Raw genomic sequence first — 57,671 nt, 5'->3', positions numbered from 1 at the left:
GGGCGCGGACCAGGTGGCCGTGCAGGTCCTGGACTTCGATCGCAGGGGGCTGCCGCGCCGGCAGTGGCGCGAGCTGGCCCCGGCGCTGCTGTCGCTCTGAGGCCGTTGCCCGGGGTCGTTCCGAGGTTCCCGCACGCTGGTTCCCGCACGCTGGTTACCGCACGCTCGGAGGCGGCCGTCGCCCGCCGTGCTCGGGCCAGCCGTCGCGGATACGACACTTTTCAACCTGATTGAGTATTTAGTCTGGTAAGCGACATTTTTCGGTGGGTCGCAATCTCGGACGGCCCCCGGCCGGATCCACTGCCGTCCCGGTCCTGCGCGCTCCGTGTCGCAAATACGACTCGTTGCCCCGGGGCGGCGCGGACGGCGATATTACGGTTGGTGCCGAATTTCCGATCGCTCCGGGGCGGCGCGCGTGTTTCGCGCCGTTCCCGGTTCCGGAGTGCGTCCGGTATGTATCGGTGGGTTCCGTGCGGCGCAGCGGCGATGTGCCGTCGCGGAGATTCCCGGTAGGGTTACTTTCGTTCGATGATTATCGCGGGCGGGGGTCGGGTGAATGCTCGGGGATGACGGAGACGGCCGGCAGGGGCCGACCTCCAGGCGCCGGCACGGCCGCCGGTCGGGCCCCGCGCGCCGATCCGGCGGATTCCGGGAAAGCTGGGGCGCCGCGGTCGCCGGAGGCACTGTTCTCGCGGTCGCCGTGTGCGTCGGCCTGGCCACGTTCGGCCTGATGGGCGGCGGTGACGACCCTTCGGGGAATCTCACCGCGCTCGGCGGCACCGGGCAGGGCCGGGACGGCCAGCCCGCATCCCAGCAAGGCGCATCCCAGTCACCCCAGGCGTCTCCGCCCGCCGAATCGTCGGCCCCCGCCGGGCAGGGGGCGGTGGGTAACGGCCCCCGGCGGCCGACCGGAAACCCGGTCCGCATCGCCTTTGGCGGGGACGTCCATTTCGAAGGCGCGCCCGGGCAGCAGCTGGCGGCTGATCCCAAGACCGCGGTGGGGCCCATGGCACAGACCCTGTCCGCGGCGGACCTGGCCATTGTCAATCTGGAGACCGCTGTCACGACCGGCGGCACGCCGGCCACCAAGGCGTTCGTATTCCGTGCACCGCCCGCCGCATTCACCGCCATGCGCGCCGCCGGTATCGACGTGGTGAACATGGCGAACAACCACGGAATGGACTACGGGGTCGAAGGTCTCGCGGACTCGCTGCGCAGCGCCCGAGAGGCCGATTTTCCGACCGTCGGTATCGGCGCGGACGACTCGGCGGCCTACACCCCCTACGTGACCACCGTGAACGGCCAGCGAATAGCGATCTTCGGTGCGACGCAGGTTCTCGACGACGAGCTGGTCTCCGCGTGGACCGCCGGGCCCGGCAAACCCGGGCTCGCCTCGGCGAAGAAGGTCGAGCGGCTGGCCGCGGCGATCCGCGAGGTGCGGCCGACCATGGACACCGTGATCGTCTACCTGCACTGGGGGGTCGAGCGCGAGGCCTGCCCGAGCGACACGCAGACCGGCCTGGTCGCGCCGCTGGTCGCCGCGGGCGCGGACGCGCTGGTCGGTGGGCACGCGCATGTCCTGCAGGGCGCCGGGTGGAACCACGACGGCGTGTACGTCGGCTACGGCCTGGGCAACTTCGTCTTCTACGCTTCGGGCGGCGGCCCGAACACCGAGACCGGCGTGCTCGAACTGACCTTCCAGGGCCGGGCGGTCACCACGGCCAACTGGGTACCCGGCCGGATCGTCGACGGGGTCCCGCGCCCGCTGACGGGCGCCGCCGCCAGCCAGGCCCTGACCGGCTGGAACAGCCTGCGCGACTGCACGGACCTCTCCGGCACGGCCCCCTGGTAGACGGCACCCCCGGGCCGGTCACCGGTACCGCCCCCCGGTAAACGGCACTCCCGGGCAGGTCGACGGATGCCCGTCCGCCCGTTCAGGTAATTGTCCCCCGGCGTTCGCCGCCGGGGGCTTCAACCTGCTGTACCTTGGCTCGCAGGAAGCCGTGACAAAAGCCGGCACGAGTGGTGCTCCCATCGCCACATCGCGGTGCCTCGGAAATGCCTTCCCGTCCTTTCCTTCTTTTGGTGACGCGTGACGCCGGTCTTCTGTCGAGAAGACGCGTCGCGAAATCGACGCCTGTCCTTGGTGCTCCGTCCAACCCTTTGTCGATCCGGGAGTGTCGTGTCGCGTACCCTGCGCAAGAGGTCGAGCCGCCGCGGACTGGCCGCCGGCGTCGGCCGCAAGATACTCGTCGCCTTCGTCTTTCTCGCCGGGAGCGGACTGGTGGTGGTCGGGGGGCCGTCGCCCGCGTGGGCCGCCGACACCACCCAGTACGCCGGCGACTCCACCCGGGGCAACGGGGCGGCCGTCCCGTTCGAGGGCCTCACGGACCAGAACGGCGGCCCGGTGCCCATCTCCGGGGCCATCGGCGTCGACCTGGTTCTCGGCTCGACGCAGCAGCCCTACCTGCCGTGCCAGAACTACAACCGGACCACCGGTACCGGCGACACCTTCGTCAACGCCTGCCAGGAACGGGGCAGCTACGCGACGTACACGCGTTTCGCCACGGGCAAGGGGCTTGTCTTCCCCAACGGGTACTTCATGGGCGACAGCCAGCCTGACCTGGTCAAGGGCGGCACGCTGAACACCGGTTGGGGCCGCCGCACGGCCGGGCTTTCGTTCGAGTTCTACCCGCAGGTCGACCGGGACGCAGAGTTCGTCCACTCGCGTTTCTACATCGACGTCTTCGACCATCGCGCCAACGGCTGGACGTACTCCGCGCACGTCGGCCGCATCAAACTGACGACGCTCAATGATCCGGGTACGGCGCAGGTCGGCGGCCGGCTCACCGACGGTGGGCAGACACCGGCCCGTGACCGGGTGAAGTTCCTCATCTTCGGCGGTGACGCCCGTTCGTCGACCGGGTACCCGATCTCGTCCTTCGCCGTCTTCACGAGCTCGGGGGCGGCGAACTGGAGCAGCGGCGCGCTGTACGCCGGCGCGCAGCGCATCACCGTCACGGACACCGCGACCGGCCGCGAATGCGTCATTGACCTGAAGCCGATCAGCGGTCGGGGCAACGCGCTCGACATCGACCTCTCCCGGCCCGGGTTCGGCCACGAGGGCAGCGTCTGCCACTGAACGGTGCCGAGTAACTGCGGCGGTTGAGCGACAGCCAGGACTCATCCAGTCGCCACACATCGCCGGGCGGCGGGACCTGTGACGTACGTAGAACGGCGGCACCGGCCAGCGGCCGGGACGGCTTGGCTGTCCCGGCCGTTTTACATTTCTCCAACCGCTTTCGCGGGCGTTCGTTCAGTCGTTTTCGCGCGTTCGTTTCCGCGCGTTTCGCTCAGCCGCCGTCGCGGGGGCGGCCGGGGCTGTTGCCGCTGTTGCGTGAGGCGGCGCACCGGGCGCACGTTCCGTAGATCTCGACGGTGTGTACGACGTCGGTGAAGCCCTCCGCGCTGGCCACGGAGGACGTCCAGGCCTCGATCTCGGGGCCGGCGATCTCCACCGTGTGGCCGCAGTGGCGGCACACGAGATGGTGGTGGTGACCGTCCGTGGTGCACCGCCGGTACACGGTCTCGCCGTCATCCCGGCGCAGGACGTCCACCTCGCCGCGGTCGGCCAGCACCTGCAGGTGACGGTAGACGGTCGTCAGACCGACGGACTGGCCTTCCTGGCGTAGCCGGGCGTGCAGGTCCTGCGCGCTGGTGAAGGCGTTCGTCGCCGCGAGCGCGGAGGAGACCGCGTCGCCCTGCCGGGTGGCCCGGACGGAGGTGCCGCGGCCGCGACCCGGGCGGGACACCGCTCCGTTCGGGCGGTCACCGGAGCCAGCGCCGGCGCCGCCTGCCGCCCGGTCGGAGGCCGCTGACATGCCGCGCGGGGAGCTCACCCGCTCGCCTTCCACACTCGCCACGACATCCACTCTCTCATCTACCCGGCCTGTTTGGAGGGCGCGCGATCTCCTCAGTTCTCGTCATGGGAACGGTGTTGACATCGGTTTTCATTTCGTGCGACGGTGTGTGACGTAGTAGGCGCCGACTGTCGCCAATCCGTGTACTTCCCTGGAGGTTCCAGATGTCACTGACCGTCACGCCCGAGCTGGTCGAGGCCGCGGGCGAAGGCCGGATGACCGACGAGGACTTCGTCGCGTGCGTGCGCACCTCGCTCCCGTACGCCTACCGGCTGGTCGAGGAGCTGGTCACGGCCCTGCCCGACGCCGGCCCCGCGGGCCGGGATTTCGCCGACAACCAGGTGCCCCCGCCGGACGAGGCCGCGCGCGGGCAGCTGCTGCGTGCGATGGCCAGCACGTCCATCCGGTCGGCGCTCGAACGGCACTTCGGTGTCGCGCTGGCGTTCCAGAACTGCCACCGGGTCGCGGCCTTCGCCCCCGAGGCCGTCGGGCGCGCGCAGTACCAGGCGTTCGTCTCACCGCGGGCACAGGTACTCAACCAGCAGCCCGAATTCGTCGACTGCTAGGCCACATTCCCAAGCCAGGCGCGGGCGTTCGCCCCGCCCCGGGGCCCCTCGCGGGCGCCCGCCCCGGGAACTCACCCGGCCGGCCCGGCCGTCTTGTCGCGTTGTGCCCTCGCTGCTGTCGGTTGCCCTCAGGTCGGCCCGGTGACCAGCACTGAGGTCATTTGAGGCGGCGGAATGTCCGTCCCGTACCCTTTGCTCGCGGTAATACGGTGGCGGGCAATCCGGGGGTGGTGGGTGGCAGGACGTCCGGCCTGGCTGCGGGGGGAGTCGTGGCGGATCGCCGAGCCGCCCCTGACCCCGGCGGCGACAGGTGCCGCGGTGCTCGGCGCGGTCGTGCTGGTCGTCGGGTGCGTCCTGACCGCCGGATCGGGCTTCGACGAGGGCTCCACGGCGACGACGCCGGTGGGAGTAGAAGTCGATCAGGGCCCGCTGGCCTCCTGGTACACGTCCACCCAGGGGATGCGCGGCAGTATCGCCACCAGCGTCGCGTCCGCGCGCGCCTTCCTCGACGCCCAGGACGGCGCCTCACTGCGTCCACTGTGCATCCAACTGGCGGCGGAGGGACAGCAGGCGGGCGGGCTCACACCCGGGCCGGACCAGGAGGCGCAGCGGCTCTTCACCAGCGGCGCCGGGCACTACGAGGCTGCCGCGCGCACCTGCGCCCAGCTCTTCGACGGCACGCAGATCCCCGCCGCGCAGCTACAGGCACAGGTCCGGGCGGCGCTGGCCGACGGCGACCGCGACTGGGACGCGCTGGCCACCCGCGTCGGCCTTCCCATGGCCCATGCCGGGCCGACCCCACCGGCCGCCACCGACGGCTCGGGAGGCACGGGTGGGTCGGCAGCCACCGATGGCACGGGCGGTACCGGCGACACAGACGCCACGGGTGGGACGGACGGCAGCGGCGATCCGGAGGACACGAGCGCGTCCGGGTGAGACCTCCGCCGTGCGGACCCGCCCGGCCGGGCGGGTCGGGGCTCGGTGGGTGTGCTCAGCCTGCGTTGTCGGCTCGGTGCCCGCACGGGGTGAGGACGCGCAGCGTGCCGGTGAGCTCGAAGTCGTGTGTCCAGGCGGGGCACCAGCCCACGGCCCGTGCCTCGTCGAGCGCGTGGCCCGTGCCCCGGCGGTCGTAGGCGAGGACGAACAGCAGCACCCGCCCCTCCGGGCCCGGGGCGCGCCGGGTGAGTGCCCGCCCGACGCCGCCATCTCCGATCGCGGTCAGGAACACGGTCGAGGAGCGCGGCACCCGTGGTCCCACCGGCCCGGTCACCACATCCGCGCCCGGCCCGCCGGGACGTTCCTGACCGGGCGCATCCTGACGGGTCGGGCCCTGCCCGGCTGTGTTCGCGGCGGGTGCGTCCTGGCCGGCCGTACTTTGGCCGGCTGCGTCCTGGCCGGGTGTCCGGTCGTCGGAGGCGCCGTCCTGGCTTACCTCCATCCCGTACAGCCAACCCGCGCGGGCGAGCCGGCCGCCTACGACGACCAGGTCGCCGGGCCGGTGGAGCCGGCGGGCGGTGACGGTCGCGTCCACCATCAGGTCGATCGGACGGCGGTCGCCGCGTTCCTCCCACAGTGGGTGCAGGGCGCTGACCGCGGCGGCGGGCACCGCGGCCGCGGCGAGGACGGTCACCGCCGTCACCGCTGCCAGCAGGCCCGCCGCCGTGCGCCGCCAGCCGGCCGCGCGACCGCCGGCCGCGCGACCGCCGGCGGGATCGCCACCGGAAGGACCGTCCCCGGGGCGGCCGGCGACCCCGGCTCCCGCCCACGCGACGCGGGCTGTGCGGGCCAGCGCGGCGGCTCCGGCGGCCGCGACCACGGTGAGCAGCGGGACGAGGAAGACGTTCGTCCGCACGGCGCCGAACGGCCAGTACCGCCCGGCGCTCGCCGCCAGCACCATCAGCTCGGCGCCGCCGGTCGCGACCAGCAGCACCCGGCCATCCGGGCGTCGGGCGAGCGTGACCACTCCGGCCAGGAACGTGATCGCGACGGCACAGCCAAGCACGATCACTGCCGGGTCGGACGAGTCGGTCAGCGGGTGAACCAGGTTCGGGTCATAGCGGTCGATGCCCGGGGGCGCGCCGGCCGCGGTCGCCGCGAGCTGGTCGGCGATGAAACGGATCCCGTCGGGCAGTCCGCGCCCGGCCAGGAAGTGGTCGTCCCAGAACGTGCTCGCCCGCTGGCCGGACTGGTGCAACACGAACAGCGCCGCGTGCAGCCCCGCGATCACGGCGGCGGGGGCGTCGCACAGCGCGGCGCGAACGGCCGCGCGAACGGTCGGACGGAAGGCCGCGCGAACGGTCGGACGGAAGGCCCTGCGAGCAGCTGGGCGGGCGGCCGTGCGGCGGCCAGCCCAGCCATAGGGGCCGGGCAGCGGCCGGGCGACGTCCACGACGGTCAGCGGGACGATGAGGAAGACCGCGGGCAGGGAGAACAGTGCGAGGACGCCGACGGCGAACCGGCTCCACAGCAGCGCGCGGGTGGTGGAAGCGGCGCGCATCCAGAGCATGACCACGGCCAGCGCGCAGGTCGCGTCGAGGGTGTACGGCTTGACCTGGGACGCGAGGTCCACGACGGTGCCGCCGAGCGTGACCGTCAGCGCCGCCGTGAACGCCGCTGTGCGTCCGGTCAGCCGGCGGGCCAGGAGCCAGGTGCCCGCGGCGAGCGCGACGAGGGGAACGGCGGAGGGTAGCCGCAGGGCCCAGGCATGCCACCCGAACACGTCGCCGCACACCCGGAGCAGACCCATCGAGCCGATCGCGGACGGCGTGTTCGCCACTGACAGCTCCGACCAGAAGGTCCCCGGCGGCTCGGCGACGAAGTGCGGGCGCCACAGCTCGTCGTACCAGAGCGGCTGGCGGAAGCGTTCCCACAGCACCGCCTGGACCGCGACCGCCAGCAGGCTGACTACGACCACCGCCAGCATGTCCACCGCGCCTCGCGACCCGGTTGTTTCACGTGTGTCCGGCGCAGGCCCCGCCACGCCGCCGCTGATCACCGCGACGGCCTGGACCGCCCCGCTGGCCTGGACCGCCGGGTCGGCCTGAACCGCTCCGTCGCCGCGGGTCACGCCGCCGCCCCGGAGCGGCGGGATGTCCAGCTCGTGGGCGGTTCGGCCGGCTGGCTGGTCGGTTCCACCGGCCGGCTCGGCCAGCACACGCGTGTCCTCCACCCGGTTGTCCACAGGTTCTGTCCACAGGACACCCGTCCCTTGTGGACATCGCCTGTGCGGCGCCGCCCGGCAAATCCGGACGAGGCACTCAGGTCCGAGCGTAGGCGGTCAGGAACCGGTCGATCCGACCGACTGCGTCGGTCAGGTCGTCGACGCACGGCAGGGTCACCAGCCGGACATGGTCGGGCCGCGGCCAGTTGAACCCGGTGCCCTGCACCAGCAGGATCCGCTCGGCCCGCAGCAGGTCGAGCACGAAGCTCTCGTCGTCGTCGATCGGGTAGACCTCGGGATCGATGCGGGGGAACGCGTACAGCGCGCCGCGCGGGGGCACACACGACACCCCGGGGATGTCGTTGAGCAGCTTCACCACCGTGTCGCGCTGCTCGAGCAGCCGGCCGCCGGGCAGGACGAGATCGCCGGCGCCGCTGCCCTCGGCGAGCGCGGCCTGGAGCGCGAACTGGCCGGGCACGTTCGCGCACAGGCGCATGTTCGCCAGGATGTTCAGGCCCTCGATGTAGCTCGACGCGTGCTGGCGGGGCCCGGAGAGGGTCATCCACCCGGAGCGGAAGCCCGCCAACCGGTAGGCCTTCGACAGCCCGTTGAACGTCACGCAGAACAGGTCGGGGGCGAGCGCCGCGGGCGAGTGGTGCTCCGCGCCGTCGTAGAGGATGCGGTCGTAGATCTCGTCGGAGAACAGCATCAGGTTGTGCCGGCGGGCGACCTCGATGAGCTCCTCGAGCACCGGCCGGTCGTAGACGGCCCCGGTCGGGTTGTTCGGGTTGATGATCACGATGGCGCGGGTACGTGGGGTGATCTTGCGGATGATGTCGTCGAGGTCGGGATTCCAGCCCGCGGACTCGTCGCACAGGTAGTGCACGGGCCGCCCGCCGGTGAGGCTGACCACCGCCGTCCACAGCGGGTAGTCGGGGGCGGGGAGGAGTACCTCGTCACCGTTGTTCAGCAGCGCCTGCAGCGACATCATGATCAGCTCGGAGACGCCGTTGCCGAGGTAGACGTCGTCGGGCGTGACGCTGGTCATTCCCTTGCCGGCCGTGTAGCGCACGACGGCCTCACGGGCGGGGAGCAGGCCCTTGGAGTCGCTGTAGCCCTGTGCTGCCGCGAGGTTCTCGACCACGGCGGCGAGCACCGAAGGCGGCGCGGAGAAGCCGAACGGGGCGGGGTTGCCGATGTTCAGCTTCAGGATGCGCTGGCCTGCGGCCTCCAGCCGGGTCGCCTCGTCGAGGATGGGACCTCGGACGTCGTAGCAGACGTCGGCGAGCTTGTCGGACTGGGCGAACTCCATAGTGCCCAGGGTAGATGCCGTGTCGACTGGATTTCCCGCCCCCGTGCGCCGTGGGCGTGGGCTCACCCGCGGTGGGTGGCCGCGGCGATCCGCGCCGCCGGCGCTCCGGACAGCCCGCCCCGGGGCGCCAGGGCGAGGGAGAGAACGAGGGCCGTGGCGAGGGTCAGCACGATCGCCCCGCCGGCGGCGACGTCCCACTGCTCGCTGACGGCGAGCCCGACCACACCGCAGACCACGGCCACCGCGATCGAGACCGCGGTCATCGTCGACGTGCGCGAGCACCACAGCCGGGCGGTGGCGGCCGGCCCGACGACCAGCGCGACGGCCATGATCGTGCCCACCGCGGGCAGCGAGGTGACAACCGCGGCCTCCACGAGCAGCAGCAGGACGAGCCCGAGCCATCTGGACGGGTACCCGGCCGCGGTGAGCGCGGTGGGGTCGAACGCCCCGAGCAGCAGCTCCTTGCGCAGCGCCACGAGCGCGGCGAGCACCACGACGGCCGTCACACCGCTGACGACCAGATCGCTCTCCTGGACTGTCAGCACGGAGCCCACCAGGAAGGCGCTCAGATCACGGTTCGACCCGTCGCGGGCGGACATCAGCGCGACGCCGAGCGCGAACCCGCCGGAGAGGACGACGCCGGTCACGGTGCTCACGTCCCGCCCGCCGGTGCCCGCCCGCCCCGCGCCACCCGGGCCGGCGCCACCCGGACCGGTGCCGGCCGAGTGCCCCGAGGTGCCGGTGAGCAGGGCGACCGTGCTCACCAGCAGCACGCCGAACAGCCCGGCGCCCAGGACGAGGTTCATCCCGATCAGGGAGGCGATCACGACGCCCGGGAAGGTCGCGTGGGTCATCGCCATGGTGAGGAAGCTGAGCCGGCGCAGCACGACGTGCACGCCGACGGCGCCGCACAGCGTCCCGACGATCAGCACCTCGAGGAGGGCCCGCCGGGTGTAGCCGTCGCCCAGCGAGTCGAGCAGCGCCATCAGGTCGCCCCGCGTGACGAGGCGGGCCGCCGCTGCCGGCGCTCGCGGGAACGCGCGCCCCGTGACCGGCGCGGCAGCATGGCGACGAGGAGAGCCAGCGCGTAGATCACGACCAGCGCCAGGACGACCGTCGCGCCGGCGGCGAGCCGGATCTCGTGGCGCACGGACGCCTCGTAGCTGGCGACCAGGCCGAGCCAGCCGCCGAGGACCCCGAGCCCGATCGAGGCCAGCACGATGACCACCAGCCGGTCGCTGAGCAGCCGGGCCGCCGCCGCCGGGATCACGATCAGGGCAATGACCAGCACCGTCCCGACGGCGCGGACGGCGGCGACGACGACGAGCGCGATCACCAGGTTGAGGACGAGGTCCAGCAGCCACACCGGGTACCCGGCCGCGCGCGCCCCCTCCGGGTCGAACGCCCGCAGCAGCAGCTCCTTGTGGATCAGCGCGAGCACCGCGAGAGCCACGGCGGCGGTCACCGCGGTCACGGTGATGTCGGTGGAGTCGACGGTCAGCAGACGTCCGAAGAGGAACGCGGTGAGATCCGACGTGTAGGACTCCCGGCGCGAGACCAGCACGACACCGACGGCGAAACAGCCGGTGAGCAGCATCGCCATGGCCGCGTCCTCGGTGACCCGCCGGGTGGAGACCAGCGCGGTGAACCCGGCGGCGGCCACGACGGCGACGAGCAGCGCACCCGGCACGATGCCGGAGTCGCCGGCGATCAGAAAACCGATCACGACACCCGGGAAGACGGCGTGGGTGAGCGCGTCGGTGAGGAAGGCGAGCCGGCGCAGCAGGACGAGGACCCCGACCACGGCGCTCAGCGTCCCGAGCAGCAGCACCTCGAGCAGCGCCCGGTACATGAACGGCCGCTCGAACGGCGCGATCAGGAGATCGCCGGGCGTGCTCACGGCCCGGTCACACGCGGGTCACGACGACGCCCCGGCCGTCGATCTCCAACGCGGCGCCGCCGTAGGCGGCCCGCAGGGGCTCCGCGGTGAGCGCCTCGGCGGGCGGCCCGAACGTGATCTGACGGCCGCTCAGCAGGCACACCTCGTCGCTGATGAGCTGCGCCAGGGCCAGGTCGTGGGTGGAGACGACGACGGCCGTGCTGGCGGCGGTCAGCGTACTGAGCGCGGCGAGCAGGGCGTCCTGCGAGACGACGTCCACGCCGTTGAACGGCTCGTCGAGCAGCAGCAGGCGGGGCTGGGCGGCGATGGCGCGGGCCAGCAGCACCCGCTGGCGCTGCCCTCCGGAGAGCGTGCCGAAGCGATCCCGGGCCCGGTGGGCCAGCCCGACGGCCTCCAGCGCGGCCTGCGCCGCCGCCCGGTCGGCGCGGCCCGGCCGGCGGATCCAGCCGATCCCGCGGTAGCGGCCCATCAGCACGACCTGACCGACCGAGATCGGGAAGTCCGGGTCGAGCGTGTCCGCCTGCGGCACGTAGGCGACCTCCCGGCGGGCGGCGCCCGGGGGACGTCCGAGCACCGTGATCAGCCCGTCGACCACGGGCACCAGGCCGAGCACGGCCTTGATCAGCGTTGACTTGCCCGCGCCGTTGGGCCCGATGAGGGCCAGCGTCCGGCCCGGGTGGAGGACGCCGTGCACGCCGTGTAGCACCGGCACCCTGCCGTAGGCGATGCTCGCGTGCTCCAGCGACAGTGCGGCGGGAGCGGCCCCGGCCTGGCCCCCGCTCTCGCCCGCGGCCGTACCCGGGATCGCTGCACCCGGAATCGCCGTATCCGTGATCACGGCGCCGACCTGGTCGGGGAGCGCGATCGCGTCGGCCGCCAGTGCTGTCGCCACTGCCGCCACCGGCGCCGCGGTCGTCGGTATCGCCACGGGCGACGGGGCTCCGTCCGGCCCGTCCGGCGCGGTCAGGCACGGTGCCTGAGCGTTACCGGTCATGATCGACCACCGGTCCATCCTGTAGATCCTGGCTGTGGGTCCTGTCTCACCGGAGGGCGTTGACGATGGTATCCGTGTTGTGCCGTTCGGCTTCGAGGTAGGTGGCACCATCAGACCCCGCCGGGCCCAGCGTGTCGGCGTAGAGGGCACCCTCGCCGGCGACGACGCGGACGCCCGCCTCGCGGCCGATGGTCTGCGCCGTCCGCGGCGGCAGGGATGACTCGGAGAACACCGCCACGACGCGGGACGCCCTGATCCGGCTGACGATGTCGTCGATCGCCCGGCCGGAGAGCTCGGCGGACGTGTCGAAGCTCGGGATGATCGACCCGACGAACTCCAGGCCGTACCGGTCCACGTAGTAGCCGAACGAGTCGTGGTTGGTGACCAGCTTGCGCCGGTCCGCCGGGATGGTGTCGATCTTCTGCTGGTTCTCCCGGTCGAGCTCGTCCAGCCTGGTCGTGTAGCCGGCTAGGTTGGCGCGGTACGTGGCGGAGCTCTCCGGATCGGCCGCCGTGAGCCCCTTCTCGACGTTCGTGACCATGATCTTCGCGTTGCGCGGGTCGTGCCAGATGTGCGGGTCGCCCCCGGCGTGCTCGTCCTCATGCGCACCCTCGTCGGCGTGGTCCGTGCCCCCTCCGGGCTCATTCCGGACGGTGACCCCGTCGGCCATCACGACCTCGACGCCGTCGAAGCCGCTGGCCGAGATCGCGTCGTCGAGCCAGCTCTCCAGGTCGACACCGTTCTCGATCAGGACGTCCGCGGAGCCGATCGCCTCGAGATCGGCCGGCGAAGGCTCGTAGTCATGCGGATCGACGCCCGGCCGCAGGATCTGCCTGACCTCGATGCCGTCACCGCCGATGGCGCGGGCGAAATCCGCCGCGTAGGTGGTCGTCGCGACCACCCGTGGCGCCGAGCCGCCCGCGCCGCCGGAGCCCCCACCCGAGCCGCCGCAGGCCGCCAGCGCGGCGGCGAGCGCAGCCGCGGTGAGCAGAGCGGCGGCGGGACGCGCCACCGGCAGCGACCGGGGGCGCGAGGCCTGGTCCGACGGGTGTCCGGCGGCGGGCCGGAGGGGCAGGGGCGACATGAGGAAAATGAAAACGGTTGTCGATGCAGATGTCAAATCGAACCGGCGTGGTCCAGACGGATGGCGCCCGCGGAGGTCAGCTGGCCAGGAAGCTGATCTGGACCCGCCTGTTCAGCGCGCGCCCGGCGGCGTCGTCGGACCCGTCGGGCCGGGTGTTCGGCGCGACGGGGTCGGCTCCGCCGCGGCCCGTAGCCGAGACGCGCGTGCCGCTCGGTACGGCTGGGCGGAGCAGATCCGCGACCGCGTTGGCCCGGCGCTGCGAGAGGATCACGTTGTAGGCCGGGGTGCCGAGGCTGTCGGTGTGGCCGAGAACCGTGACCGTCCTGGTGGCAGGGCCGACCCGGCCCGCGAGCGTGGCGATCTCCGTGCGCGCGGCCTCGGTCAGATCGTCGGAGTCGAAGGCGAACAGGACGTCCGCGCTGATCGTGACGGTGACCCGGTCGCCGGACCGTTCCTCGGTGACCAGCGGGAGCACGGAGTCCGCCGGGTCGATGGTGAGGACCGAGCCGGCGGCGTCGAGCGGGCGCACCGAACGGGTGATCTCCTCGGCGGGCACATCGGCCGGGGGCGGTGGTGCGCTCGTGGCGCCGAGGGCCCCCGGGCTCTCCGCCCCGGCGAGCACCCAGAGCGCCGCGGTGACCAGAGCCAGCCGGGCGGCCCGGCCCGCGATCGCGGTCACCGGCGCCGTCACTGCCGCTGTCGCTGTCGCGGCGGGGGGCCGCGGGAGCGCGCTCAACGCGTGATCGCGGCGTCGTCGACGATCACCCGGTCGTTGAGGTAGACGTCCACGGTGGTCACGTCGGCGGGCGGTGCGGCGAAGGTGAACGAGCCGGTCACGGGCACGTTGTTGCGGGTCCGGGTGGTTCCCGAGGCGGCGCCCAGCGCCACTCCGGCGGAGTCCCGCACGACTGTGTAGCGGCGCAGGTTCACGGAGTCGACCAGGGTGACAGCGGCGTCGCGCCTGCCGGCCATGTCGTAGAGCGTGATGCCGGTGCCCGGGTCCTTGGCGTAGCGCGGCGTGAAGAGCAGATCGAGGCGGGCGAGTTGGCCGTCGACCCGCAGCCCGACGAAGCCGACCTCGACGTCCCCGTCCGCTCCCTGGAAGCGGGTGGTGCGGCTCGCGGTCGGCGTTCCCGCGGGCGGGGCTTCCGGGGAGGCCGCGCCGCCCTGGCCCGTGCCCGCTGTGCCGCTCGCCGGGGCCGGTGAGGGTGCCTCATCGTCGCCGGAGCCCGAACAGCCCGGGAGGACCAGGCAGGCAACCAGCAGGCCGCCGACCAACGCGGATGTACTCCGCGCGCGGTAGCCGCCAGAGCCACGGATCGAGGCCGGCCGGGCGGTCGACGTGGGACGCGCCCCCGGGGCCGACGGCCTCGCCGGGACGGGTGTCGTCCGCGGGCTGGCCGTCACCGGGCTGGCCGTCGCTGGGACGGTCGTCGGCGCCAAGGCGGGCGGGGGCAGGTGCGGCATCGGACCTCCGGGCGGGAGGGTCAGGGGAGTCCGATGCCGATTATGATCCCCGCCCGCCGGGCCTGGGGACAGGTACGGACACCGCCCGGGCCCAATCCGTCACCCGTGGGTCGAAAGGCGACAGAACGCGCGCCCTGTCGGCGCCTGCCGTGGCCGGGCCGGATGTTGCCGGCACGGGGGCCGCGGTGGCGGAGACCGCCGTAGCGCGGGCCGCCCGGGCCGGACCCGCGACGGTGTCCGCCACGCCGCGGGTGGCGGTACGGCGGGGCCCGTCGGCGGTCGGCTCCGGTGCGTCAGCGCGGTTCATTCGGTGCCGTGCTCCGCCTCTTCCAGCAGCAGGCGCAGCTCGAGCCCGAGCGAGCGAGGTTCGGCCAGCGGAGACCGGAACAGCACCCGGACGGCGTCGGCGCCGTCGGGGCCGATCCGCCACATGTCCAGGCCGGCCCGGTCGAGCGAGGTCACCGACGCGCCGATCACCTCGTCGGCGCAGATGCTTCCGGCCGCCGTGACGCCGCGCGCGGCGAGCTGGCGCATCTGGGCGGCGTGGGCCTTGTTGAGGTGCTCGATCAGGTCCGGGGCGTAGGCCGTCACGAGGTCGGGCTCGGCGAGGGCGTACGAGGTGAGCTCGACGCGGCGGGCCGGCCCGAGCGACGACCAGCGGCCGCCGGGGCGTGCCGCCGCGTCGCGCCGCGCGCCCCGCGCCCGGCGGGTGACCCGGGACCGCCGCGGGGCCGGAGCCTCCACGACCTCCGTGCCCGCCGCCAGTTCGGCACCCGCCGCTTCCGTGCCGGTAGCCAGTTCCGTGCCCGCGGCCAGCTCGGCGTGTGCGGCTTCGGTGCCTGCCGCGAGCTCGGTCGCGACCGGCACGGAGCCGGCGGCTGTCCGGTCGGCGACTGTCCGGTCGGCGACCGGTGCCCGGGTGGCGCCGGCCGGGGCTTCGGCGCGGCCGGGCAGGCAGATGAGCACCTCGTCCACGGCCACGGAGAGGACACGCAGATCGGAGATGTCGCCGGAGGTCACCGTGATGCTGCGCCCCAGGTTGCCCAGGCGTTGGACGAGCTCGTCGGCGGTCTCCGCCGCCGAGGCCAGCACCCCCGCGAGGACCAGGCGCTCCCCGTTGTGGCCGGGCACGTCGACGCGTGCGCGGCGGCCGGAGTCCGCGCACCGCGCGGGCGGGCTGTCGGCGCCCACGAGCAGCAGGGGCTCGCCGCCGTCGTCGATGAGTCCGACCCAGCCCCGAACGTGGGCGCAGGGCAGCGTGAGCAGCGCGCAGCGGCCGCCGGCGAGGATGGTCCTCGCCTGCTCAGCCAGCACGGGCATGTCGACGTCCGAGCTTGGACTCGTCACCGGGCCTCCTCCTGTCATCAGGTAAGGCTTACTTAAGTCGTCGAGAGCCCGATGGTCAAGCCTTTCGTCCGGTTGTGGTCCCCTGTCTCAGATCAACACTGGTCGCGATTCCCAATGTCCGCGCAACGCGGTCCCGGAAGGGCACCGCGATCCGGTTCGCGGGCGGAGGATTCTAGGCTGTCGTGGTCGGGCAGTGTCTCGCCCCTCGAGAAGGAGGTGCCGGTGATCTTCAAGTTGGTCGGTGACGGTCGCCCGTACCCCGATCATGGTCTTGGCCAGCGGGACTGGGCCGCCATCCCGCCGCGGCAGGTGCGGCTCGACCAGCTCATCACGACGAAACGGGTGCTGGCGCTCGACGTCCTGCTGGACGAGGACTCGACGTTCTACGGCGACCTGTTCCCCCACGTCGTGGAGTGGGGTGGGGCGCTCTACCTGGAGGACGGCCTGCACCGCGCCGTGCGCGCGGCGCTGGCGCAGCGGACGTCCATCCACGCCCGGGTGCACGTGCACACCGCGGCACGGCCGGTGGGCAGGCTCAGCCACCAGTGACGCCGGGCCGGGCGCTTCCCGCGCTCCAGGTCCGGGGCCTGGCGGCGGCGGTGCGGGCCCGGCTCAGTCGTTGGTGATCTCGTAGGTCACGTAGGTGTCCTCGCCGACCTTGGCGAAGACGTAGCGCGGGCACGCCGACCCCGGCCGGTAGGCCGCGATGGGCCGAAGCACGGGGGAGCGCATGACCTGCTTGAGCCGCCCGCCGGCGAGCTTGCGTGCCTGGGCCCCGGAGACATCCGCAGTCTCCTGGCGCTCGTACCATCCACCGCAGTAGTGGATGTCGTGGGGGCGTGACGTCCAGGCCGGCGTGTGGAAGACCCAGAGCAGGTAGGCCGTACGCATGATCAGGGCCAGCAGGGCGATCGTGATCAGAGCACGGACGAGGTTCCCGGCCCGGTTCGTGGCGAGAACGGGACTCACAACTCCGGGAGCCTAGGGCAGCTACCCCCGTTCCGGGGCAAGCCGTCCCTTCCGGCCGGGGCGTGTCGCGTGCGCGCCCGCCCGCCGACGCCCCGGCTAAACAGCACGACCGGGCCCGTCCGCGGCCCCACCGACGTGCTCGTCCGAGCTGCCACCCGCGTTGTCTGCTGTGTGGTCTCCCGGCTGCCCGCCGGCGCAACCGGCCGCGTGCCCGGCAGTGGGGTCGGCAGCCTGCCCGGCGAGGTGCCCGGATGCGTGCCCGGCGAGGTGCTCGGCCGGGGGCAGGTCGAGGGCCGGGTTGCCGTCGAAGAAGCCGTCCGGGCGCAGCTCGAAGCCGATCCGGCTGACCGGCATCACCGGCCAGTCCTCCGGGCGCACGACGTGGTGCGCCCCGAAGCTGTACCAGACGACGATGTCGGTGTCGGCGACCGGCCGGTCCGCGGCCGCGTACTGCGGCAGGCCCTCGTTGCCCGCGTTCTGGTTCGGGTAGCGGCCGGCGGCGTACCGCTCCCGCTCGTCGTGCGCGGTCACCCACAGGTTGCGGGACGCGAACCGCCCGCGCGCCGCCTGGTGCGAGTCGGGATGCGCCAGCAACGGCGCCGTGTGCCCCGGGACGAGCCGGTAGGCCACCGGGCGGCCGAGCGGGCCCTCGACGCGCGGGTTGGTGATCCGCCAGAACCGCGCGACGGACGGGTCGACCCTGCGCTGGGCGTGGCGCTCCGAGTCCAGCAGCGTGTCCTGGGTCCGCCAGGCGACGCCCGTCGGGTTGTCCGGGCCGATCGGGTCGGGCACCGAGTCGATCTCGTGCACCGAGTTCGGGCCGCCGTCGAGCTCCAGGTCCAGGCGCACGTTGAAGAAGTGCTGGTGATGCGGCCCGTACAGGCCGGGCGCCACGAGCACCCCGTGCGACGGCGACTCGCCCGGCCGCACCGCCCCGGTCGAGATCACCCCGGTCAGCTTCACCTCGAACTCGATCGAGCCGTCCAGGTAGAGGTACCAGAAGAAGCCGTACTCGTAGTTCCCGACCGTGCAGATCATCGAGATCACCAGCCGGCGCATGCGGCGAACCTCGACCTGGCCGGTCCGGAAGTCGGTGTGCTTCCAGGCGATGCCGGTGTCCTCCTCGTGCAGGCACACCGCGTTCGGGATCGCCACCGGGTTACCGTCGGAGTCGTTCACCACGGCGTCGAAGTACCGGATGTCACCGAGGCAGTCGCAGCCGAGCCGCAGCGAGTTGGCCATCACCCCGACCCCGTACTCGCCCATGTCGAAGACGTTCTTCACCCGGTGCGTCGGCGCCGGGTCGCCGTACGGGACGAACATCTCCGACACCGACGCGCGCTGCAGGATCGGCCGCCGCCGGCCCCGGTCGGTGTACGCGACCTGGTGCAGGATGAGGCCCTCGCGCGGGGTGAAACCGATGCGCAGGTCCCATTTCTGCCAGCGGACGGCGTACCCGTCCACGGTGAAGCTGGCGCCGCGCGGTTGGGTGACCTCGATCGGGCGCAGGTCGTCGCGCAGCCGGTCGAACGCGGGGACGTTCTCCGGGGCGGCCGTCATCAGCGCCGGTGCGTAGTTGCCGGGGCGCGGCGGCAGCGGCACGGGGCCGTCCGGGCCCTGGCCGTGGTCGGTCACGTCGATGACGGCCATCGCCTCGAGGTCGACGACGACCTGCAGTCCCTCCGCGGGCCGGGCGTAGCCGTTCTCGCCGGGCCCGGAGCGGACGAACGTCACCGGGCGCGCGATGCGCCGCCGGGCAGGGTCGTCCTCACGCCCGGTGTAGCCCGCGGACCACGGGTCGATCATCGCGAGGGAGAAGTCGGTGACCCCGCGCCTGCGCATCGCCGCCTGCCAGTCCGGGTCGGCACGGACGACGTCCTCGCAGGCCAGGAACTCCTCCATCATCATCGCCGCCTGCACGCCGGGGACCGCGTACATCTCCACCACCGTCCCGGCGGACAGCGACACGACGGCCTCGTGGGTCAGCCGCGCCCCGCGCTCGTGCAGGACGCAGAACGCCTGCCGGTCCGGCGCGGCCAGCTCCTCGCCGACGTCCCGCTCGGCCTCGCGCGACACCATGGCGGCTTTTGGTGGCTCGTTCAGTTCGACGGAAACGAAACGAAACTCCGGCCCGAGCTTCTCGCTCGCCCGCAGGATCGCGGTGGCCCGGCCGATCTCGGCGGCGGACAGCGGTTCGAGGGGATGCGCCGGTCGCGCCGGGATCGTCCCGGGCTCCGGGGACGCACTGACCGTCATGGCGACCTCCACCAACATCTCGGGTGCGTGACCCGGCACGCAAGGGACTGGGCCACCCAAAAGTAGAGGTCGCCGAACGCGGGCCATCGGCGGCCCGTTCGGCGGTTTCCGGACGTCCGAAATGGACGCCGGTCAGCATTTCCCGAGATGGGCCTCGGCAGGATTCCCGCAGCAGGTCCGGTCAGGACTCCGGAGGTGGGTACTCCCGGAGGTCAGGACTCCCGGAGGTAGGTGAGGACGGCGAGGACCCGGCGGTGGTCCGTCCCGGAGGACTCCAGCCCCAGCTTGGCGAAGACGTTCGAGATGTGCTTCTCCACCGCGCCGGCGCTCACCACGAGCGCAGCGGCGATGGCCGTGTTCGACCGGCCCTCGGCCATCAGCCCCAGCACCTCGCGCTCGCGCGGGGTGAGCGTGGCCATCGGATCGTTGCGGCGGCTGCGCACCAGCAGCTGCGCGACCACCTCGGGATCCATCACCGTCCCGCCGGCGGCGACGCGCCGCACCGCCTCGACGAACTCACGGACGTCCGCGACCCTGTCCTTGAGGAGGTAGCCGACGGCACCCGCGCCGTCCGCGAGCAGCTCGCTGGCGTACTGCTTCTCCACATACTGGCTCAGGACGAGCACCGGCGTACCGGGTACCTTGTCCCGCGCGGAGATCGCGGCGCGCAGCCCCTCGTCGCGGTGCGACGGCGGCATGCGCACGTCCACCACCGAGACGTCGGGCCGGTGCTCGACGATCGCGGTGACCAGGCCGGGGCCGTCCCCGACCGTCGCGACCACCTCGCAGCCGGCGTCGGTCAGCAGGCGGCGGATTCCCTCGCGCAGCAGCACGGAGTCCTCCGCGATCACGACCCGCACAGCACATCCTCCTCGCGTCCGTCCGGCGGCGTGAGCGGGTCGCCCGGGCGCAGGATCGCCTCGGTCAGCATGGTGACGTAGACCCCGCAGTCGGTATGCCCGTAGTTGCTGGAGAGTTCCTTGAGTATCCGGATGTCACGGATCCCCGTCTCGGGATTGACGGTCGTCGCCGCGCAGCGTGGCGTCCGTGCGAGCACGCGCGCGCGGGCGGCGCCGAGGCCGAGCTCCATGCCGGCCCAGCCGAGCTCCGCCCACGGTGCGATCCCGTCGATGTAGACGTTCGCCCGGAACCGCAGCGGGTCGACGGGCTCGCCGACCCGCTCCGCGAGATCCCGGACGGAGGCGAGATTGATCACCGAGACGGCGTGCATGAACGTGTCCCCGCCGGCACCCGTGTCGGTGAAGCGGTGCCGCCCGCGGGCGGCGACGAGCCGCGGCCGGCCGCCGAGCCGGGACCCGAGCACCGCGAGGACGTAGTCCTCCAACTCGGCGCGCCCGGCCGGGGTGTTCAGGTCGACCCGGCGCACGTCGACGAGCCCGTCACCGGGCCTGGCAGCGGGGCCGCCACCGGGCCCGTCGCCGGGGCCGTCACCAGGCACGTCGCCGGTGTGTGCCGCCTGCTCGCACAGGCCGAAGGTCAGCATCCCGGACGCCGGGTCGAACGAGCTGCGGATCCGCGCGAGCGCCTCGTCCTTCTGGAGCATGACGAAACGGGTCTTGGGCAGGACCTCGGGGTCTTCCTCGTCGAACATCGTGTCCGGGCGGGCGAGCGCGAACATGCGGTCACCGGGGACGCTGTCGCCCGGATGGAGCGGCACCTCCGGGAGCGCCTCGGGTGTCATCCCCTTCAACGGGTACCGGAAGAGCCGGACGACGCGGCCCACGGCGGGGCTCGCGGTCGTGCCCGCCTCGCTGCTGGCGTCCATGCCCGTGCTCAACCTTCCATCCCCGAAACCGCCGGTGTGGGCCGAAACTGTCAGTGGGCCGAAACTGTCGGAGCCGGGTGAAACCGTCTCGTCATGTTCCGCGCGACCGTACGCTCAGACCGTCATGGTCAGTGCTCGGATCACCCCTCGGACCACCTCCCGGACGGCGCGCCTCATACCCGCCCTGGCCCGGGGCGCGGGTGCGGCCCTTCTCGCGTTCCTGGTCGGTGCGCTGTGGCTGGTCGCGCTCGCCCGCCCGGCGTCCGCGCACACCGTCGGCGGGGCCGGCCCGACGAACTACCACACCACGCTCACCGGGGACCCGGCCGTACCCGGTGTGCGGCTGAGCGTCGTCGAGAACGGGAACCGGGTGCGGCTGGTGGCCACGGCGGGCTTTCCCATCCTCGTCGAGGGATACGAGAAGGAACCCTACCTACGCCTCGACACCCGCGGAGTGTGGGAGAACCGGCGTTCCTCGGCCACGTACCTCAACGCCAGCCGCACCGGCGACGACCCCGGCCCGGCCGACGTGGTCGACCCGTCGGCCCCGCCGGACTGGGTGCGGGTCTCCGCGGCGCAGGGCGGCCGCGTCGAGGCGTTCTGGCACGACCACCGGGTCCACTGGATGGGGTCGGCGGACCCGCCCGCGGTGCGCGCGGCGCCGGACCAGCGGCACCGGATCCAGGACTGGTCCGTCCCGCTGACGGCGAATGGGCGGCAGGCCGTCTACACGGGGACGCTCGAGTGGATCCCCGGCCCGTCGCCGCTGCCGTGGGCGGCGGGCACGGTCGCGGTGCTGGCCGGCACCGCCGCGCTGGGTCTCCTCCGGCAGGCGCGGTGGCCGCTCGCGGCCGTGCTGGCCGGTCTCGTCGCGGCCGACGCGACGCACTCCGCGCTGGTCGCGGCGGCGAACGCGGACGGCCGCCTCGACGCCTTCGTCTGGGGCAACGCCGTGCAGATCGCCGTGTGGGCGGGCGCCCTGGCCGGCGCGGTCCTCGTCGTCCGGCGCTCGCCGACGGGGCTCTACCTGGCGGTGAGCGCCGGGCTGCTGATCGCCGTCCTCGGCGGCCTGCCCGATCTCGGGGTGTTCGTCCGCTCGGGCACGCCGGTGGTCGGCCCGGTGCTCGTGGTCCGGGTGGTCACCGCGGTGACGCTGGGCGCTGGCGCGGGGCTGGGGCTCGCGGTGTGGCTGACATTGCGGCGTCAGCCCGAGATGTCCGTTTCATCCGGAGCGCCGGAGGTGCCGGGGGTATCCGGGGTGTCCGTCCCGTGACAAGGAATGTGGTCCTTGGCGCCAGTGACGTCCCCGCATGGCAGGCTTGCTGACTGTGACAGGTATGCCGGGGACGAGCAGGCTCGCGAGAGCGGCCGTCTTCGGTGTCTCCTCGGCCTGCCTGGCGCTCGCGGCGCACGTCGCCGCGGGCGGGGAACGCCCACCCGCCCTGCTGGTCGCGGCCGGCGCCGGGCTTCTCACCCGGGTCGCCTACGGCCTCGCCGACCGGGAACGCGTGCTGGGGCAGATCCTCGGGGCCGTCCTGGCCGCGCAGGCCACGCTGCACACCGCCTTCGTTCTCGCGACGCACCACCCCCCCGGAGCGGGCGGAGCCGGCTCGGCACCGACCGCGGTCGCGGTGGTGGGGCCCGGGGTCGGTGAGCACCTGGTGGCCTCCCTGTTTCCCGGCGGGTCGATGGTTGCCGGGCACGCCTGCGCCGCGTCGTGCGTGGCCGTGCTGCTGCACCGGTGCGAGCGGCGCCTGTGGTCCACCGCGGCGCTGCGGTTGGCGGTGGAACGCGCCGTCACCGCCGTGGCGCGGATGACGTCCAGCGTGCTCGCCCGGCTGCGCGCCGCGGGGCGGATCGTGCCGCTCGCCGCGGCGGCGCGGCCGCGGGTCGCCGCCGCGCCGGTGACCTCGATGCCCGGGCGGGTCGCCGGCGGCGGGGCCGGTCCGGGGATCCGGTGGCACGCTCATGTCCTCCTGCTCGGAACCGACGCCGCACGGCGCGGGCCGCCGACCCGTCGACCGGGGTCGAGTCTCCGACCGGCGCTCTGACAGCGCACGGCGGAAGCCGGCACGCACGCGTCCGGAAGGTCCGCGCCGCTCGCGACGATGCGGCCTGCGATGCGGCCGTCGTGACGCTGCCGTGTCCTGACGTCGCCGTCCTTGACGGTGCTGTCCTCGGCGGTGCTGTTCGTGGCCGTGCCGCCTGGGCCCGCGCCCGCCGCTTCGCGTCGGCGCCGCCGGCCGTGCCGAGACGACCCCGGTGCTCGGGTCAGCAAATCCGATCACCAACGGAAGGCCCGACCGGCCTTCGAGGAGGACTCCGATGTCCCGCACCATCCGCACAGCCCGGCTCCGCCGTGGGGTCCTGTGCGCGCTCGCCGCCGCGGCGGGCACCATCGCGCTCGCCGTGCCGGCGTCCGCGCACGTCACCGTGTCGCCGGCGGAGGCGGCCGCGGGCGGCTACGCGACCCTGTCGTTCAAGGTGCCGACCGAGAGCGACACGGCGTCCACCACCGGGATCGACGTGCAGTTCCCGACCGACGCGCCGATCGCGTCGGTCACCGTCCAGCCCAAGCCCGGCTGGACGTACAAGGTCACCAAGGGCGCGCCGCCGGCGCCGCTCACCGTGCACGGCAGCCAGGTCAGCGAGATCGTCACCCGGATCACCTGGACGGCGCAGGACGGCGGCGGCATCAAGCCGGGCGAGTTCGACACCTTCAGCGTCTCGGCCGGCCCGCTACCGGAGAAGGGCGACCAGGTCGTCTTCAAGACCCTGCAGACCTACTCGGACGGCGAGGTCGTCCGCTGGGTCGATGTCGCGGCGGCGGGTGCCGCCGAGCTGGAGCACCCGGCGCCGACGGTCACGCTGACCGCCGCCGCGGCGGCCGGCCACGACGACGACGGTGACGACACCGCCAGCATCGAGTACACGGCCGCCACGGAATCGGACTCCACGTCGGACGGCACGGCACGCGCGCTCGGGATCACCGGGCTCGTGCTGGGAGTCCTCGGGCTGGCCGCCGGGGCCTTCGCACTGATCACGACCCGCCGGCGGGCCTGACCCCGCGGGGTGCCTCCCACCCGCCGGTGGGAGGCACCCCGCACTCGCAGACACCGGCCGGCCGGGGTGACACCCCCGCCCTGGGCGGAACATCACCCGGAACGGAACATCATGACCGGATCCGAACGAAGGGGCTTGGAGCGTGGCGCCGGCCGCCGGCGCGCCGGCGAGCCCTCCCGCCGCCACGTAGGCGCCCGCAGGGTGCTGGCGGTCTGTGCGCTCGCCGCCGTCGCCATGCTGGGCATGGCGCTGCCCGCGTCGGCGCACGCGGTGCTCACCGGCAGCGACCCGGTGGGCGGAGCGGCCCTCGACACCGCTCCCGCCCGGGTGACCCTGACGTTCAGCGAGTCCGTCTCGGTCAAGTCCGATTCGATCCGGATCCTGGACACCGCCGGCGCCCGCGCCGACGAAGGCGGCGCGCACGCCGGTGCGGCGGCGTCGCAGGCGACCGTCGCCCTGCGCGCCGGGCTCGGCCGGGGCACGTACGTGGTGAGCTGGCGAGTCGTCTCCGCGGACAGCCACCCGGTCGGCGGCGCGTTCGCGTTCGGGGTCGGAGGCCCGCCCGACGCCGGCGCAGCGGCTGCCCTGCCCTCGGGCGGCGGCGGGTCCCGGGTGGTCGGGGTGGCCCTGGGCACGGCGAGGTTCATCGCGTTCGCCGGGGCTGCGCTGCTGATCGGCGCCACCTTCTTCGTGGCCGTCCTGTGGCCCGCCGGGGGGCGCCGCTCCGCCCCGGTCCGGCTGATCGCGGCCGGCTGGCTGCTCAGCCTCGTCGGCGCGGTCGGGATGCTCCTCTTTCAAGGGCCCTACACGGCCGGGTCCGGAATCTCCGGCATCTTCCGCGGTGACCCGCTGGCCACCACCCTGGACGGCCGTTACGGTCAGCTCCTGGCGATCCGCGTGCTGGCGCTGCTGCTGGCCGTGCCGCTGCTGCGCCGGCTGCGCGACCCGGAGATGATCGAACCGGGCGACGACGGAGTTCGCCACCCGTCCGGGGCCGGCCGCCGGGGACTGGTGGAGCTCGCCGGCCTCGGCCTGGCGCTTGTGGTGACCATGGCGATGATCGGCCACGCGAGCGCGGGGGAGACGGTCTGGCTGGCGACGGCCAGCGTGACCCTGCACACCGCGGCCATGGCGATCTGGCTGGGCGGGCTGTGCGTGCTCGGCCTGACCCTGCTCGGCTGGTCCGGGCAGGGCGCGGGCGACGGCCACGGCAGCAGCACCGGCAATGACACTGGCGATGACGGCGTGGGCCGCGACGCGAGCCTCGAAGGCGAGCCCGTGCCACCCGCCCACGCGGTCGAACTGGCCCATGTCCTGCCACGCTGGTCGAGGACGGCGACGATCGCGATCGCCGTGATCGTCCTGACCGGGGCCTTCCAGACCTGGCGGGAGATCGGCGAGTTCGGGGCGCTGTTCGACACGACCTACGGCCGGTTGCTCCTCTACAAGCTCTGGTTCGTCCTCGGCGCGCTCGGGCTGGGGTTCCTCGCCAGGCGCTGGGTGCTCCGGCACTACCACCCCGAGCCGGGGCCGCAGGTCACCTCGATCGCCCTCACCGGGCTGCGCCGTGGCGTGCTGTTCGAGGTCCTGATCGGTGCCGTGGTCCTGGCGGTCACAGCGATCCTGGTGAACACCATCCCGGGCCGGGACTCCTACGCCCCGCCCTTCGCCAGGACCACCGTCGCCGGCCCGCTCACCGTGGACATCAACGTCTCGCCCACCCGCACCGGGGCGCAGACGATGCACGTCTACACCTACGACCCGCAGGGCCGGCCGCAGCGGCTGGTCGAGGCCAGCGGGGAGCTGAGCCTGCCCTCGGCGGGTGTCGGCCCCCTACAGGTCCCGCTGGTGGAGGTCGCTGACGGCCACGCCGTGGCCGAGGGAGTGGGCGTGCCCCTGCCCGGCCAGTGGCAGCTCCGCTTCACCCTGCGCATCAACGACTTCGACCAGTACGTGACGACGGTCTTCTACGACGTCCGCTGAACTCCGCCCGCTCCGTTGCCTCGGCCGCGTAGGGACTGGCTGAGGCAACGCGCTTCGGTTGAGCTACTTCCGATCGGTTGAGCTACTTCCGACTCGGGATTAGACCGGGACCGGGCTCTGCACGTCTTGGGCGCCCGACGGGAGGCGCTGGTCGCCGGCCGGTCCCGGTGCGGTCGTCGCCGGGGCCGGTGCCTCACTGGTCGGCGGCGCCGGGGCCGGAGCGGTGCTCGGGGGCGGGGCGGGCTCGGAGGTCGTCGCCGGCGGCGGCGTGGGAGCCTCGCCGTCCGGCGGCGTCGTCGGGGTGCCCGTGGCCGGGGGTGCCGTGGTGGCCGGGGGCGGCGTCGTCGGGCCGGGGGTCGTGGTGGGGCCGGTCGTCGCGGGCGGTGTCGTCGGCGGGGTCGTCGGCGGTGGCGCGGGCGCGTTCGTGGTGGGCGGCGGCGGTGTGCTCGGGGCCGGCGCGGGTGGTGCGGCGGGCTGGTCGGCGCCGCGCTGGCCGGTGTCGACCTCGCGGACGACCTGGCCGGGTCGGGATACACCGGGACGGCTCGTGTAGGCGCCCGCGACGGTCGGCACCACAGTGGGCGAGGGCGCCTCGGACGCGACCGGCGGCCGGGCGATCGTCGGCAGGGGGCCGGGTGGCGCCGAGGGGGCGATCGCGACGATGCCGGGGCCGCCGTCGGCGACCAGCGCGGCCTCGCCCGCGGGCCAGGAGATGACGGCGGTGAGCCCGGCGACGGCGACGACCAGGGCGGCAGCCACGGCGATCGCGGGCCGGGCCCGGAAGTCGGCGAACCCGCCGGACCCCGCGGCGTCACCCGGGTAGGCGCGGTCCACGGGGATCAGCGGGAGGACGTTCCCGTACCGGTCCTGGGCACCGGCACCGGCCGGTGCCATGGTCTGCTCATGCTGGTCGTCCTGGCGCTGCGTGCGCAACTGCCCGGTGGACGGCGAGATGACGGTTACGGCGTCCTCAGGGGCGTAGCCGCCCGTGGGGCGACCGTCCGCGACCGGTGCCGGACCGCGGCGGTCCTGGGTCGGGAAGGCCGAGGCGGTGAAGGCCGGGACGGCCGGGCGGCTCGGGGCGGCGGCACCGGGATGGCCCGGCACCCCGCCAGCAGCCAGGCCCGCCGCGGCGGCCAGGTCGTCGACTCCGGCAAACGCGACGCCCGCAGGCTCGGTACCGGCGAACTCGGAGCCGGCGCGCTCGGCGGCTCGGCGGCTCGCGGCCGCCGCGGCGGCTTCGGCGGCGACGGCCGCGCGGTCGAAGGTGCGCTCCAGACCGGCCCGCAGGCTGGCCGGCGCGGGCACCACGGCGCCGTCGAGCAGCTCCTCGGGTGAGACGCCGTGCGGGACGGGAACGCTGCGCGCCTGCGGGGATCCCGACCAGGCCAGCGCGCTGCCGCGGGCGAGCTCCAGCAGCCAGGGGCGCAGTCGGGTCGGGTCCGAGAGCGGGTTGAGCCTCGTCCTCGCCACGAGGGCGAACGCGGTGCCGGCGGCCGCCCGCGCGACCGTCGGGTCGCCGAGGATCAGCAGGCACATCGAGAAGACGTCGTCGGCGTAGCGGTTGTACAGGTCATCGAAAGCCTGACGATCGCCGCGCCGAACCCGCGCCACCAGGTCCGCGTCGTCGTTCATCCGCTCAGCATCTCCCCGTGACGGCGTTCCTGACCTCGGCATCGGGACCAGGCTCCCAACCATTGTGGTGCCGGCCTGGTCACCGGTCAGGCAGGTCAATAGTAGGAGGTGCGTCATCCTGTTGGGGTGAATGCTGGGAAGATCTTTTGTCGCCAGCTCGACACCACGGTCAGCTTGACGCTGATCGTGGTGTCGTATCCCACTTCGTCGGGCGCGCTGACCACCTTATACGAAGGCAGCTTCGACGTATCCGCTCCGGCATCGCCGGGGCCGGACCGGTCCAGGCGACTGGTGAAGAAACCGCCTGGTATTCCCGAGAACCATCGTCAGTGTGGTGATCAGGAATTGGGCGGTTGTTCGAGCAGCGTGACCGTCGCGGTCTGGCTGGAGCCGTCGCGCTGGTAGGTGACCTGCACCTGGTTGCCGATCTCGTAGGACCGGACGGCGGCGATCAGCGAATCCACGTCGGTGACGGCGCGATCCCCCACTTTGGTGATGACGTCACCTACGCGCAGGCCCGCTTTGTCCGCCGGGCCTCCGCTGACCAGGGAGCGGATCTGCGCGCCCGTCCCACTCGCGGCCGTCGACCGGGTGTTCTCGTCGGCGGTGGAGGCGCTCACACCCAGATAGGGGTGCTGCGCTGCGCCGTTGTCGACGAGCTGGCCGGCGACCTTCTCCGCGTAGTTGCCCGGAATCGCGAAACCAACCCCGATGTTTCCGGACTGCTGACTACCACCAAAGGGTGAACTGCCGCCGACCGTCGCGATTGCGGTGTTCACGCCGATGATCTCGCCCTTGCTGTTCACCAGCGGCCCACCCGAGTTGCCGGGATTGATGGGCGCGTCGGTCTGGATCGCGTCCAGGACGGTGTTCTGCTGGTCCCGCACGGTCGCGTCGCCGGTGCGGACGGGCCGGTGCAGCGAGCTGACGATGCCGGAGGTGACCGTCCCGTTGAGGCCCAGCGGGCTGCCGACGGCGACGACGAGCTCGCCGACCTGCAGTGCGTCGGAGTCCCCGAACGTGGCGGCGGGCAGGCCGGTAGCGTCGATCTTGACCACGGCGAGGTCGGAGCTCGGGTCGGTCGCCTTGACCTGCGCGTCGAAGGTCCGGCCGTCCTGCATCGTGACCGTGAGGGTGCCGCCCTGCGAGGCGCCGGACACCACGTGGTTGTTCGTGAGGATGTAGCCGTCCGCGCGGATGATCGTCCCGGAGCCGGTGCCCGACTCCTGGCTGGACTGTTCGGCGATCGTCACGACACTGGGCAGGATCGCCTGCGCGGCCGCGGCGACCGTGTTGTCCGCGGCCGGAGAGACGCCGGCCGTGCCGGTCGACTGCCGCAGGCCGGCGGAGGAGGTCACCACCGCCGGGGAGTCGTCGCTGGCGACGAGTGCGCCGACGCCGCCGCCGATGCCGCCCGACACGAGCGCGATCGCCAGCGCGGCCGCGATCATCCGACGCCGGCGCATGGGCGCCGGGTTCGGCTTCGCGGGGGTGAACCGCCCGTAGGGGTCGGAGCCGCCCGGTGACCCGGGCGCCCGGCCACCGGGTGCCTGACCGCCGGAAGCCGCTCCGGGCGGCACCGGGGCGCCCCAGCCGGGATGCCCGGGGTTCCACCACGCGCCGGACTGCTGCTGGCCCTGGCCCTGGCCGGTGGCCGGGCCGCCCTGGTCGACCCGTTGCGTGCTGTCACCAGCGCCGGCGGTGGAGCGGGGGTCGGCCCAGCCGGAGGTCTGGGCGTAGGGCGCGGTCGGCCGGGAACCCTGCTGCGGGCCCGGCTCGTAGGGCCCACCGGGCGCGCCCGTGCCGGGCGCCGGGCCGGCCGGGTGCGGCGCCGGCGGGGGGCCCGCCGGAAAACCGCCGGTCTGGTCAGGACGGCTCGGGCCGGGCCCGGCCGGCGGCGTACCGGGGTACTGCTGATGTTCGACGGGATTCGACCGTGGGTCCACCGACCCCTCCGAACTGTTCGCCTCGGCCCTGGTCCGCTCCGGCGCGTCGTCGGGCGGAGCCCAAGGGGACCGGGCGTCGTGCGTGGCAGTCATGGTAAGCACTTTCCCCCGGGACCCTGAGCGATTCCTGAATTCCAACCTACGTTCCGCTTAGTCGGCGCCGCGAAGGGTGTCCGCTCCAGGACATCCTGCCCGAGTCTGGAAATGGCATCCGTTGTGGCCCCGGCCCGTGGCCCCGGCTCTGGTGCCGGCCCCGCGCGCAGGGCGGCCGGGTCGCGCGCTCCTGGGCTGGTCACGGCGCTGGACTGGTCGTGGTGCCGGCTCCGCCGGGCACTCCGCCTGGCTGCTGACCGTGGCCGGCCTCCGTACCCGCGGCGCCTGCCGCGTCCCCCGGCGTGCCGGTGCCGGTGCCGGTGTCGTTCACCGTCGCCCGGCCGCCAGCAGGTCCCGGATCTCGGTCAGCAGCCGGGTCTCGTCCGTGAGCGTCGGATCGTCCAGCGGGGACGTCTGGCCGCGCCGTCGCCGCTCATTGATCCGGCTGACCGGTGCGACCACGACAAAGTAGATCACCGCGGCGATCGAGAGGAACGCGATGAGGCTGTTCAGGAATCGACCGTAGTAGAAGACACTGTTGTTGATCGTGAAGGTGAGCTGTGCGAAGTCCGGCTTCCCGATGATCGCGGCGATGAGCGGGGTGAAGAGGTTCGCGACCAGCGACGTGACCACCGCGGTGAAGGCTGTGCCGATCACGACGGCGACCGCGAGGTCGACGACGTTCCCCCGCAGCAGGAACTCTCTGAAGCCCTTCATGCATCCCCCCGGACGTCGACTTCCCCGCGATGCCGTGCCGAGTGTGTGACCGCCCGATCGGGTGGTTCGCGGTGGTTCCCACCCGCCACACCATCGGGCCGGGTGCCGCGACCGCCGGTGCCGCCCGCGACGGCCGGCGACGTCGGCCGTCGGTGATGGCGAGGACACTAACGGCGGTGGCGGCGGCCGGCAGCGCGATGAGCCGGGGCCGGCGAACTCCGGCGGGCCGACTTCCCCGGCAGGTCGGGAAATGGGCCACGAGGTGGGCTGAATGTCAAGGGGGCTCGCGCAACACTTCCGCAACGGCGTGATACACCGGTATCCGCTGGGTATTCCCTGCATGGCCCGGAATCGGAGGTTGTCTGGTGACGGACGGTGCGTGGAGAGGTGACCCTCGGGATCCGGCTGGGCCCGGCTACCGGGAACGGCCGCCCGGCGCACCGGACGACCCGGGGCCGGACGGCTACTGGGACGGCCCGGACCAGCATCAGCAGTACCGGAACGATCCCCGCGCCAACGGTCCCCACCAGGGCGTGCCGCACTACCAGGGCGGCCCGCCCGCGGGATATCCCGACGGCCCCCAGCCGGGCGGCGCCTACCAGCAGCCGGGATACCCGCCGGCCGCCGACCCCGGGCGCGCCTACGGCCCCGGCCCCGGCGGGGGTCCCTACCCGCCGGCAGGCCCGGCGGGAGGCCAGTACTCGCCGCCGCCCGGTCCCGGTCCCGGTCCCGGTGCCCGCCCGCCCGCGGGCGGTGGCGCGCCTTATCCTCCGGGCGGCCCGGGCCCCGCGACCGGCCCGTACCCGCCGCCCGGCCCCGCCACGGGCGGCTACCCGTCGGCGGACGGCCCGAGCGGCCCGGCCAGCCCGGGCGGTCCGGGCGGTGGGGGTGCCCGCCGGGACTCGACCTCCGTCCGCGGTGCCCTGGTGCCGCGCGCCGGTGCCGGCCGTGCCCCGACGCGCCCGCCTGGGTCGACCGGTCCGGCGCCGCGGCAGGCTCCCGAGCGGGGGAGCGCGGTAGATGCCGGCGCCGCCCGTCCGGACCTGTATCAGCCGGAGCCGTCCCGAGCGGCCGCGCGCCCGGGGACGGACCCGGGCGCGCGCCGGGGCGGTCCCGACCCGGCCTACCGGGACGCGGCGTACCCGCAGATGGCACACCGCGACGTCGCGGTGCCCGACGCCGACCCGCGCGACGCCGGGCGGCGGGACGTGCCCTACCGCGACCAGGAACGCGGATACCGCGACGGACCCGCGCGGGACACGCCGTACCGCGACCCGGACGGCCCGGCTGACGACGACGGCCGCGGCCCGATGCCCGGCACCGGCCCGCGCGCGCGGGCCCGGGCCGCCCGGCGCGCCGGCGGCCAGGACGGCACCGGCCCGCAGGACCGGGCCAGATCCACGGGCGCCGGCACCGAGGTGCTGGGAGCCGTCGGCGTGGCTTCCGCCGGGACCGGGCCGCGCCGGGCCGCGCCCCCGCGGCAGGGCGGCTTCGACGAGGTCGACTTCCCCGGCGAACCTGACTTCCCGGACGACGGGGACGGCCTCGACGGTCCGGACGGCGGCGAGAGCGCCGGGCTCGGGCCCTTCCTGCGCCGCCTCGTGATCGCCCTGGTCGTGCTCGGCGTGGCCCTCGCGGTGGGCGTCGGTGCCGGCGTCATCTGGGAGAAGGTGCGCCCGAGCGGCGATACGGCGACGACGGCGAACACGCCCCCGACGGCGACGCCCGGCACGGGCCCGTCGGCTTCCCCCGCGCCGTCCACCGGTGCCCCCGCGGGCGGCGGCCAGCCGCAGGCCGCGGTGCCCGCGGACTGGGTGGCCTTCACGGACCCCGACCAGAAGGCGACGTTCTCCCATCCGCCGACCTGGAAGCAACGACGGGACAACACCGGTGTGTTCTTCGGGGAGCCGGGGGCGGGCGCGGTGGGCACACCCGCCGAGTACGGCCCGCAGATGATCGGCGTCGCCCGGGTCGCGGGCGCGGACGCCGCGACGGCGCTCAGCCAGGTCCAGGGCAGTGAGTTCGGCAGCGTCTCGGGCCTGACCCAGGACCGCTCGGGCCCGGCGACGGACACGTCCGGCGCGACCGTGCAGGAACTGGCGGGCTCCTACGACCGTGACGGCCAGCGCGTCTCGTACCTCATGCGCACGAGCGAGGCGCCCGGCGCGGTCTACGTGCTCATCGCCAGGGTTCCGGCGGACGCCTCGGCGTCACTGAACACGATGATGGGCGCGCTGCGCGCCTCGTTCCAGCCGGCCGCCTGAGGCCAGCTCAGCCGCCTGACGCCGGCTTGGTTGTCTGACGCCGGCTTGGCTGTCTGGGGGTTGTCTGGGGCCGGCTTGGCTGTCTGGGGCAGGCAGGGCGGGATCGCTCAGATCCGGGGGCCGGCGGTGGCCGAGCGGGCCGGCCCCAGCAGCTCCCACAGCACGGCGGCCGTGTCGAAGGAGCCGGCGCCGGTCAGCGGCGGCCAGCCGTGCCCCAGCGCCGGCAGCACGTACTGCACGAGGCGGGCGGACGTCGAACAGGTCGTCTCGTGCCGGACGGCCACCGGCGGCGCCTGGACGGGCGGCGCGGGCGGCTGGGTCGCGGGCGCGCCCGGTCCCGTCGCCGGCGGCTGGCCGAGCGGTGCCTGGCCGAGCGGTGCCTGGCCGGCCGCCGGCGGTGTGGTGGCGGGCAGCAGCCCGGGGCCGGCGGCGGCGATGATCGCCGGGTCGGCTGGCCCGGCGGTGCCGGAGCCGGCCGGGTCCACCGCCCCGACCTGGGCTCCGGTGGCGCCGATCGGACGGCCGTCCGCGCCGGTGGTCGTGGTGTCGGCGGGCTGGGTGGGTGACGGGCAGCCGTCCACCGCCCGGAACGGGGCGAGGCTCACCTCGACGGGCGTGATCCCCGTCTGCAGGGCCTCGGACCACAGCGCGCCGGCGTACGGGACGTGGCCGTCCATTCCGCCGTGCACCGACACCATGGTTACGGGCGCGGGCGGAGTGCAGTTGAAGGTCTGCAGGCTGGCGGCGACGACCGCGAACCCGGCGAGCTCGTCCCCGTGCTCGCAGGCGTAGCGGTAGGCCAGCATGCCGCCGTTCGACAGCCCGATGATGCTGACCCGGCGCGGGTCGATCGGGTACCTGCTCTCCAGGTGCGCGATGAGTGAACGCAGCCAGCCGACGTCGTCACTGCTGGCGGCCGCGGCCGGGCCGCAGCAGGTGCCCGCGTTCCAGGACATCCCCAGCCCGTCGGGGTAGACGACCGCGAAGCCGGCCGACCGGGCGAGCGCGTCGAGCCCCCAGCCGTGCTGCGGCTCGGTGCCATCGTGGTACAGGCTGTGCAGCGCCACGACCAGCGGGTACGGCCCCGGCGTGCCCGTGTCCGGCAGCGTCAGCCGGATCTGACCACCCCGTCCACTTTGCTCGAAGGCATCGGGACCGATCGTCGGCGGCGGGGTGGGGATGGTCCCCTCGTCGCTCGTCGGGCCGGGCCGGGCGCTTGGCCCGGCCCCGCCCGCGAGCCCGCACCCGGCGACGACCAGCAATGCCGTGAGCAGGGACATGAGAAGCCGTACCGCGACGAAGCGGCGGCTGCGGGCGGCCGACACGACCGGTATTCTGACGCGCCGCCCACAGGCCCGCGCGTCAACGGTGTCGTTGATTACTCTTAGTGTTAGGGCTGATACGTGCGAGGTCGTTCTCATTTGCCCGCACCACGTTCAGGCGGGGCCGGTCACGTGGGGACCAGCGCTCGGGCACGGCCGGTTCCCCACCTGTCGGTTCTCTTCCGGCCGGGGCCATGCCACGCGGGTTCACGTGCAGGGGCATGACGTTCCTCGAGTCGACGTCGAACGAGCGCGGATCGCCGCTCGGGACCGCCGACACCCCGCTGTCGACCTTGCCCCTGTCTGACTTGCTCCTGTCGATCCTGGTTCTGTCGCGACCGTCCTCGGCCGCCCCCGCCCCGGAGCCGGCGGTGCTCGCGTCCATGATCCGCGTTGCCTGGGCGCGGTCCGCGCCGAGCCCGCGGGGCTCGGTGGACTCGGCCGCGCTCCGGTAGCGATCGAACGCGACCTGCGCGCGGGTCTCCAGGTCGTCGACCTTCGCGAGCGATTCGCGGACCCGTCGTTCGCCGGCCGGGCCGGCGGCCAGCAGATCGGACAGGCAGTGGTCCACTGCCCTGCGAGCCGCCAGCCATCCGAGGAGCAGCCGTGAACGTTCCATGTCGGATGGCTCGTTCACCGAGATGTCCCTTCGCTCGCAATCTCTCGACGCCGGTGCGGCGTCGCCCCCCGCGAGGTCCTGCTTGTCCGCGTTGCGTCCTGGCGTAGGTGTCTCCCACCGTCGTGCGGCGTGGCGCCGACGCCGCGCCGCCACCCGAAGTCTTCCCTTCCCAGAGTGCCCCACCCGGCGGCGCGGCGCGTCGCAGTTCGCCGAACGCACACCCACACGTCAGTCGGAAACAGCGCCAGGGAGCTGGTTCTCCCCCCGAACAGGGGATGTCGGCGGCGTGCCGGGGAGCGCCGACGGCGATGGCAGGGTTGTGCGTGGCGACGCGGGTGCGGGATCCGTGGACGGTACCCGTCCCGGCACGTCGGCCGTCGAGGGGGCCCGCGGTAGCGCTCCCGGCGGGGGCGGTGGCACGGGCACCGCTGACGGCGCCGGGGTTCGACGCCGCTCCGACGCCGTTCCCCGCTCGGACGCCGTTCCCCGCTCGCCCGGTGGCAGGACGGGCGGGTGCCGCGGTGTGGGCGCCGGTGCCGGTGTGGGCGCCGGCGCCCGCGGCGGCACCGGAGTCGGCGTGGGCACGGACGCCGGTTCCGTCGCTGGCCCCGGGTGCGGGCGCGTCTGGGGCGCTGTGCGGCGCGCCACCGCCGTACCCGGGTCGGGTACGGGCACGCCGCGGTCCGGCCCCGGCTCACCGAGGGGTGCCATGGGCGTGCCGCAGGGCGGCGTGGCTGTGTCACGGCTGGCTGGCGCGGGTGGTGGGGGCGTGCCGCCGGGCGGGGTGGACGGCCGTCCCGGGGGGCTCTGGCCGGCGCTGTTCGGCGGTGCCCACCGCGCCGCGCCCCGGTTCGCGTGCCAGGCGGCGCGGGCCTCTCCGGCGCCGTCCTCGGCCCGGTCGAGGATCTTCTCCCAGCGGCTCTGCATCGGCCGGACGAGACCGCCGCCCACTCCGACCACCACCACTCCGGTGCAGGCCGCGAGCACTGCGTAGAGCAGCGGTGTGGTGACCGACGTCCCGATGCCGAGCTCGTCCAGCGCCGCCTTGCCGAAGGCGAGGACGGCGAACCCGGCGACGGCCCGGCTCAGCGCGTTGCCGTGCCGCAGCCCGGCGAACGACTCGGTGACCAGGCGCCGCGCCCAGGCGGCCAGCGCCAGCCCGAGCAGCGCGATGACGGCCGCGAGCAGCGCGCGGGCGAGCAGCGCCAGCGCCGTGCCGGCCATCCGGTCGGCGGGACTCGGCCCGAACACCCCGAGCGCCGCACGCAGGATGGCCAACAGGCAGATCACGGCCACCACCCGCAGCAGCCATCCCCTGATCACCCCGGTCTGGCAGCGCAGCAGCCGCGACGCGCCGGCCCGGTCGAGCGCGCCGTCGAGGCCGGCCTGCTCCAGCACCCGGTCCGCGGCGTGGAGCGCGCCGCGGACGACCACGGCTCCGACGGTTAGGACGAGCGCGAAGATCAGGATCTTGGGACCGATCTGCGCGATCCGTGACCACGCGTCCGAGACGCCCTGATCCCACTGCACCGCCTGCGTCATCGCGACAGCACAGCAGGAAGCCTCTGACCGCGGGTCCATGCCACGCCGTGACCTCGCGTGACATCGGAGTGGTCTCCGTTGGTGACCCGTGGTGACGGGCTACCGTCCGTCGGATGAGCTCGCCCCCCTCGACGCAGGCGGTGTGGTGGCTTCGCCGTGACCTCCGCCTCGACGACAACCCGGCGCTGCTCGCCGCCGCCGAGTCCGGCCGGGTGCTGGCTCTCTTCGTCCTCGACGACGCGCTGCGGCGCCCGTCCGGTCCCGTCCGCCTGGCGTTCCTCCACCGGTGCCTGCGCGACCTGGACGCCCAGCTCGGCGGCCGGCTGGGCGTGCGCACCGGAGACCCGGTGGACGTCGTTCCCGCGCTCGCCCGCGAGATCGCCGCGGACACCGTCCACCTCGCGGCCGACCACGGTCCGTACGGCTCCCGCCGTGACAAACTCGTGGAACGCGCCCTGGCCGCGGACGGCCGGCAGCTCGTGCGCACCGGCTCGCCCTACGCGGTAGCGCCCGGCCGCCTGCGCAAGGCCGACGGGACATCCTACCGGGTGTTCACGCCCTTCTACCGGGCCTGGAAGGAACACGGCTGGCGCGGGCCGGCCATCCCGGCGGATCCGGTCTGGCTCCAGCCCGCCGACCTCGACGGCGGCAGCGAACCGATCCCGGCGGATCCGGAGCTCGGGGGCACCGAGCTACCCCCGGCCGGCGAACACGCCGCACACGAGCGCCTGCGTGCCTTCCTGACCGAATCGCTGGCCGGCTACGCGGCGCACCGCGACGAGCCGGCCGCGGCCGTCACCTCCCGCCTCTCGCCCTACCTGAAATGGGGCTGCATCCACCCGCGCACCGTCCTCGACGCGCTGCGCACGGCCACGGCCACGGCCACGGCGAGCGAATCGGGAGACGCCGTACCCGGCTGGTCCGGGGCCAGCCGGGCTGGCGGCGCTGGCGGGGCCGGTGCGGCTGGCGGGGGCGGCGGGCTGGCCGGTTCGGCCGAGAAGTTCCGCTCCGAGCTCGCCTGGCGGGAGTTCTACGCGGACGTCCTCGCCGGCACCCCCTCGTCGGCCCGGACCGACCTCACCGACACCCTGGCCGCGTTGGCCTACGAGCCTCCCGGTGACACCTTCGAGGCGTGGAAGTGGGGCCGCACCGGTTACCCGATCGTCGACGCCGGCATGCGCCAGCTCCTCGCCGAGGGCTGGGTGCACAACCGGGTCCGGATGATCGAGGCCTCGTTCGTCTGCAAGGACCTGCACGTCCACTGGACGCACGGCGCCCGCTGGTACCTCGAGCGCCTCGTCGACGGCGACCTCGCGTCCAACAACCACGGCTGGCAGTGGACGGCCGGCACCGGAACCGACGCCGCCCCGTACTTCCGGGTCTTCAACCCCGTCTCGCAGGGGCGCAAGTTCGATCCCGCCGGGGAGTACATCCGCCGATGGGTCCCCGAACTGCGCGGCCTCCCGCCCGACGCGGTGCACGAACCGTGGAAACTCCCGGCCGGCCCGCCGAACGGCTACCCACGCCCAGTCGTCGATCACGCTGTCGAACGCCGGGAGGCCCTCGACCGCCACGCCCGAGCCCGACACCACGACTAACCGGCTTAACCGGCATGACCGGCTCGGGCACCACCGGGCCGGGCGGGTCCGCGGCGGATCGCCAGGTTCGCCCCACTATCGGGCCGACTGGTCGTGCCGCAAGTGAAGGTCGTGTCGGTTATCCGACAGCGCCCGATTCTGCGGACCGCCGGTTCCCGCCGTGGGGATTGGCCACCCTTGATGTGGGCAGGGAGACGGCGGGCTCGACTCCTCGCCCGTCCGACCGGTGGGGAGGTGACGGGCTCCGCCGGACGTGGTCGCGCCGGTGCGGGATGTGGAGGGCAGCCCGTACCGGCGCGTCACGGAGGTCGCGGCCGTGTCTGTCCGCGCTCGGAGGGGGCGCTGGGCCACACGGTCGCGGCCCGAGGCGATCCCGCCCGCAAGCCTGCGGATTCAAGAGATCGTCGGCCCCGTCCAGGGCCGGACGAGCGATCGCGCAGGTCCAGGTCGGCCCCGCGCGGCATCCGGCCCCGCGCAGCATGCAGTGCGGCGCCACGCTGCGCCGACCCACGCGCCCCCGCGACCCGTGGCACGGCACGGGGAAGACCACACCAAGCCCTAGGCGATGATCTCCACCGGTGTCCCCAGCGGGACGGTCTGGGCCAGTCGGGTGATCGCGTCGTTGCTCAGGCGGATGCAGCCGTGGCTGACGTCCCGGCCGATCGAACCGGGCTCGTTCGTCCCGTGGATGCCGATCACCGGGTCCCGGCCGCCGAACGAGTCCAGGCTGGTGGAGAAGCCGCTGAGCCCGAAGGCGTACGGCCCGTAGGGGCCGCCCGGGTTGCTGGGCTTCAGCAGTTCCATCAGGAAGAAGCGCCCGCCGGGCGTCGGGGTGTCGGTGGTGCCGATCGCCACCGACTCTTCCGCAATCATCTTGTCGTTGCTGTACAGCCGCAGCTTGTGCGCGCCGCGGGCGACGACGATCCGGTAGGGCGTCTGGCTGGCCGTCACCTGCTCGGCCTTCACCCAGCCCGAGCTCCCGTTGGGCTCGACGGGCAGCAGAACCTGCCACCAGCCCGGCATTTTCGCCTGGACGAGGAAGACCCGCGGCGCGCCGTTCTCGTTCGGGTTCGACAGGCTGGACGTCGGCTTCGCCGCGTTCGGTGCCTGGTAGACGTCGACACTCGCGCCGGTGGCGGTCACGACGGTGCTCGCGCCCTGCCCGAGGCCGGCGACGGCGGCGAGCTGGCTGCGCACCGGCTCCGGGACCTGGCCGGACGCCGCGGTCGAGTCGTCCCCGCCGCAGCCGGTGAGGATCACGCCGCCGAGCACGACGGCCAGCGCCGCCGTGCCCACCCGGGCCAGACCGCGACGTCCCGGCCGGCGCTCCTCGGCCAGACTGTCACCACCCGGTGCCGGATCGTGGCCGGGCAGCGGGCCGCGGTTGGACGTCGCGTCGTGGCGAGGAGTCGCGACGTGGGTGGTCATGCCGGCGCCGCTGGTCATCTCGTGTAGTAAGGCTCGGCCCGCACCGCCGTAGCCACGGCCGGGTCGGCGACGGGGAGCGAGACCTGGGGATCGACCGGCGGGGCCGTCCCGGCGCAGTCCGAGACGCCCACGGTCGGAACGGTCACGAGGAGGTAACCGGTCTCGGCGTCCCACGGGGAGGCGATGACCGCCATCGCGTGGGTCTGCAGCGGCAGGCTCTGGCCGGGGCCGATCTCCGAGATCCCGGCGCCGAGGCTGGTGTCGAACCAGCCGAAGCCGAGGGCCTTGTCGGAGGTGTTCCGCAGCGTCCACTCAGGGCCCGGGGCGCCGCAGGTGAAGGTCAGGACGAGCGGGTTCACGTCGAAGTCCTCGATGCCGTCGATCTCCTTGTCGAGCGGCACCTTGAAGGGCAGCAGCGACAGGAACCCGTCGAGGATGGGGTCGCCCGTCCCCGAGCTCGGGGTGGGCGAGGGCGTGCCGGTCGTCGTGGTGGTCACGTCGACGCCGGGGGTCGCGCTCGGGTCCGCGCTGGCCGTGGCGGAGGGGTCGACGCTCGGCGTGGCGCTCGGGTCGAGGCTCGCCGTGGCCTCGGCTGTCGGGGTGCCGGTGGGCGTCGGGGCGCCGCCGAGAATGTCGCCGGTCGTGTCCGGGGTCGGCGTCGCGGTCGGCGTGGCGCTCGTCGTCGGGGTCGGTTCCGGTGTGGTTGCTGAGGCCGGCGTGGCCACTGAGATCAGGGCCGCGCCGAGAACGCCGGCCGCCATGGCCCGCATTCTTGTGATCCGCATGAATCCGTCTCCCTCGACTGTGACGGGTCGCCGCGACACCCGCCGTCGGCGCCCGCCGAAGCGTCGACGGGCCGGAGGGCGGCGCGTCGACGCAGGGCGCGGATCAGCGTTTGCCGATCAGTTATGACTGCACGCAGGAAGGTACCAATGCCTGGTTCGTCACGAGGTGGGCGGGTCTGGCGTAGCGGGAACGTTGGGTGTTCGTCAGTGTTAATCGCGTATCGCCCCGGCGGTGTCGTGCCTCCGTCGCCAAATCGGGATCGCGGCCGCGCGCCCGCCGGCCCGTCACCCTGGAATGACAGTGCTGGCATTTCGGACACTGTGACGATATAGACCGGTTCGCCCGCCTTCAGGGCGCCAGGCGCTCGATGACCCATCCCGGGGCGTCGGCGGGCCTGCTCGGTGCGCCGCCCGGCCCGGCGTCCGGTGTGGTGCCGGAGGATCGACGGAGAGTGGTTAGGCGATAGCGCAGACGGTCGTGGAGGCGGTCCGGGCGCCCCTGCCAGAACTCGATCGAGGTCGGGACGAGCCGCAGTCCCCCCCAAAAGGGGGGAGTCGGCACCGGTTCGGCGGCCGGCCACCTCTGTCCCAGCCGGGCGAGCCGCTCGGTGAGTACCGCGCGCGAGTCGATCACCTGGGACTGGTGGCTCGCCCACGCCCCGAGCTGAGATCCCCGCGGCCGGGACCGGAAATAGGTCTCGCTCTCCGCCCGTGACACGCGTTCAATCGAGCCAGCGACGATCACCTGGCGTTCCAGCGGGTACCACGGGAAGAGCAACGACCCGTACGGATTCGCCGCGGCCTCGCGGGCCTTCGTCGAGGTGTAGTTCGTGAACAGCGTGAATCCGCGTGCGTCGAACCCCTTCATCAGGACAGTGCGGGAACTCGGCCGCCCGGCCTCGTCGGCGGTGGAGAAGATCATCGCGTTGGGCTCGCGGATCCCCGCCCCCGGGGCCGAGGCGTCGGTGAACCATTCCTGAAACTGTTCGAGCCATGTCGGAGCGAGCATCCGCTCGTCGAACCGGCCCGGGTGGTAGCCGCGCCGCTGCACAGCCGGGTCGGGCACGGGCGGATCGTGCACGGGCGGTTCGTGCACGGGCGGATGGGCGGCCATGCCCCGATCCTGGCAGCCCGGTGGCACCCTGCGTCGATGTGACTGGCATCACCTCGGACGGTCCTGCTCCAGGTGATCGGTCGAAACCACGGCAACCGCCCCGGCACAGGCGATGCCGGGCCGTGCGGAACGCGACTCATCACGCCCCGTCCGGTGGCGTTGCCGTGTCTGACAGGGCAGGATGCAGACGGACGATTGCGCCGTTAACACAGAGCTGTCGTGGCAGGCAGAGCTGTCGTGGCAGGCAGAGCTGTCGTGGCAGGCAGAGCTGTCGTGGCAGGCAGAGCTGTCGTGGCAGGCAGAGCTGTCGTGGCAGGCAGAGCTGTCGTGGCAGGCAGAGCTGTCGTGGCAGGACTGTCGTGGCAGGACTGTGGGGCGCGAGAGACGACCGAACGACGGGCGAATCCGGCGTATCGGGACAGCGGCGGAACGGGACGGCACGACGACCGCTGTGTCGGCGTGCAGCTTGGCCGGCCACGCGGTTGCCGCGGTCGGCCGGTCCCGGCAGGGCCCGTCCCGTGGCCGGCCGAGACAGAAGCGGAGATCCGGACTCGATGGCCGAGAAGACAAGCGATTTCAAGCCGGGCCTGGAGGGCGTGATCGCCTTCGAGACCGAGATCGCCGAGCCGGACAAGGAAGGCAGCGCGCTGCGCTACCGCGGCGTCGACATCGAGGATCTCGTCGGCAAGGTCGACTACGGCCACGTATGGGGCCTGCTCGTCGACGGGTCGTTCGAACCCGGACTGCCGCCGGCCGAACCGTTCCCGCTGCCGGTGCACTCCGGCGACATCCGGGTGGACGTCCAGAGCGCGCTGGCCATGCTCGCCCCGTACTGGGGCTTCGGCCAGTTGATCGACATCGCCCCCGAGCAGGCCCGTGAGGACCTCGCCCGGTCATCGGTGATGGCACTCTCCTTCGTCGCGCAGGCGGCTCGCGGCCTCGGGCAGCCCGCCGTGCCGCAGAAGGAGGTCGACCGCGCCCGCACCATCACCGAGCGGTTCATGATCCGTTGGCGCGGCGAGCCGGACCCCAAGCACGTCCAGGCCGTCGACGCCTACTGGGTGTCCGCCGCCGAGCACGGCCTGAACGCCTCCACCTTCACCGCCCGCGTGGTCGCCTCCACCGGGGCGGACGTCGCCGCGGCGCTGTCCGCGGCCGTGGGCGCGCTCTCCGGGCCGCTGCACGGCGGGGCGCCGTCCCGCGTGCTGGCGATGCTGGACGAGGTCGAGCGCACCGGTGACCCGGTCGGCTACGTCCGCCGCGCCCTGGACCGCAAGGAGCGCCTCATGGGCTTCGGGCACCGGGTCTACCGCGCCGAGGACCCGCGCGCCCGTGTGCTCCGCCGCACCGCCCGCGACCTGGGCTCGACCCGGTACGAAGTGGCCGAGGCCCTCGAGGCGGCCGCGATCGAGGAGCTGACCAACCGCTACCCGGACCGCCCCCTCCGGACGAACGTCGAGTTCTGGTCGGCCGTGGTGCTGGACTTCGCCGAGGTGCCGGCTCATATGTTCACGTCCATGTTCACCTGTGCCCGCACCGCGGGCTGGAGCGCTCACATCCTGGAGCAGCAGCGCACCAGCCGGCTCATCCGCCCGTCCGCCCGCTACGTCGGCCCCGCGCCGAGGCCGCTGGGGGATGTCCATGCCTGACGCCCCGACGATCGTCCTGCCGGACTCACTGCGCCCGGTCGACGGTCGGTTCGGCTGCGGGCCCTCCAAGGTCCGCACCGAAGCCGTGCAGGCTCTCGCCGCGAGCGGGGCCTCCCTCCTCGGCACCTCGCACCGGCAGAAGCCGGTGAAGAACCTGGTCGGACGGGTCCGCACCGGGCTGGCCGACCTGTTCTCCCTCCCCGAGGGCTACGAGGTGGTCCTCGGGATCGGCGGCGCCACCGCGTTCTGGGACGCCGCCGCCTTCAACCTGGTGCGGGAGCGCTCCCAGCACCTGGTCTTCGGCGAGTTCGGTGGCAAGTTCGCCGACACCACCAAGGGCGCCCCGTTCCTGGCCGCGCCGTCGGTGGTCAGGTCCGAGCCGGGTACCCACCCGGACTGGGCTCCCGAGCCCGGCGTCGACGTCTACGCCACGCCGCACAACGAGACGTCCACCGGCGTGGCCCGGCCGGTGCGCCGCCCCGTCGGCGCCGACGCGGGCGCGCTGCACCTGGTGGACGCCACCTCGGGCGCCGGCGGCCTGCCCGTCGACCTCACCGAGGTGGACGTCTACTACTTCGCGCCGCAGAAGTGCTTCGCCTCCGACGGTGGGCTCTGGGCGGCCCTGATGTCGCCGGCGGCGATCGCCCGGCTCGGCGAGATCGCGGCGACGGACCGCTGGATCCCGCCCTTCCTGGACCTGACGACCGCACTGGACAACAGCACGAAGGACCAGACCTACAACACCCCGGCCGTGTCCACGCTGTTCCTGTTCGCCGAGCAGCTCGACTGGATGCTGGGCAACGGCGGCCTGGACTGGTGTGTGCGCCGCACCGGAGAGTCCTCCTCGATCCTGTACAACTGGGCCGAGAAGACGCCGTACACGACGCCGTTCGTCACCGACCCGGCGCACCGCTCGCAGGTCGTCGTCACGATCGACTTCGAGGGCGTCGACGCCGCCGCGGTGGCCAAGGTGCTGCGCGCCAACGGCGTGGTCGACGTCGAGCCCTACCGCAAGCTCGGACGCAACCAGCTCCGGGTGGCCTGCTTCCCCGCGGTCGAGCCGTCGGACGTCGAGACCCTGACCAGCGCCATCGACCACGTGGTCGAGCGCCTGTAGCCGGGACGGGGCCCGCCTCCCGGGGCCGATGCGTTCGGCCGTGAGGTTGGCACCTGAGTGCTGATATCGGGCCGAGGAGACAACGTGTCTCCTCGGCCCGATCGCTTGGCAGAGCCGGCTCCGGGACTCCGGCCGGGTAATCACTGGCTCCAGGTATGACGGATCGAGTCGGGCATTTCAGCCAGCCTGCTCGCCCTTTGGTTTCGTTCTCGCCCTTTCGGAATGGAATCCGCCGACATCGACCCCCGAAACGGCGAGGGAGATACCAAAGGGCGAGAGTGGGGACGGGCCCGAACGCCACGGACCCGGGAGCGGGGCACCCGGGTCCGTGGAACGTGTGCGGGCCGGTGGAGAGCTAGTCCTGCGCGACGGCCCTGCCAACGGCCGTCGCGCCCTGGCCCTTGAAAAACCCTGACTGACTGAAAAAGTCAGCGCAGCGGGCGGCTGGGGGCGGCCTGCGCGGCCTGAGCGGCGATCGGGTCGGTCTCGGCGTCCGTGGCCGCGGAGCGGACGTGCATCGGGACGTAGGGGCGCTCGTCGTAGCCGATGTAGAGCTGGCGCGGACGGGCGATCTTCTGCTCGGGGTCGAGCAGGCCCTCCTCCCACTGGGCCAGCCAGCCCGGCATCCGGCCGATCGCGAACAGCACCGGGAACATCTCCACCGGGAAGCCCATGGCCTGGTAGATGATGCCGGTGTAGAAGTCCACGTTCGGGTAGAGCTTGCGCGAGATGAAGTACTCGTCCTCGAGGGCGATCCGCTCGAGCTCCATCGCGAGGTCGAGCAGCGGGTTCGTCCCGGTGACCTTGAAGACCTCGTCGGCGACCTGGCGGATCACCCGGGCCCGCGGGTCGTAGTTCTTGTAGATCCGGTGGCCGAAGCCCATGAGCTTCTTCTTGCCGTCCTTCACCTGGGCGATGAAGGCGGGGATGTTCTCGACCGAGCCGATGTCGGCGAGCATCCGCAGGACCTGCTCGTTGGCACCGCCGTGCAGCGGGCCGTAGAGCGCGGCGATCGCCGCGGCCGCGGCGGAGAACGGGTCGGCCTGGGAGCTGCCGACGGCCCGCATCGCGTTGGCGGAGCAGTTCTGCTCGTGGTCGGCGTGCAGGATGAACAGCACGTCGAGGGCGTGCTCGAGGTTCGGGTCCGGCTCGTACTTGAGCTCGGTGGCCTTCCACATCATGTTGAGGAAGTTGCCGGCGTACGAAAGATCATTATCCGGGTAGACGTACGGGAAACCGACCGAGTGCCGGTAGGAGAACGCCGCCAGGGTGGTGATCTTCGCGATGAGCCGGACGATCTGCAGCCGGCGCAGGCCGGGGTCGTCGATCGTCTTGGCGTCCGGGTAGAAGGTCGACAGCGCGCCGACGGTCGACACGAGCATGCCCATCGGGTGGGCGTCGTGGTGGAAGCCGTCGATGAACTTCTTGATCGACTCATGCACCAGGGTGTGGTGCGTGATCTCGTCTTCCCAGGTGGAGAGCTCGTCCGAGGTGGGGAGCTCGCCGGCCAGCAGCAGGTAGGCGACCTCGAGGAAGCTGCTCTTCTCAGCCAGCTCCTGGATCGGGTAACCGCGGTAGCGCAGGATGCCGGCGTCACCGTCGATGTAGGTGATCGCGCTGCGGCAGCTGGCCGTGTTGGTGAAGGCGGGGTCGTACGCCATGAGACCGAAGTCGTCGTCATCGACCTTGATGGCACGGAACGCACTGGCGCGGATCGTGCCGTCAGCCACCGGTACCTCGTACGTCCGACCGGTGCGGTTGTCGGTGACAGTCAGGCTACTGACCTGCTCGGTCACGCCGGGCTCCTCTCGCCATGGCACTGCCGGGTGACGGCGTCGGCCACCTTCGGGCGCGCGCCCGGTTCGGAGCGCTCTCGCCGGTTCACTGGTTCGGTTGTCCCCAAGTCTCGCGGTTCGGGCCATCACATGCGCGTGATCGGTGGCCTCCGTCCCACGTGTGCTGTGCCACCCTCTATGCCTCCTACCTGCGGGTGGCATCATCGTTGCCCCTCCTGGTAAGGGACAGCCTGATTTGGGCCCGTTCGGACGCGCCGGTCGCGGCTGTCAGAGGTGTCCCGGGGAGACCAGGCCCGGCCAACACCAACGGCGGCCGCCAATTTAGCGAGATTGGTCACACATCATCGGTCGGGGGTGCCGGCCGGGGGTGCCAGCCGTGTCCGACCGGTCCCGGGATCAGCCGCGATCTCAGCACCCACAGTCGCAGTCGCAGACCTCACACGCATCGCAGCAGTCTCCGCAGCGTTCGCACCAGCTCTCCTGCCGCCGTGCTCGCCGGCGCGCCCGGCGCCGGGCGCCGGGCGCGCCGGCGGCGCCACCAGCCGCCGCCCTCCGCCTGCGCGGTACCGGCGAACGTGCGGGTCACCGAATGCGTGAGCTCGTCCACCAGGAGCACACGCAGCAGCGCCGCGTCCGCGGACGGGACCAGCGTGAGCTCGTCGACCGCCAGGCGCAGCCCGGTCAGCGCGTCCAGGCACAGCGACCGCGCCGCGGCGTCGGTGGTGCCGCTGGCGGTCAGCGGGTTCCAGTGCCCGGCCCTCTCGTCGGCGGCGCGGTCGGTCACGGCGTCCAGGAGGTGGGTGAGCCGGCCGAAGAGCCGGCCGGCCTCCGTCAGTGTCCCGGCGTTCTCCGGACGTTCCGCGAGCTCGGCGCAGTGGCGGAACGCCGCCGCCGCGGCGGCCTCGGTCGGGGCGGTGAGCGCGAGCAGCATCCCTGCACGGCCAGCGGTCCCGGCGGTCGCGGTCTCCAGCGCGAACTGGCGGTGCACCGACTCGACGAGCTCCGTGGTGTCGAAGCCGACGCGGCGCCCGGCGCGGTCGGCGGCGCGGTCGGCCGCGCCCGCGGCGCGAGCGGCGCCGGCGCGCAACAGCCGGGTGCCGGCCAGGCCGTCGCCGTCCCGGGCGTGGTCGTGGATGCGTGCCGCCGCCGCGGCCAGTGACGCCGAGGCCGCCAGGGTGATTCCCGGATCCTCGGCGGTGACGACCCGCGCCGTCCGCATGGCCCGCAGCGGGCACGGGCCGGCTGTCCGGCGCGCGGCGGCAGCCGGGCGCTGAGTGGCCACCAGCAGCGAGAGGACGACGCCGTCGCCGGTTGTCGCGAGCCGGGCCGGCTGACCGGCGGTGTCCCGCAGCGCCAGGCACAGCCCGCAGAGATGCGCCGACCAGAGCTCGTGCGCCGCGGCACCGAGACGACCCCGGCATGGCCGGATCAATCCGAACACGCTGGGACCTTACGGCGGCGGACTCTACGGCGCTGGCGGGCCCTCCGGCGAGTGCGGGACGACGCCGCCCGACGACCGCAACCAGGCGAGTACGGCGAGCACCCGGCGGTTGTCGTCGCCGGAGACCGGCATCTCGAGCTTGGTGAACACGCTCGCGACGTGGTTCTCCACCGTCTTCGCGGCCAGGTGCAGGCGTACCGCGATCCCGGCGTTGGAGCGGCCCTCCGCCATCTCCCGCAGGACGGCGCGCTCCCGCCTGGTGAGTCGGTCGAGGGCCTCGGCCTTGCGGCGGTGGGTGAGCAGGCCGGCGACGATCTCCTCGTCCACGACGAGACGGCCGTCCGCGATCCGGCGCAGGCCGTCGAGGAGGTTGCCGACATCCTCGACGCGGTCCTTGAGGAGGTAGCCGGTGCCGCCGCGTCCGTCGCCCAGCAGGCGGACCGCGTAGCGGATGTCCGCGTAGGTGGAGAGCACCAGGACGCCGACCCCGGGGTGCAGGCCACGGATCCGCTCGGCGGTGACGAGCCCCTCGTTGGTGAAGGTCGGCGGCATGCGCATGTCGAGAATGACGACGTCGGGAGGTTCGTCGGCGATGTGTGCGAGGATCTTGTCCGGTTCGGCGGCCTGCGCGATGACCTGCACGCCTGCCGCGTTGAGCAGCATCGCGAGGCCTTCCCGGAACAGCGCTGAATCGTCCGCTATCGCTACCCGCACGTCACCGCCCACCTCGTGCGTCGCTGCTCCACGGGATGCTCGCCGTCAGCCGGGTGCCGCAGCGCTGCGGGCTCGACAGCGTGAACTCGCCGCCGAGTGCGCGGACCCGGTCGCCGAGGCCGGCGATTCCGCCGCCGTCGCTGATGGTCGCACCGCCCTTCCCGTCGTCGGTCACCTGGATGAGGAACTGGCCGCCGAGCATTTTGACCGTTACCCGCACATGGCTGGCATCCGCGTGTTTGACGGTATTCGCCAGAGCCTCGCTCACGGTGTAGTACGCCGTGGTCTCCAGCGTGGTATCGAATCGATCGTCAGGCACATCAAGGTCGACATCCACAGGAAGCGCCTCGGTGACGTTCTCGAGTGCCGCTTTCAGTCCGCTCTCGCTCAGCGCGGGCGGATGGATGCCGCGGGCGAGTCCGCGCAGCTCGGCGAGCGCCGCGCGCAGGTCCTCCCGGGCTCCATCGAGGGCGGCGACGGTGGCCTGGTCGGTGGACTGCTCCCGGGCGAGCCCGAGCCGGGCCGAGAGCGCCAGCAGCCGCTGCTGCGCGCCGTCGTGCAGGTCGCGCTCGATCCGCCGGCGCTCGGCGAGCCCAGCCTCGACGAGTCGGGTCCGGGTCGCGCGGACGGCGTCGAGCTGGGTGGTCACCGTGGCGTGCAGCCGCGCGTTCTCCAGCGCGATGGCGCTGGCGTTCAGCGCGACCGCGACCAGGTCGCGGTCGCGTTCCAGCGACGAGTGCGCGGAGAGCACGGCCAGCGGCGCGCCGGCCGTGGTGTGGACGGGCAGCGCGAGCTGGGTGCCTCCCGCCGCGGGCGGGACGGCCGGCAGGCCGTCGGCGTTCACGTGGAAGCCGCGTTCGGGCATCCACAGGTAGAGCTCCGCGCCGTCGTCGCCGACCGCCGCCCGCAGCACCTCGCGGACGGCCGCCGGCGTCGGCGGCGTGCTCAGCCCGCTCAGCAGCTGGGCGATGCGGGCCCGGGCGAGATGGCGGCGCACAGCGGCCACGGCGAAGGCCACCGGGATGGCGAACAACGCCAGCGCTATCGGGATGAAGACCGGATCGACCTCGGCGCCCTGCGGGTAGTAGACGAACAGGTTCACCACCGCGGCGATGGTGAAGGCGGTGAGCACGCAGAGGGAGACCGGCCCGAGGGTGCGCCGCTCCAGCGCGGAGGCCCGCCGGTAGCGCCGGGCGATGGCCAGGCCGAAGGCGACGACGACCACGAGGCTCAGTGCGTCGAGGGTGTGCACGACGATGCCGAACACGCCCGCGTCGATCGCGGAGCCGTACCACCACACGCCGGGGGCGTAGCCGAAGGACTCCGGGCGGGACAGTGCGATCAGCACGAGGTTGCCCACCGGGATCACCGCGACGGCGGTGCCGAGCAGCACTCGTTCACTGGTGTCGTGCAGACGCCCTGACGGGTATCGAAGCACGCCCCAGCCGAGGCAGACCCAGAAGTGGTTGTAGGCGAACGAGGAGAGCACGGCGGACGGGCCGGCCTCCCAGGTCGCCACCCAGGACGCCGTCCAGAGCACCCCGCCGAGGATGAACGCGCTGCTCACGCTGCCGAGGGCGTCCTCGTCCAGGAGCAGGAGCCCGGTGAGGACGAAGGTGAGGGAGACGAGGACGTTCAGCGCGGCGGCGAACGGCGTCGTGGACCACGCCGGCCACTGGGCCGCGACGGTGATCGCGACCGTCGTGACGCCCGCGGTGGTCAGGACGGCGGAACGGTGCCTGGCGGCGATTCGGGTCAGGGGCCGCGGCAGGAACGGATGCGGCACCTCAGGCCACCACCGATCGCGACGATCTCACTCGACAAGGGTTACACACCAGGCCCTTCGGCCTGAGGGTTACCCCCCAGGCATCAAGGTGGGAACTACCCCGCAACCTTGGAGGTCTCCCCGAAGCGGGGCTGTGTCGTGTCGGTGAATAGTGGAGCCGACTCGCCGCGTGGCCGTGAGCGGGTGTCCCGGACCGTCGGGGGCCGGACGCTACCGGGGGGTGGCCGGCTCTCGACGCTCCGCGCGTGTGCCCCGCCTGTTGTCCGGTCGGTTCGTTCGTTCATCCGTCCCGGCGGGGCGGGGCGATCTGCCGCGGAGAGGGCGCCGATTTCCCGGTCGCGGGCCCCCTCGGCCGCGAGGTGAAATGGACGTCCTAATCGCTCTTGAAGTTTAGCGATGCTAACGAGTACTTTCGAGAAATGGAGAGCGTGAGCGCGGCGGAGCTCGCGTCCACCCTGCGCCTGTCGGTCATGCGGCTCTCCCGGCGAATGCGTCAGGAACGCTCCAGCACGCTGACCCCGACCCAGGTCGCCACGCTCGCCACGCTCGCCCGGCATGGGCCGATGACGCTCGGTGAGGCGGCGGCGCACGAGCGGGTGCAACCACCGTCCATGACCCGGGTGATCGCGACCCTGTCCGAGGCCGGTCTCGTCCATCGTGGTCAGCATCCCTCCGACGGCCGGCAGGTGATCGCCGAGGTCACCGAGGCCGGCCGGGAGCTGCTCGCCGCGGACCGCCGCCGCCGTGACGAGTGGCTGGCCGAGCGCCTGGTGGATCTCTCCCCGGCCGAGTCCGACGCGCTGCGGATCGCCGCCCCGATCCTGGACCGCCTGGCCGGCCTGTAGCCGTGGGGATGTTCCGGTAACCATGGGGACGCCGCAGTAGCCATGGGAATGGTCCGGTAGCCGTGGGGATGTTCCGGTCGCTGTCGGTCCGCAACTTCCGCCTCTTCGCATCCGGCCAGCTGGTCTCGCTGATCGGGACGTGGATGGGCATGACCACGCTCGACTGGCTGGTGCTGGCCCTCGGCGGCGGCGGGACGGAGCTGGGGATCACCCTGGCGCTCCAGTACGGCCCGATGCTGCTGTTCGGGCTCTACGCCGGCGTCGTCGCCGACCGGTTCCCCAAGCTGCGGCTGCTGCTGATCACCCAGAGCTCGGCGGCGGTGCTGTCCGTCGCCGCATGCGCGCTGATCGCTTCCGGGGCGCTGCGCATGCCGATGCTCTTCGTCCTCTCGGGCCTGCTCGGCGTGGTGACCTCCTTCGACGCTCCCATCCGGCAGGCGTTCATCGTCGAGATGGTCGGCGCCCCGCTGCTGCCGAACGCCGTCGCGCTGAACAGCATGATCTTCAACGCGGGACGGATCGCCGGACCGGCCGCGGCCGGCGGGCTCATCGGCATCGCGGGCACCATGCCCGGCGCGGCCTGGGTGTTCGGCCTCAACGCGCTGTCGTTCGCCGCGGTGCTGACCGGCCTGGCGCGCATCCGTACCGGGGATCTCCTGCCGGCCCGACCCGTCCAGCGGGCCCGGGGGCAGCTGCGTGCGGGGCTGAGCTACGCCGTCCGGCACCGCGAGATCGCCACGCCCATCCTGCTGGTGGGCATCGTCGGCGCCCTGGGGCTGAACTTCCCCGTCACGGTCGCGCTGATGGCCAGCGAGCAGTTCGGCGGGACGGCGGCCACCTACGGCCTCCTCACGGCGATGCTGGCGGTCGGCTCCATCGCGGGCGCGGCCGTGTCGGCGCGGCGCCTGGACGTCCCCCGCCACACCACGCTCATCGCCGCGACGGCGGCCTTCGGGGTCTCGGAGACGCTGTTCGGGCTGATGCCGAACCTGTGGCTGTTCGCGCTGCTGGCCATCCCGACCGGCGCCTGTGTGCTGCTGGTCAGCACCATGGCGAACGCGCTGGTGCAGCTGAGCACCGACGATGCCATGCGGGGCCGGGTGATGGGCGTGTTCCTGCTGGTCTTCATCGGCACGACGCCGATCGGCGCCCCGATCGTCGGGGCGGTCTGTGAGGCGTTCGGGCCGCGGGCCGGCCTCGCTCTCGGTGGGGTGAGCTCGCTGCTCGCCGCCGCGATCGTCGCGCTGTTCGACCTGCGCCGCCCGCCCGCCGCGGCACGGGCAGCCGGCCCCGGCCCCGCGGGGCCGGGGCTCGCCGTGGGCGGGCTCAAAGCTCGACCCAGCCACCCCGCTTGTGAGACGCCGCGGCCGCCACCTGCAGGCGCGTCGCGGTGAGCAGGTCGTGGAAGGTCGCGCCGCGCACCAGGGCCGGGTCGTCCAGCTCGGTGGCCCGCACGACGTCGTAAGTGGCCTCGACCAGGCCGGGCCGCTCGGCGGGCACCGTCGGCATCCACAGGTCACGGACGCCCGTCCCGTCCTGCCGGCGGACCCGCCGCCCCTGGACGACCATGCGGCCCGCCTCGCCGCAGACGGTCACCGTGGCGGTGGCGATCTCCCCGCCCATCCGCTCGTTGATCAGGATGGTCGTCCCGTTGGCGGCGAGCAGGGCCAGGGTGACCGGCGCGTCGGGGGTGAGCGTGGTCGCCGGCATGCTGCCGGGATCGGCGCACACGGCGAGGATCTCGCCGCACCAGCGCAGCGTCAGGTCGATGATCTCGGCCCGGCCGATCGGCCCGGACGGCGCGCCGACCACGGTGATCTGGCTCAGCCGGCCCAGCGAGTGCACCGACGCCTGGACGTGCCACGCCGCGGGCCACGCCCGGCCGTCCAGGGCGACGACGTGGGCGAGATCGGCGTCCTCGGCGATGTCGGCCACCGCGCGCAGCGCCTCGGCCTCGGCCGTGGCCGGCTTCGCGAGCAGGACGTGCAGGCCGGCCTCGGCCGCCCGGCGGGCCACGATGTCGGACGCCGGCGGCGACATCTCGATGCAGACCGCCTCGATGTCGTCCGACAGCAGGGCGATCAGGTCGCTGTAGGCGCGCGGGGCCTTCGCCTCGGCGGCCCAGGCCAGCGACTCCAGCGGCTCCGGCGCCAGCAGCCCCACGACATCGACCCCGGCGTCACGCAGGACGTCTGCCGTCGAGCGTTCGGAACCGTCGGTGACCAGGGCCATCGCGACCGGGAGGTCGGGCTGCCTGCGCCGGGCGGCACGGCGGTCCGAGCGCCAGGCTCTGGACAGGCCGGGATCGCGGGGCGCCACCAGTTCGGGGACCGTCGTCACAGCTCCGATAGTGCCCCCGATTGCCGTCCGCCGGTGGGCGGTCGGGCCGATCCCGTCGCCAGACCACCCACTCGAACCAGCCCGCTGTGCCCAGGACGCGCCACGCCGCTCGGGTGTGCCCGTCGTGACGGGTGTGTCAACCAAGGTTGACGCGACAGGGATGTCAACGTAAGTTGACGTCCATGAGTGCAACAGCCACGACGCTCGCCGGCGCGGCGTCCGACGACGACCCCCGGGTGGGGCTCGCCGCCGTCGCGTCGCTGCGGGCGTTGCTCGAATCCCTGGAGGAGCTCCAGGTCGCCAACGCGCGGAGCAGAGCCTGGTCCTGGCAGGAGATCGCGGACGTGCTCGGTGTGAGCCGGCAGGCCGCCCACAAGAAGTACGGCCGTCGCTTCGGGAAGGGGAGGTAGACCGTGCTCGAACGATTCACGGAGGAGTCCAGACGGGCGGTGCGGGCGGCCGTCGACGCGGCAGTCCTGGAACCCGGCGAACGGGTGCACACGGCGCACCTGCTGCTCGGCCTGGCCATCGAGGGCGGCGCGGTCGGCCGGGCACTGGCCGGGCTCGGGCTGGACGAGGCCGCCCTGCGGGGCGAGCTCGCCGGGGCGCGGGTGATCTCCTTCGGTGGGCGTGATCTCGACACCGACGCCCTCGCCTCCATCGGGGTCGACTACGACGCGGTGCGGCGCGCCGCCGAGCAGCGCTTCGGGGAGGGCGCGCTCAACGGCGCCCTCGGTGGCACGCTCACCCGCCGCCCACCGCGGCGATCCTGGTTCCGGCGCCGCGGGCCGGTCCGTCTCGCCGGCGAGGCGAGGCGCGCGCTCGAACGCACGCTGCGCGTGGCACAGGCTCACGGTGCGAAGAGCATCGAACCGCGGCACCTGCTGCTCGGCGTGCTGAGCAACCCGTCATGCATCGCGGTCCGCCTGATCGAACGGCGCGGGCTGACAGCCGACCAGGTCCGCGCCGCACTGTGACGGTGCCGGGATCAGGGCCCAGGCCAGAGTCGAGGCCGGGCCGGCAGCGGCTCTTCGTCGCGCTGCTGCCACCGGCGGAGGTGGTGCGCGAGTTGGCCACCACTGTCTCCGAGGCAACCGCCGCCGTGGGGGCGGGCATGCCGCGGCTTCGCTGGACGGATCCGTCGCGGTGGCACGTGACGCTGGCGTTCCTCGGGCCGGTCGAGCCAGGGACGCGGCCCGCGCTCGCCGAACGGCTCGGTCGGGTCGCCCACCGGCACGGCCCGGCCGAGCTGCGCCTCGACGGCGCCGGCCGCTTCGGCCACCGGGTGCTCTGGGTCCGGGTCGCCGGCGATCTCGGGCCGCTGGCGGCGGGGGTGCGCCGCGCGGCCGTCCGGGCCGGCGCGGACGGCGGCGACGACCGCCCGCTGCGGGCCCACCTCACCCTGGCCCGCGTTCCCGAGGGCACCGCCGCCGACCTGCGACCACTGGTCCGCGCCCTCGGCGAGATCATGAAGCCGTCGGCCTGGACGGCGCGGACCCTGACCCTGATGAGCAGCGTCGGTGGGCCGTCCCCCGTCTACAGCGTCGAGGGCGAGTGGGACCTGAGCGGCTCGTCACCGGCCGGCCGGTAGCGGTACCCGACCCGCCGGACCGTCTCGATGTGGTCCCGGTGATGGCGGCCCAGCTTGCGCCGTAGCCGAGTGATCATGACGTCGACGGTGCGCGGGGCGGACGCACCGAGGGCGCCGGGATCCTGCCGCCACACCTCGCGCAGCAGCTCCTCCCTGCTGTGCACACGGCCCGGGTTGCGCACGAGGTAGTCGAGCACCTCGAACTCAAGGTAGGTGAGGTCGATCGGCCGTCCGTCGACCAGGACCTGCCAGGCCAGGCGGTCGACGTCCACGGCGCCTCTGACGGGTGTACTCGCGACGAAGCCGGCATGGGCTGCCACGGACGCCTCCAGGCGATTCGGATTGGGCACGAGGTCGGATGACACGAGTGTGTTGAACGGGCCGGGTGGGATGAACGGGCGCGGTGACGTGGGGCGGGAGGAGCCGCCGGGAGCTCGCGGGGAGCGGGCGGGAGCCGGAGCCCCTTGTCACTGTTACGAGCAACCCGTGATGTCCTCGCTGGTCGTTCGGACGGAGCCGGTCCAGCGCAGGTCCGGCAGGTTGACGACGATCGCGTCCTGGGTGCTGCGGGCGATCACCACCAGGGCCTCGTGCTCGGGATCCGGGTTCTCCTCGCGGTGCGGCACCCACGGCGGAACGAAGATGTAGTCCCCCGGCGAGGTCCGGATACGGATCTCCCGCGGCGGAGCGCCCGAATCGCTCCCGCCACCGTTCTCGCCGCTCCTGCCGTTGCCGCCGTCCGCGCCGCTCGCGCCGCCGTGGCTCGCGACGCCGGTGTCGTCCCCCGCGAGCTCGTCCGCCGGGAAGACGAACTCCGGATGCCCGCTGACCACGTAGATCGCGGTCTCGGACCGACCATGGTGATGATTGGCCGACGCGGTAGCCGGCGCCACGTGCGTCTGGCCCATCCACAGCTTCGACGAGCCCACGGTGCGCGCGCTCACCGCCGCCAGCCGCCGCATCCCGGATGTCTGCGCCGTCTCGGGATCGAGCGCCCAGGGCGCGATGTGATGCAGCCGCCGATGAAAGGCGTCGATCTCCTCGGGGGACGGGACAAGATCGTCAATGGACGGAACGTGCAGGTCACTCACGGGTCGGCGCTCCGGTGCTGAGGTCGGTGGTGCGGTCGGTCGGGTCTGTGGCAGCACATCGCGTCGGCGGACGCGCCCGCTGGAGGCGGCCCCGGGCCAGCAGCCGCGCCCGCCGCACCGTCGCGCCCGCCCGCTGGCGGGGCCGCGTTCGGGCATGCTCCCGTGCCGCCGTCCACCGGTGCCGGACAGGACCGGCGGGGCGCCGGACGTCACCGTCCGGACTTCGGGATGGCTGGTGGCGGTGTGATGCGCGTGGCAACGGACGCGGGCGGTGGCGTGGTGCGGGCGGTGGCGTGGTGCGGGCGGCCGGATCGCGGCGGCGGGCCCGCGGGCGGGGGCCGTGCCGCGGCGCGCCACGGGCGGCGTCAGTAAGCCGAACAGGCGGCGGAGGCGACCCGCAACAAGTCGATGTGCCCACGCGTCACGAGGTAGGCCGGCTTCAACACAGAAGCAACGGAAACACGCCGGCGGATCGCCGCCAACCGATCAATGATGTGATCTGATTCACTTTATCACCGCTTGACTGAACAAAGCGGCGCTCCGCACAGTTCTCGACGTGGCAGCTTGCGTTCTCCCCACCCGTCGGGCGCTGCCATCGCACAGGTCCTGGTTCGCCTCCCGCCCGCTGCTCACCCGTCGGCGCTGCGTCGACTACGGTCGCGCCACCCGCTGCCGCTGTCGCGCCACCGCCCGCTCCTGACGAAGCCGGTCCGCCGCGCGTGGGTCGCCCCGGTCGCGCGTCCGATGCGTGCACCTGTTGTGGTCTGTTCCGCCGTGGCCTGATCGCCCGGCGGTCGGATCTGCCGCGCGCTGCCCGCCTGCCACGGCGGCCGGGCTTCGCACGGCGGCCGGGCACGGCTGGCGGATCAGGCTCGGCACCCTCCCGGTCGCGGTCCGGGCCGTCCCCGCGGCACGGTTCCGCCGACCGGCGCGAACGCCCGCGCACCCGGGTGCCGGACGCCCGTGCCATCGGTGACCAGCGACGACAAATGCACCAGTGCCAGCGATGACAAGTGACAGTGCCGACGAGCGATGGCGACGATGAGTGACGGTGAGTGACGAGGACGAACTCGCGCGAAGTCCAGCCAGCGAACCCGCTCCGCGACGTCCATCCTGACCGGAAGGCCGCTCATGCCACAGACCACATCTCCCGCTTCGCCGCGCCTCGTCGTCATCATCGGCAACCCACGGCCCGGCTCCCGGACGCTGACCCTCGCCCGCTTCCTCGCGGAGCGGATCGCGGACGAGCTGCCGGTCGCGAGCATCGAGATCATCGATCTCTCCACGCTGGCCCGGTACCTCTTCGCCGACGACGGCCGGGTCGCCGCGGCCCTCACGGCCGCGGCCGAGGCGGATCTGCTGATCGTCGCGTCGCCGGTCTACAAGGGCAGCTACACCGGTCTGCTCAAGTCGTTCCTGGACCTGCTGCCCGGTGGGGCGCTGCGGGGGGCGACCGCCGTACCGGTGGTCATCTCGGCGGCGCCGGACCACTCGGTGGCCGGGGAGCTCTACCTGCGCCCGGTCCTCGTGGAACTGGGTGCGACCGTCCCCGCCCGGTCGTTCGCGGTAATCGAGGAGCAGCTCCCGGACCTGGACATCGTGGTCGACTCCTGGGTTGTCTCGCACGCCCCCGTGCTTCGCGCCAGCGTCGCCGCACACACCGGGACGGCGCTCTTCGCCCAGGACGTCCGGGTGGAAAACGACCTCGTGGAGACGGCTCGATGACGCTCGACACCCTCGGCCGCGACCCCTCGCCGCACCCGGACCAGCCACGGACGGCTCCAGCACCGGAACAGACGTCCCCGTTGTCCCAGGTGCCCTCGGTCTCGGTGGCTCCCGCACCGGTTCCGGTGCCGGCGGCGCCGCAGTCGGGGGCGGCGGTCGACCCGGCGGCGCTGCGCAGTGCGTTCCGCCGGCACGCGGCCGGGGTCACCGTCGTGACGATGATCGGTCCCCGGGGTCCGGTCGGCTTCACCGCGACGTCGGTCGCCTCGCTCTCCGCGGATCCGCCGTTGCTGTCGCTGTCCCTGTCCGCGACGTCGTCGAGCGCGCCGGCGCTGCTCGCCGCCGGCACCCTCGTCGTCCACCTGCTCTCGGACGGCCAGCAGGAGCTCGCCGCGCGGTTCGCGACCTCGGGCATCGACCGGTTCGCGGAACCGACCCGCTGGCGCAGCCTGCCCACCGGCGAGCCACTGCTGGTGGACGCGGCCGTGTGGCTACGGACCCGCATCCACTCCCGGCTGAACGCCGGCGACCACCACCTGGTGATCGCCGAAGTCCTGGAAACCCGCTCCCACCGCCAGTCCCAGCCCCTCATCTACCACAACGGCGCCTACGGCACCATCAACCCCAACAAATAGGAACAATCCCCCCATAAGCCCCATGGTAACTCCGGGTCGGGCGGAGCTCCGACGAAGTGTGGCGACTGAGT

The 57,671-nt window shown here is 73.3% G+C and carries 52 protein-coding genes (1 of these 52 running past the window's edge); 21 read left to right on the top strand and 31 right to left on the bottom strand.

Features of this window, described 5'->3' with window-relative positions:
• From AC559T_RS02525 to AC559T_RS02515, 3 genes are all read left to right on the top strand, one after another.
• A protein-coding gene (locus AC559T_RS02525; protein ID WP_112105247.1) for an LLM class F420-dependent oxidoreductase crosses the window boundary here: on the top strand, window positions 1-100 show its 3' end. It extends 848 nt beyond the left edge of the window; the window shows 100 of its 948 coding nt (coding positions 849-948); its start codon lies beyond the left edge, outside the window; it ends in the stop codon at window positions 98-100.
• Window positions 101-556: 456 nt separating this feature from the next.
• Window positions 557-1,852: a CapA family protein gene (locus tag AC559T_RS02520; protein ID WP_498867601.1), complete on the top strand. Its 1,296-nt coding sequence runs from the start codon at window positions 557-559 to the stop codon at window positions 1,850-1,852.
• 330 nt (window positions 1,853-2,182) lie between these two features.
• The gene (locus AC559T_RS02515) at window positions 2,183-3,142 is read left to right on the top strand and encodes a hypothetical protein (protein ID WP_020464639.1); all 960 of its coding nucleotides are present in this window, start codon (window positions 2,183-2,185) and stop codon (window positions 3,140-3,142) included.
• Between the two features lie 211 nt (window positions 3,143-3,353).
• Here the strand turns inward: AC559T_RS02515 and AC559T_RS02510 are convergent, their stop codons facing one another.
• On the bottom strand, window positions 3,354-3,923 hold the full coding sequence (locus AC559T_RS02510; RefSeq protein WP_475600801.1) for a Fur family transcriptional regulator: 570 nt from the start codon (window positions 3,921-3,923) through the stop codon (window positions 3,354-3,356).
• 161 nt (window positions 3,924-4,084) lie between these two features.
• Between AC559T_RS02510 and AC559T_RS02505 the strand changes: the two genes are divergently transcribed.
• Entirely contained in the window at window positions 4,085-4,486 is a 402-nt protein-coding gene (locus tag AC559T_RS02505) for an SCO5389 family protein (protein WP_020464637.1), read from the top strand.
• Between the two features lie 234 nt (window positions 4,487-4,720).
• On the top strand, window positions 4,721-5,422 hold the full coding sequence (locus AC559T_RS02500) for a hypothetical protein (protein ID WP_112105244.1): 702 nt from the start codon (window positions 4,721-4,723) through the stop codon (window positions 5,420-5,422).
• A gap of 55 nt (window positions 5,423-5,477) precedes the next feature.
• On the opposite strand, the gene AC559T_RS02495 is transcribed toward AC559T_RS02500, so the two are convergent.
• The 9 genes from AC559T_RS02495 to AC559T_RS02455 form a co-directional block, all read right to left on the bottom strand.
• A complete protein-coding gene (locus AC559T_RS02495; RefSeq protein WP_498867628.1) occupies window positions 5,478-7,409 on the bottom strand; it encodes an ArnT family glycosyltransferase in 1,932 nt (643 codons plus the stop codon).
• Between the two features lie 334 nt (window positions 7,410-7,743).
• A complete protein-coding gene (locus AC559T_RS02490) occupies window positions 7,744-8,958 on the bottom strand; it encodes a pyridoxal phosphate-dependent aminotransferase (protein ID WP_112105245.1) in 1,215 nt (404 codons plus the stop codon).
• A gap of 62 nt (window positions 8,959-9,020) precedes the next feature.
• The gene (locus AC559T_RS02485; protein ID WP_498867600.1) at window positions 9,021-9,944 is read right to left on the bottom strand and encodes a metal ABC transporter permease; all 924 of its coding nucleotides are present in this window, start codon (window positions 9,942-9,944) and stop codon (window positions 9,021-9,023) included.
• The gene (locus AC559T_RS02480; protein WP_498867599.1) at window positions 9,944-10,858 is read right to left on the bottom strand and encodes a metal ABC transporter permease; all 915 of its coding nucleotides are present in this window, start codon (window positions 10,856-10,858) and stop codon (window positions 9,944-9,946) included. The genes AC559T_RS02485 and AC559T_RS02480 overlap by 1 nt, the downstream gene beginning before the upstream one ends.
• 7 nt (window positions 10,859-10,865) lie before the next feature.
• Window positions 10,866-11,870 (bottom strand): metal ABC transporter ATP-binding protein, encoded by a 1,005-nt coding sequence (locus tag AC559T_RS02475; protein WP_498867598.1) that lies wholly within the window; start codon window positions 11,868-11,870, stop codon window positions 10,866-10,868.
• A 28-nt stretch (window positions 11,871-11,898) separates the two neighbouring features.
• Window positions 11,899-12,936 (bottom strand): metal ABC transporter substrate-binding protein, encoded by a 1,038-nt coding sequence (locus AC559T_RS02470; protein ID WP_112109030.1) that lies wholly within the window; start codon window positions 12,934-12,936, stop codon window positions 11,899-11,901.
• Window positions 12,937-13,012: 76 nt separating this feature from the next.
• Window positions 13,013-13,615, bottom strand: coding sequence for an OmpA family protein (locus tag AC559T_RS02465; RefSeq protein WP_020464627.1), 603 nt, complete (start codon window positions 13,613-13,615; stop codon window positions 13,013-13,015).
• Window positions 13,616-13,668: 53 nt separating this feature from the next.
• On the bottom strand, window positions 13,669-14,214 hold the full coding sequence (locus AC559T_RS02460; RefSeq protein WP_071064954.1) for a hypothetical protein: 546 nt from the start codon (window positions 14,212-14,214) through the stop codon (window positions 13,669-13,671).
• Window positions 14,215-14,706: 492 nt separating this feature from the next.
• Window positions 14,707-15,750 carry a DUF2470 domain-containing protein gene (locus AC559T_RS02455; protein ID WP_112107780.1) on the bottom strand — a complete coding sequence of 348 codons (1,044 nt, stop codon included), beginning with the start codon at window positions 15,748-15,750 and terminating at the stop codon, window positions 14,707-14,709.
• A 222-nt stretch (window positions 15,751-15,972) separates the two neighbouring features.
• On the opposite strand from AC559T_RS02455, the gene AC559T_RS02450 reads away from it, so the two are divergent.
• Entirely contained in the window at window positions 15,973-16,299 is a 327-nt protein-coding gene (locus AC559T_RS02450) for a type II toxin-antitoxin system VapB family antitoxin (RefSeq protein ID WP_071064952.1), read from the top strand.
• A 63-nt stretch (window positions 16,300-16,362) separates the two neighbouring features.
• Here AC559T_RS02450 and AC559T_RS02445 read toward each other — a convergent pair whose 3' ends face one another.
• From AC559T_RS02445 to AC559T_RS02430, 4 genes are all read right to left on the bottom strand, one after another.
• Window positions 16,363-16,719: a hypothetical protein gene (locus AC559T_RS02445; protein WP_020464623.1), complete on the bottom strand. Its 357-nt coding sequence runs from the start codon at window positions 16,717-16,719 to the stop codon at window positions 16,363-16,365.
• Window positions 16,720-16,815: 96 nt separating this feature from the next.
• Window positions 16,816-18,975, bottom strand: coding sequence for a primary-amine oxidase (locus AC559T_RS02440; protein WP_243657655.1), 2,160 nt, complete (start codon window positions 18,973-18,975; stop codon window positions 16,816-16,818).
• 212 nt (window positions 18,976-19,187) lie between these two features.
• Entirely contained in the window at window positions 19,188-19,835 is a 648-nt protein-coding gene (locus AC559T_RS02435) for a response regulator transcription factor (protein ID WP_018504007.1), read from the bottom strand.
• A complete protein-coding gene (locus AC559T_RS02430; protein ID WP_498867597.1) occupies window positions 19,823-20,761 on the bottom strand; it encodes an MOSC domain-containing protein in 939 nt (312 codons plus the stop codon). The genes AC559T_RS02435 and AC559T_RS02430 overlap by 13 nt, the downstream gene beginning before the upstream one ends.
• 124 nt (window positions 20,762-20,885) lie before the next feature.
• On the opposite strand from AC559T_RS02430, the gene AC559T_RS02425 reads away from it, so the two are divergent.
• From AC559T_RS02425 to AC559T_RS02410, 4 genes are all read left to right on the top strand, one after another.
• Window positions 20,886-22,034, top strand: coding sequence for a hypothetical protein (locus AC559T_RS02425; RefSeq protein WP_112107782.1), 1,149 nt, complete (start codon window positions 20,886-20,888; stop codon window positions 22,032-22,034).
• Between the two features lie 64 nt (window positions 22,035-22,098).
• A complete protein-coding gene (locus AC559T_RS02420) occupies window positions 22,099-22,812 on the top strand; it encodes a hypothetical protein (RefSeq protein WP_112107783.1) in 714 nt (237 codons plus the stop codon).
• Window positions 22,813-23,086: 274 nt separating this feature from the next.
• Window positions 23,087-23,824 (top strand): YcnI family copper-binding membrane protein, encoded by a 738-nt coding sequence (locus tag AC559T_RS02415; protein ID WP_498867596.1) that lies wholly within the window; start codon window positions 23,087-23,089, stop codon window positions 23,822-23,824.
• 111 nt (window positions 23,825-23,935) lie between these two features.
• A complete protein-coding gene (locus AC559T_RS02410; RefSeq protein WP_498867595.1) occupies window positions 23,936-25,807 on the top strand; it encodes a copper resistance CopC/CopD family protein in 1,872 nt (623 codons plus the stop codon).
• A 99-nt stretch (window positions 25,808-25,906) separates the two neighbouring features.
• On the opposite strand, the gene AC559T_RS02405 is transcribed toward AC559T_RS02410, so the two are convergent.
• The 3 genes from AC559T_RS02405 to mscL form a co-directional block, all read right to left on the bottom strand.
• Window positions 25,907-27,442, bottom strand: coding sequence for an RNA polymerase sigma factor (locus AC559T_RS02405; RefSeq protein ID WP_498867594.1), 1,536 nt, complete (start codon window positions 27,440-27,442; stop codon window positions 25,907-25,909).
• A 338-nt stretch (window positions 27,443-27,780) separates the two neighbouring features.
• On the bottom strand, window positions 27,781-29,481 hold the full coding sequence (locus tag AC559T_RS02400) for a S1C family serine protease (RefSeq protein WP_498867593.1): 1,701 nt from the start codon (window positions 29,479-29,481) through the stop codon (window positions 27,781-27,783).
• Window positions 29,482-29,808: 327 nt separating this feature from the next.
• Window positions 29,809-30,198, bottom strand: coding sequence for a large conductance mechanosensitive channel protein MscL (gene mscL / locus AC559T_RS02395; RefSeq protein WP_498867592.1), 390 nt, complete (start codon window positions 30,196-30,198; stop codon window positions 29,809-29,811).
• A 365-nt stretch (window positions 30,199-30,563) separates the two neighbouring features.
• Here mscL and AC559T_RS02390 point away from each other — a divergent pair, with 365 nt between their 5' ends.
• Window positions 30,564-32,462: a hypothetical protein gene (locus tag AC559T_RS02390; RefSeq protein ID WP_498867591.1), complete on the top strand. Its 1,899-nt coding sequence runs from the start codon at window positions 30,564-30,566 to the stop codon at window positions 32,460-32,462.
• Between the two features lie 107 nt (window positions 32,463-32,569).
• Here the strand turns inward: AC559T_RS02390 and AC559T_RS02385 are convergent, their stop codons facing one another.
• The 3 genes from AC559T_RS02385 to AC559T_RS02375 form a co-directional block, all read right to left on the bottom strand.
• Window positions 32,570-33,787, bottom strand: a complete 1,218-nt coding sequence (locus AC559T_RS02385; protein WP_498867590.1) for a CE1 family esterase — start codon at window positions 33,785-33,787, stop codon at window positions 32,570-32,572.
• A gap of 37 nt (window positions 33,788-33,824) precedes the next feature.
• Window positions 33,825-34,421, bottom strand: coding sequence for a hypothetical protein (locus tag AC559T_RS02380; RefSeq protein WP_235014736.1), 597 nt, complete (start codon window positions 34,419-34,421; stop codon window positions 33,825-33,827).
• A gap of 210 nt (window positions 34,422-34,631) precedes the next feature.
• Window positions 34,632-35,945, bottom strand: a complete 1,314-nt coding sequence (locus tag AC559T_RS02375) for a mechanosensitive ion channel family protein (protein WP_498867589.1) — start codon at window positions 35,943-35,945, stop codon at window positions 34,632-34,634.
• 140 nt (window positions 35,946-36,085) lie between these two features.
• Here AC559T_RS02375 and AC559T_RS02370 point away from each other — a divergent pair, with 140 nt between their 5' ends.
• Window positions 36,086-37,543, top strand: coding sequence for a cryptochrome/photolyase family protein (locus AC559T_RS02370; protein WP_498867627.1), 1,458 nt, complete (start codon window positions 36,086-36,088; stop codon window positions 37,541-37,543).
• A gap of 558 nt (window positions 37,544-38,101) precedes the next feature.
• On the opposite strand, the gene AC559T_RS02365 is transcribed toward AC559T_RS02370, so the two are convergent.
• From AC559T_RS02365 to pdxH, 3 genes are all read right to left on the bottom strand, one after another.
• Window positions 38,102-38,989 carry a L,D-transpeptidase gene (locus tag AC559T_RS02365; protein WP_198541367.1) on the bottom strand — a complete coding sequence of 296 codons (888 nt, stop codon included), beginning with the start codon at window positions 38,987-38,989 and terminating at the stop codon, window positions 38,102-38,104.
• Complete coding sequence (locus AC559T_RS02360) at window positions 38,986-39,756, bottom strand: hypothetical protein (protein ID WP_071064942.1); 771 nt, start codon at window positions 39,754-39,756, stop codon at window positions 38,986-38,988. The genes AC559T_RS02365 and AC559T_RS02360 overlap by 4 nt, the downstream gene beginning before the upstream one ends.
• A 349-nt stretch (window positions 39,757-40,105) precedes the next feature.
• Window positions 40,106-40,870 carry a pyridoxamine 5'-phosphate oxidase gene (gene pdxH, locus AC559T_RS02355; RefSeq protein WP_112107856.1) on the bottom strand — a complete coding sequence of 255 codons (765 nt, stop codon included), beginning with the start codon at window positions 40,868-40,870 and terminating at the stop codon, window positions 40,106-40,108.
• 554 nt (window positions 40,871-41,424) lie between these two features.
• Here pdxH and AC559T_RS02350 point away from each other — a divergent pair.
• Window positions 41,425-42,519 (top strand): citrate synthase 2, encoded by a 1,095-nt coding sequence (locus AC559T_RS02350; protein ID WP_020464606.1) that lies wholly within the window; start codon window positions 41,425-41,427, stop codon window positions 42,517-42,519.
• Window positions 42,512-43,636 (top strand): phosphoserine transaminase, encoded by a 1,125-nt coding sequence (serC, locus tag AC559T_RS02345; protein WP_071064940.1) that lies wholly within the window; start codon window positions 42,512-42,514, stop codon window positions 43,634-43,636. The genes AC559T_RS02350 and serC overlap by 8 nt, the downstream gene beginning before the upstream one ends.
• 428 nt (window positions 43,637-44,064) lie before the next feature.
• Here serC and AC559T_RS02340 read toward each other — a convergent pair whose 3' ends face one another.
• From AC559T_RS02340 to AC559T_RS02325, 4 genes are all read right to left on the bottom strand, one after another.
• Complete coding sequence (locus AC559T_RS02340) at window positions 44,065-45,432, bottom strand: citrate synthase (RefSeq protein WP_020464604.1); 1,368 nt, start codon at window positions 45,430-45,432, stop codon at window positions 44,065-44,067.
• 436 nt (window positions 45,433-45,868) lie between these two features.
• Window positions 45,869-46,873, bottom strand: a complete 1,005-nt coding sequence (locus AC559T_RS02335; protein ID WP_498867588.1) for a DUF5685 family protein — start codon at window positions 46,871-46,873, stop codon at window positions 45,869-45,871.
• A 24-nt stretch (window positions 46,874-46,897) separates the two neighbouring features.
• The gene (locus AC559T_RS02330; RefSeq protein WP_498867587.1) at window positions 46,898-47,587 is read right to left on the bottom strand and encodes a response regulator transcription factor; all 690 of its coding nucleotides are present in this window, start codon (window positions 47,585-47,587) and stop codon (window positions 46,898-46,900) included.
• Between the two features lies 1 nt (window position 47,588).
• Complete coding sequence (locus tag AC559T_RS02325; protein WP_498867586.1) at window positions 47,589-49,373, bottom strand: sensor histidine kinase; 1,785 nt, start codon at window positions 49,371-49,373, stop codon at window positions 47,589-47,591.
• 419 nt (window positions 49,374-49,792) lie between these two features.
• On the opposite strand from AC559T_RS02325, the gene AC559T_RS02320 reads away from it, so the two are divergent.
• Together AC559T_RS02320 and AC559T_RS02315 are read left to right on the top strand one after the other, a co-directional pair.
• Window positions 49,793-50,218: a MarR family transcriptional regulator gene (locus AC559T_RS02320; RefSeq protein WP_112107852.1), complete on the top strand. Its 426-nt coding sequence runs from the start codon at window positions 49,793-49,795 to the stop codon at window positions 50,216-50,218.
• Between the two features lie 68 nt (window positions 50,219-50,286).
• A complete protein-coding gene (locus AC559T_RS02315) occupies window positions 50,287-51,612 on the top strand; it encodes an MFS transporter (RefSeq protein WP_498867626.1) in 1,326 nt (441 codons plus the stop codon).
• On the opposite strand, the gene AC559T_RS02310 is transcribed toward AC559T_RS02315, so the two are convergent.
• Window positions 51,545-52,558, bottom strand: coding sequence for a Gfo/Idh/MocA family oxidoreductase (locus tag AC559T_RS02310; RefSeq protein ID WP_112107850.1), 1,014 nt, complete (start codon window positions 52,556-52,558; stop codon window positions 51,545-51,547). The genes AC559T_RS02315 and AC559T_RS02310 overlap by 68 nt on opposite strands.
• 182 nt (window positions 52,559-52,740) lie before the next feature.
• Between AC559T_RS02310 and AC559T_RS02305 the strand changes: the two genes are divergently transcribed.
• The 3 genes from AC559T_RS02305 to thpR are packed head-to-tail and all read left to right on the top strand — an operon-like array spanning window position 52,741 to window position 54,149.
• A complete protein-coding gene (locus AC559T_RS02305; RefSeq protein ID WP_071064933.1) occupies window positions 52,741-52,968 on the top strand; it encodes a hypothetical protein in 228 nt (75 codons plus the stop codon).
• Window positions 52,969-52,971: 3 nt separating this feature from the next.
• A complete protein-coding gene (locus tag AC559T_RS02300; protein WP_071064932.1) occupies window positions 52,972-53,535 on the top strand; it encodes a Clp protease N-terminal domain-containing protein in 564 nt (187 codons plus the stop codon).
• A 2-nt stretch (window positions 53,536-53,537) separates the two neighbouring features.
• On the top strand, window positions 53,538-54,149 hold the full coding sequence (gene thpR, locus AC559T_RS02295; protein ID WP_498867585.1) for an RNA 2',3'-cyclic phosphodiesterase: 612 nt from the start codon (window positions 53,538-53,540) through the stop codon (window positions 54,147-54,149).
• Here the strand turns inward: thpR and AC559T_RS02290 are convergent.
• The 3 genes from AC559T_RS02290 to AC559T_RS02280 all read right to left on the bottom strand — a co-directional run bounded on the left by AC559T_RS02290 (window position 54,095) and on the right by AC559T_RS02280 (window position 55,686).
• A complete protein-coding gene (locus AC559T_RS02290) occupies window positions 54,095-54,469 on the bottom strand; it encodes a winged helix-turn-helix domain-containing protein (protein WP_020464595.1) in 375 nt (124 codons plus the stop codon). The genes thpR and AC559T_RS02290 overlap by 55 nt on opposite strands.
• A gap of 153 nt (window positions 54,470-54,622) precedes the next feature.
• Window positions 54,623-55,240, bottom strand: a complete 618-nt coding sequence (locus tag AC559T_RS02285; RefSeq protein ID WP_112107848.1) for a cupin domain-containing protein — start codon at window positions 55,238-55,240, stop codon at window positions 54,623-54,625.
• 365 nt (window positions 55,241-55,605) lie between these two features.
• Window positions 55,606-55,686, bottom strand: a complete 81-nt coding sequence (locus AC559T_RS02280; RefSeq protein ID WP_368672102.1) for a putative leader peptide — start codon at window positions 55,684-55,686, stop codon at window positions 55,606-55,608.
• 685 nt (window positions 55,687-56,371) lie between these two features.
• Between AC559T_RS02280 and AC559T_RS02275 the strand changes: the two genes are divergently transcribed.
• Window positions 56,372-56,965 (top strand): NADPH-dependent FMN reductase, encoded by a 594-nt coding sequence (locus tag AC559T_RS02275; protein ID WP_368952714.1) that lies wholly within the window; start codon window positions 56,372-56,374, stop codon window positions 56,963-56,965.
• On the top strand, window positions 56,962-57,600 hold the full coding sequence (locus AC559T_RS02270; RefSeq protein ID WP_498867584.1) for a flavin reductase family protein: 639 nt from the start codon (window positions 56,962-56,964) through the stop codon (window positions 57,598-57,600). The genes AC559T_RS02275 and AC559T_RS02270 overlap by 4 nt, the downstream gene beginning before the upstream one ends.
• Window positions 57,601-57,671 lie beyond the last annotated feature (71 nt).

The sequence above is a fragment of the Frankia sp. Hr75.2 genome (genome assembly GCF_949319125.1).
Classification (GTDB): Bacteria; Actinomycetota; Actinomycetes; order Frankiales; family Frankiaceae; genus Parafrankia; species Parafrankia soli.
The sequence above is the reverse complement of the archived record's forward strand: the minus strand, read 5'-3'. Positions and strand labels throughout refer to the sequence as shown.

Coding starts and splice junctions, on each gene's coding strand:
- AC559T_RS02520 (WP_498867601.1), top strand. CDS start 557: ATGCTCGGGGATGACGGAGACGGCCGGCAGGGGCCGACCTCCAGGCGC.
- AC559T_RS02505 (WP_020464637.1), top strand. CDS start 4,085: ATGTCACTGACCGTCACGCCCGAGCTGGTCGAGGCCGCGGGCGAAGGC.
- AC559T_RS02495 (WP_498867628.1), bottom strand. CDS start 7,409: ATGCTGGCGGTGGTCGTAGTCAGCCTGCTGGCGGTCGCGGTCCAGGCG.
- AC559T_RS02490 (WP_112105245.1), bottom strand. CDS start 8,958: ATGGAGTTCGCCCAGTCCGACAAGCTCGCCGACGTCTGCTACGACGTC.
- AC559T_RS02485 (WP_498867600.1), bottom strand. CDS start 9,944: ATGGCGCTGCTCGACTCGCTGGGCGACGGCTACACCCGGCGGGCCCTC.
- AC559T_RS02475 (WP_498867598.1), bottom strand. CDS start 11,870: ATGGACCGGTGGTCGATCATGACCGGTAACGCTCAGGCACCGTGCCTG.
- AC559T_RS02470 (WP_112109030.1), bottom strand. CDS start 12,936: ATGTCGCCCCTGCCCCTCCGGCCCGCCGCCGGACACCCGTCGGACCAG.
- AC559T_RS02440 (WP_243657655.1), bottom strand. CDS start 18,975: ATGACGGTCAGTGCGTCCCCGGAGCCCGGGACGATCCCGGCGCGACCG.
- AC559T_RS02430 (WP_498867597.1), bottom strand. CDS start 20,761: ATGGACGCCAGCAGCGAGGCGGGCACGACCGCGAGCCCCGCCGTGGGC.
- AC559T_RS02425 (WP_112107782.1), top strand. CDS start 20,886: ATGGTCAGTGCTCGGATCACCCCTCGGACCACCTCCCGGACGGCGCGC.
- AC559T_RS02420 (WP_112107783.1), top strand. CDS start 22,099: ATGCCGGGGACGAGCAGGCTCGCGAGAGCGGCCGTCTTCGGTGTCTCC.
- AC559T_RS02415 (WP_498867596.1), top strand. CDS start 23,087: ATGTCCCGCACCATCCGCACAGCCCGGCTCCGCCGTGGGGTCCTGTGC.
- AC559T_RS02410 (WP_498867595.1), top strand. CDS start 23,936: ATGACCGGATCCGAACGAAGGGGCTTGGAGCGTGGCGCCGGCCGCCGG.
- AC559T_RS02405 (WP_498867594.1), bottom strand. CDS start 27,442: ATGAACGACGACGCGGACCTGGTGGCGCGGGTTCGGCGCGGCGATCGT.
- AC559T_RS02400 (WP_498867593.1), bottom strand. CDS start 29,481: ATGACTGCCACGCACGACGCCCGGTCCCCTTGGGCTCCGCCCGACGAC.
- mscL (WP_498867592.1), bottom strand. CDS start 30,198: ATGAAGGGCTTCAGAGAGTTCCTGCTGCGGGGGAACGTCGTCGACCTC.
- AC559T_RS02375 (WP_498867589.1), bottom strand. CDS start 35,945: ATGACGCAGGCGGTGCAGTGGGATCAGGGCGTCTCGGACGCGTGGTCA.
- AC559T_RS02365 (WP_198541367.1), bottom strand. CDS start 38,989: ATGACCAGCGGCGCCGGCATGACCACCCACGTCGCGACTCCTCGCCAC.
- AC559T_RS02360 (WP_071064942.1), bottom strand. CDS start 39,756: ATGCGGATCACAAGAATGCGGGCCATGGCGGCCGGCGTTCTCGGCGCG.
- pdxH (WP_112107856.1), bottom strand. CDS start 40,870: ATGGCCGCCCATCCGCCCGTGCACGAACCGCCCGTGCACGATCCGCCC.
- AC559T_RS02350 (WP_020464606.1), top strand. CDS start 41,425: ATGGCCGAGAAGACAAGCGATTTCAAGCCGGGCCTGGAGGGCGTGATC.
- serC (WP_071064940.1), top strand. CDS start 42,512: ATGCCTGACGCCCCGACGATCGTCCTGCCGGACTCACTGCGCCCGGTC.
- AC559T_RS02320 (WP_112107852.1), top strand. CDS start 49,793: ATGGAGAGCGTGAGCGCGGCGGAGCTCGCGTCCACCCTGCGCCTGTCG.
- AC559T_RS02315 (WP_498867626.1), top strand. CDS start 50,287: ATGTTCCGGTCGCTGTCGGTCCGCAACTTCCGCCTCTTCGCATCCGGC.
- AC559T_RS02305 (WP_071064933.1), top strand. CDS start 52,741: ATGAGTGCAACAGCCACGACGCTCGCCGGCGCGGCGTCCGACGACGAC.
- AC559T_RS02275 (WP_368952714.1), top strand. CDS start 56,372: ATGCCACAGACCACATCTCCCGCTTCGCCGCGCCTCGTCGTCATCATC.
- AC559T_RS02270 (WP_498867584.1), top strand. CDS start 56,962: ATGACGCTCGACACCCTCGGCCGCGACCCCTCGCCGCACCCGGACCAG.